59 protein-coding genes and 1 riboswitch (1 of these 60 only partly in view) are annotated in these 57671 nt (G+C 40.5%); of the genes, 28 read left to right on the top strand and 31 right to left on the bottom strand.

All coding sequences use genetic code 11. From position 1 onward, the window contains the following. The 5 genes from AC3ISE_RS04335 to AC3ISE_RS04315 all read right to left on the bottom strand — a co-directional run. Positions 1 to 426: the 5' portion of a hypothetical protein gene (locus AC3ISE_RS04335; RefSeq protein WP_489223181.1), read on the bottom strand. 54 nt of this gene lie to the left of the window's left edge; 426 of the gene's 480 nt are visible here — the first part of the coding sequence; it begins with the start codon at positions 424 to 426; the stop codon falls past the left edge of the window. A 288-nt stretch (positions 427 to 714) separates the two neighbouring features. Beyond that, positions 715 to 1653 carry an FkbM family methyltransferase gene (locus AC3ISE_RS04330; RefSeq protein ID WP_489223180.1) on the bottom strand — a complete coding sequence of 313 codons (939 nt, stop codon included), beginning with the start codon at positions 1651 to 1653 and terminating at the stop codon, positions 715 to 717. A 557-nt stretch (positions 1654 to 2210) separates the two neighbouring features. Further along, positions 2211 to 3077: a Cof-type HAD-IIB family hydrolase gene (locus AC3ISE_RS04325; protein ID WP_489223179.1), complete on the bottom strand. Its 867-nt coding sequence runs from the start codon at positions 3075 to 3077 to the stop codon at positions 2211 to 2213. A gap of 618 nt (positions 3078 to 3695) precedes the next feature. Beyond that, positions 3696 to 4049: a YlbF/YmcA family competence regulator gene (locus AC3ISE_RS04320; RefSeq protein WP_070879375.1), complete on the bottom strand. Its 354-nt coding sequence runs from the start codon at positions 4047 to 4049 to the stop codon at positions 3696 to 3698. A 94-nt stretch (positions 4050 to 4143) separates the two neighbouring features. Beyond that, positions 4144 to 5280 carry a DUF445 domain-containing protein gene (locus AC3ISE_RS04315; protein ID WP_489223178.1) on the bottom strand — a complete coding sequence of 379 codons (1137 nt, stop codon included), beginning with the start codon at positions 5278 to 5280 and terminating at the stop codon, positions 4144 to 4146. Positions 5281 to 5399: 119 nt separating this feature from the next. On the opposite strand from AC3ISE_RS04315, the gene AC3ISE_RS04310 reads away from it, so the two are divergent. From AC3ISE_RS04310 to AC3ISE_RS04280, 7 genes are all read left to right on the top strand, one after another. Beyond that, positions 5400 to 6773 (top strand): YheC/YheD family endospore coat-associated protein, encoded by a 1374-nt coding sequence (locus AC3ISE_RS04310; RefSeq protein WP_489223177.1) that lies wholly within the window; start codon positions 5400 to 5402, stop codon positions 6771 to 6773. Positions 6774 to 6802: 29 nt separating this feature from the next. Next, positions 6803 to 8164: a YheC/YheD family endospore coat-associated protein gene (locus AC3ISE_RS04305; RefSeq protein WP_489223176.1), complete on the top strand. Its 1362-nt coding sequence runs from the start codon at positions 6803 to 6805 to the stop codon at positions 8162 to 8164. After that, positions 8161 to 9222: a YheC/YheD family endospore coat-associated protein gene (locus tag AC3ISE_RS04300; protein WP_489223175.1), complete on the top strand. Its 1062-nt coding sequence runs from the start codon at positions 8161 to 8163 to the stop codon at positions 9220 to 9222. Before AC3ISE_RS04305 ends, AC3ISE_RS04300 begins: the two co-directional genes overlap by 4 nt. A gap of 23 nt (positions 9223 to 9245) precedes the next feature. Further along, on the top strand, positions 9246 to 9458 hold the full coding sequence (locus AC3ISE_RS04295; protein ID WP_489223174.1) for a YheE family protein: 213 nt from the start codon (positions 9246 to 9248) through the stop codon (positions 9456 to 9458). A gap of 51 nt (positions 9459 to 9509) precedes the next feature. Next, positions 9510 to 9698: a hypothetical protein gene (locus AC3ISE_RS04290; RefSeq protein WP_489223173.1), complete on the top strand. Its 189-nt coding sequence runs from the start codon at positions 9510 to 9512 to the stop codon at positions 9696 to 9698. A gap of 59 nt (positions 9699 to 9757) precedes the next feature. After that, the gene (locus tag AC3ISE_RS04285) at positions 9758 to 10642 is read left to right on the top strand and encodes a PucR family transcriptional regulator (protein WP_489223172.1); all 885 of its coding nucleotides are present in this window, start codon (positions 9758 to 9760) and stop codon (positions 10640 to 10642) included. A gap of 126 nt (positions 10643 to 10768) precedes the next feature. Next, complete coding sequence (locus AC3ISE_RS04280) at positions 10769 to 11881, top strand: ABC transporter ATP-binding protein (RefSeq protein ID WP_489223171.1); 1113 nt, start codon at positions 10769 to 10771, stop codon at positions 11879 to 11881. A gap of 69 nt (positions 11882 to 11950) precedes the next feature. Here AC3ISE_RS04280 and AC3ISE_RS04275 read toward each other — a convergent pair whose 3' ends face one another. Then, on the bottom strand, positions 11951 to 12220 hold the full coding sequence (locus tag AC3ISE_RS04275) for a hypothetical protein (protein WP_489223170.1): 270 nt from the start codon (positions 12218 to 12220) through the stop codon (positions 11951 to 11953). Positions 12221 to 12470: 250 nt separating this feature from the next. Here AC3ISE_RS04275 and AC3ISE_RS04270 point away from each other — a divergent pair, with 250 nt between their 5' ends. Together AC3ISE_RS04270 and AC3ISE_RS04265 are read left to right on the top strand one after the other, a co-directional pair. Further along, entirely contained in the window at positions 12471 to 12677 is a 207-nt protein-coding gene (locus tag AC3ISE_RS04270) for an alpha/beta-type small acid-soluble spore protein (RefSeq protein ID WP_029283608.1), read from the top strand. A 144-nt stretch (positions 12678 to 12821) separates the two neighbouring features. Beyond that, positions 12822 to 12971: a hypothetical protein gene (locus AC3ISE_RS04265; RefSeq protein WP_489223169.1), complete on the top strand. Its 150-nt coding sequence runs from the start codon at positions 12822 to 12824 to the stop codon at positions 12969 to 12971. 55 nt (positions 12972 to 13026) lie between these two features. Here the strand turns inward: AC3ISE_RS04265 and AC3ISE_RS04260 are convergent, their stop codons facing one another. From AC3ISE_RS04260 to AC3ISE_RS04250, 3 genes are read right to left on the bottom strand one after another with little or no spacing between them, the layout of a single operon-like run. Then, positions 13027 to 13764: an amino acid ABC transporter ATP-binding protein gene (locus AC3ISE_RS04260; RefSeq protein ID WP_489223168.1), complete on the bottom strand. Its 738-nt coding sequence runs from the start codon at positions 13762 to 13764 to the stop codon at positions 13027 to 13029. A gap of 15 nt (positions 13765 to 13779) precedes the next feature. After that, positions 13780 to 14481 carry an amino acid ABC transporter permease gene (locus AC3ISE_RS04255; RefSeq protein WP_489223167.1) on the bottom strand — a complete coding sequence of 234 codons (702 nt, stop codon included), beginning with the start codon at positions 14479 to 14481 and terminating at the stop codon, positions 13780 to 13782. Continuing rightward, complete coding sequence (locus AC3ISE_RS04250) at positions 14468 to 15283, bottom strand: amino acid ABC transporter substrate-binding protein (RefSeq protein WP_133312046.1); 816 nt, start codon at positions 15281 to 15283, stop codon at positions 14468 to 14470. Before AC3ISE_RS04250 ends, AC3ISE_RS04255 begins: the two co-directional genes overlap by 14 nt. A gap of 181 nt (positions 15284 to 15464) precedes the next feature. Between AC3ISE_RS04250 and AC3ISE_RS04245 the strand changes: the two genes are divergently transcribed. Beyond that, positions 15465 to 16088 carry an NAD(P)-dependent oxidoreductase gene (locus tag AC3ISE_RS04245; protein WP_489223166.1) on the top strand — a complete coding sequence of 208 codons (624 nt, stop codon included), beginning with the start codon at positions 15465 to 15467 and terminating at the stop codon, positions 16086 to 16088. 64 nt (positions 16089 to 16152) lie between these two features. On the opposite strand, the gene AC3ISE_RS04240 is transcribed toward AC3ISE_RS04245, so the two are convergent. Beyond that, positions 16153 to 18171, bottom strand: coding sequence for an ABC transporter ATP-binding protein (locus AC3ISE_RS04240; protein WP_489223165.1), 2019 nt, complete (start codon positions 18169 to 18171; stop codon positions 16153 to 16155). Next, positions 18168 to 19925, bottom strand: coding sequence for a multidrug ABC transporter ATP-binding protein BmrC (bmrC, locus tag AC3ISE_RS04235; RefSeq protein ID WP_489223164.1), 1758 nt, complete (start codon positions 19923 to 19925; stop codon positions 18168 to 18170). The genes AC3ISE_RS04240 and bmrC overlap by 4 nt, the downstream gene beginning before the upstream one ends. A 672-nt stretch (positions 19926 to 20597) precedes the next feature. Between bmrC and AC3ISE_RS04230 the strand changes: the two genes are divergently transcribed. Both AC3ISE_RS04230 and AC3ISE_RS04225 read left to right on the top strand, forming a co-directional pair. Continuing rightward, on the top strand, positions 20598 to 20912 hold the full coding sequence (locus AC3ISE_RS04230; protein ID WP_070879358.1) for a hypothetical protein: 315 nt from the start codon (positions 20598 to 20600) through the stop codon (positions 20910 to 20912). A gap of 177 nt (positions 20913 to 21089) precedes the next feature. Next, positions 21090 to 21248: a hypothetical protein gene (locus AC3ISE_RS04225; protein WP_165970973.1), complete on the top strand. Its 159-nt coding sequence runs from the start codon at positions 21090 to 21092 to the stop codon at positions 21246 to 21248. Between the two features lie 283 nt (positions 21249 to 21531). On the opposite strand, the gene AC3ISE_RS04220 is transcribed toward AC3ISE_RS04225, so the two are convergent. Continuing rightward, positions 21532 to 23898, bottom strand: coding sequence for a transglycosylase domain-containing protein (locus AC3ISE_RS04220; protein ID WP_489223163.1), 2367 nt, complete (start codon positions 23896 to 23898; stop codon positions 21532 to 21534). Between the two features lie 199 nt (positions 23899 to 24097). Between AC3ISE_RS04220 and AC3ISE_RS04215 the strand changes: the two genes are divergently transcribed. The 4 genes from AC3ISE_RS04215 to nhaC all read left to right on the top strand — a co-directional run bounded on the left by AC3ISE_RS04215 (position 24098) and on the right by nhaC (position 28365). After that, a complete protein-coding gene (locus tag AC3ISE_RS04215; RefSeq protein ID WP_489223162.1) occupies positions 24098 to 24616 on the top strand; it encodes a universal stress protein in 519 nt (172 codons plus the stop codon). A gap of 107 nt (positions 24617 to 24723) precedes the next feature. Beyond that, a complete protein-coding gene (locus AC3ISE_RS04210; protein WP_489223161.1) occupies positions 24724 to 26025 on the top strand; it encodes a protoglobin domain-containing protein in 1302 nt (433 codons plus the stop codon). Between the two features lie 434 nt (positions 26026 to 26459). Beyond that, positions 26460 to 26741, top strand: a complete 282-nt coding sequence (locus AC3ISE_RS04205) for a hypothetical protein (protein WP_489223160.1) — start codon at positions 26460 to 26462, stop codon at positions 26739 to 26741. A gap of 232 nt (positions 26742 to 26973) precedes the next feature. Next, complete coding sequence (nhaC, locus tag AC3ISE_RS04200) at positions 26974 to 28365, top strand: Na+/H+ antiporter NhaC (protein ID WP_489223159.1); 1392 nt, start codon at positions 26974 to 26976, stop codon at positions 28363 to 28365. A 52-nt stretch (positions 28366 to 28417) separates the two neighbouring features. Here the strand turns inward: nhaC and dat are convergent, their stop codons facing one another. Beyond that, complete coding sequence (gene dat, locus AC3ISE_RS04195) at positions 28418 to 29272, bottom strand: D-amino-acid transaminase (RefSeq protein WP_489223158.1); 855 nt, start codon at positions 29270 to 29272, stop codon at positions 28418 to 28420. A 247-nt stretch (positions 29273 to 29519) separates the two neighbouring features. After that, a riboswitch (cobalamin riboswitch) is annotated at positions 29520 to 29702 on the top strand. Between the two features lie 182 nt (positions 29703 to 29884). Between dat and AC3ISE_RS04190 the strand changes: the two genes are divergently transcribed. From AC3ISE_RS04190 to AC3ISE_RS04175, 4 genes are all read left to right on the top strand, one after another. Next, entirely contained in the window at positions 29885 to 32161 is a 2277-nt protein-coding gene (locus AC3ISE_RS04190) for a ribonucleoside-diphosphate reductase subunit alpha (RefSeq protein WP_489223157.1), read from the top strand. A 15-nt stretch (positions 32162 to 32176) separates the two neighbouring features. Next, positions 32177 to 33220 carry a ribonucleotide-diphosphate reductase subunit beta gene (locus AC3ISE_RS04185; RefSeq protein WP_489223156.1) on the top strand — a complete coding sequence of 348 codons (1044 nt, stop codon included), beginning with the start codon at positions 32177 to 32179 and terminating at the stop codon, positions 33218 to 33220. A 552-nt stretch (positions 33221 to 33772) separates the two neighbouring features. Beyond that, complete coding sequence (locus AC3ISE_RS04180; RefSeq protein ID WP_489223155.1) at positions 33773 to 34336, top strand: RNA polymerase sigma factor; 564 nt, start codon at positions 33773 to 33775, stop codon at positions 34334 to 34336. After that, entirely contained in the window at positions 34329 to 35111 is a 783-nt protein-coding gene (locus tag AC3ISE_RS04175) for an anti-sigma factor (RefSeq protein ID WP_489223154.1), read from the top strand. The genes AC3ISE_RS04180 and AC3ISE_RS04175 overlap by 8 nt, the downstream gene beginning before the upstream one ends. Before the next feature lie 434 nt (positions 35112 to 35545). On the opposite strand, the gene AC3ISE_RS04170 is transcribed toward AC3ISE_RS04175, so the two are convergent. The 4 genes from AC3ISE_RS04170 to AC3ISE_RS04155 all read right to left on the bottom strand — a co-directional run bounded on the left by AC3ISE_RS04170 (position 35546) and on the right by AC3ISE_RS04155 (position 39118). Beyond that, positions 35546 to 35653, bottom strand: coding sequence for a YhdX family protein (locus tag AC3ISE_RS04170; protein WP_223440064.1), 108 nt, complete (start codon positions 35651 to 35653; stop codon positions 35546 to 35548). A 262-nt stretch (positions 35654 to 35915) separates the two neighbouring features. Next, the gene (locus tag AC3ISE_RS04165) at positions 35916 to 36803 is read right to left on the bottom strand and encodes a YitT family protein (RefSeq protein WP_165970976.1); all 888 of its coding nucleotides are present in this window, start codon (positions 36801 to 36803) and stop codon (positions 35916 to 35918) included. A 340-nt stretch (positions 36804 to 37143) separates the two neighbouring features. After that, positions 37144 to 37947 (bottom strand): pyrroline-5-carboxylate reductase, encoded by an 804-nt coding sequence (proC, locus tag AC3ISE_RS04160; protein ID WP_489223153.1) that lies wholly within the window; start codon positions 37945 to 37947, stop codon positions 37144 to 37146. Positions 37948 to 38029: 82 nt separating this feature from the next. Continuing rightward, the gene (locus AC3ISE_RS04155; protein ID WP_489223152.1) at positions 38030 to 39118 is read right to left on the bottom strand and encodes a mechanosensitive ion channel family protein; all 1089 of its coding nucleotides are present in this window, start codon (positions 39116 to 39118) and stop codon (positions 38030 to 38032) included. A gap of 401 nt (positions 39119 to 39519) precedes the next feature. Here AC3ISE_RS04155 and AC3ISE_RS04150 point away from each other — a divergent pair, with 401 nt between their 5' ends. Then, entirely contained in the window at positions 39520 to 40089 is a 570-nt protein-coding gene (locus tag AC3ISE_RS04150) for a thioredoxin family protein (protein WP_489223151.1), read from the top strand. Between the two features lie 19 nt (positions 40090 to 40108). Here AC3ISE_RS04150 and AC3ISE_RS04145 read toward each other — a convergent pair whose 3' ends face one another. The 9 genes from AC3ISE_RS04145 to AC3ISE_RS04105 all read right to left on the bottom strand — a co-directional run bounded on the left by AC3ISE_RS04145 (position 40109) and on the right by AC3ISE_RS04105 (position 47297). Next, complete coding sequence (locus tag AC3ISE_RS04145; RefSeq protein WP_489223150.1) at positions 40109 to 40567, bottom strand: OsmC family protein; 459 nt, start codon at positions 40565 to 40567, stop codon at positions 40109 to 40111. A 66-nt stretch (positions 40568 to 40633) separates the two neighbouring features. Further along, positions 40634 to 41707 (bottom strand): copper resistance D family protein, encoded by a 1074-nt coding sequence (locus tag AC3ISE_RS04140; RefSeq protein ID WP_489223149.1) that lies wholly within the window; start codon positions 41705 to 41707, stop codon positions 40634 to 40636. A gap of 5 nt (positions 41708 to 41712) precedes the next feature. Next, on the bottom strand, positions 41713 to 42279 hold the full coding sequence (locus AC3ISE_RS04135; RefSeq protein ID WP_489223148.1) for a copper resistance CopC family protein: 567 nt from the start codon (positions 42277 to 42279) through the stop codon (positions 41713 to 41715). A gap of 344 nt (positions 42280 to 42623) precedes the next feature. Beyond that, entirely contained in the window at positions 42624 to 42968 is a 345-nt protein-coding gene (locus tag AC3ISE_RS04130) for a hypothetical protein (protein WP_489223147.1), read from the bottom strand. After that, entirely contained in the window at positions 42928 to 43107 is a 180-nt protein-coding gene (locus AC3ISE_RS04125) for a hypothetical protein (RefSeq protein ID WP_489223146.1), read from the bottom strand. The genes AC3ISE_RS04130 and AC3ISE_RS04125 overlap by 41 nt, the downstream gene beginning before the upstream one ends. Positions 43108 to 43121: 14 nt before the next feature. After that, positions 43122 to 43727 carry a DedA family protein gene (locus tag AC3ISE_RS04120; RefSeq protein WP_489223145.1) on the bottom strand — a complete coding sequence of 202 codons (606 nt, stop codon included), beginning with the start codon at positions 43725 to 43727 and terminating at the stop codon, positions 43122 to 43124. A 71-nt stretch (positions 43728 to 43798) separates the two neighbouring features. Then, entirely contained in the window at positions 43799 to 44701 is a 903-nt protein-coding gene (locus AC3ISE_RS04115) for an HD-GYP domain-containing protein (protein WP_489223144.1), read from the bottom strand. Positions 44702 to 44749: 48 nt separating this feature from the next. Then, entirely contained in the window at positions 44750 to 45295 is a 546-nt protein-coding gene (locus tag AC3ISE_RS04110; protein ID WP_489223143.1) for a hypothetical protein, read from the bottom strand. A gap of 532 nt (positions 45296 to 45827) precedes the next feature. Continuing rightward, complete coding sequence (locus AC3ISE_RS04105; RefSeq protein WP_489223142.1) at positions 45828 to 47297, bottom strand: potassium/proton antiporter; 1470 nt, start codon at positions 47295 to 47297, stop codon at positions 45828 to 45830. Between the two features lie 247 nt (positions 47298 to 47544). On the opposite strand from AC3ISE_RS04105, the gene AC3ISE_RS04100 reads away from it, so the two are divergent. The 6 genes from AC3ISE_RS04100 (at position 47545) to AC3ISE_RS04075 (ending at position 52941) form a co-directional block, all read left to right on the top strand. After that, entirely contained in the window at positions 47545 to 48204 is a 660-nt protein-coding gene (locus AC3ISE_RS04100; protein ID WP_489223141.1) for a cobalamin B12-binding domain-containing protein, read from the top strand. Continuing rightward, complete coding sequence (locus AC3ISE_RS04095) at positions 48197 to 48940, top strand: STAS domain-containing protein (RefSeq protein ID WP_489223140.1); 744 nt, start codon at positions 48197 to 48199, stop codon at positions 48938 to 48940. The genes AC3ISE_RS04100 and AC3ISE_RS04095 overlap by 8 nt, the downstream gene beginning before the upstream one ends. A 96-nt stretch (positions 48941 to 49036) precedes the next feature. Further along, complete coding sequence (locus AC3ISE_RS04090; RefSeq protein ID WP_224771152.1) at positions 49037 to 49408, top strand: DnaJ family domain-containing protein; 372 nt, start codon at positions 49037 to 49039, stop codon at positions 49406 to 49408. Positions 49409 to 49706: 298 nt separating this feature from the next. Next, on the top strand, positions 49707 to 50831 hold the full coding sequence (locus tag AC3ISE_RS04085) for an AI-2E family transporter (protein ID WP_489223139.1): 1125 nt from the start codon (positions 49707 to 49709) through the stop codon (positions 50829 to 50831). Positions 50832 to 50892: 61 nt separating this feature from the next. Continuing rightward, complete coding sequence (locus tag AC3ISE_RS04080; RefSeq protein WP_070876139.1) at positions 50893 to 51861, top strand: cation diffusion facilitator family transporter; 969 nt, start codon at positions 50893 to 50895, stop codon at positions 51859 to 51861. 210 nt (positions 51862 to 52071) lie between these two features. Then, complete coding sequence (locus AC3ISE_RS04075; RefSeq protein WP_489223138.1) at positions 52072 to 52941, top strand: DUF6612 family protein; 870 nt, start codon at positions 52072 to 52074, stop codon at positions 52939 to 52941. Between the two features lie 64 nt (positions 52942 to 53005). Here the strand turns inward: AC3ISE_RS04075 and chrA are convergent, their stop codons facing one another. The 5 genes from chrA to AC3ISE_RS04050 all read right to left on the bottom strand — a co-directional run bounded on the left by chrA (position 53006) and on the right by AC3ISE_RS04050 (position 57374). After that, a complete protein-coding gene (gene chrA / locus AC3ISE_RS04070) occupies positions 53006 to 54178 on the bottom strand; it encodes a chromate efflux transporter (RefSeq protein WP_489223137.1) in 1173 nt (390 codons plus the stop codon). Positions 54179 to 54180: 2 nt separating this feature from the next. Beyond that, complete coding sequence (locus AC3ISE_RS04065; protein WP_489223136.1) at positions 54181 to 54483, bottom strand: PadR family transcriptional regulator; 303 nt, start codon at positions 54481 to 54483, stop codon at positions 54181 to 54183. Positions 54484 to 54654: 171 nt separating this feature from the next. Continuing rightward, entirely contained in the window at positions 54655 to 55125 is a 471-nt protein-coding gene (locus tag AC3ISE_RS04060) for a FixH family protein (RefSeq protein WP_489223135.1), read from the bottom strand. Positions 55126 to 55263: 138 nt separating this feature from the next. After that, entirely contained in the window at positions 55264 to 56472 is a 1209-nt protein-coding gene (locus AC3ISE_RS04055; protein WP_489223134.1) for an amidohydrolase, read from the bottom strand. A 29-nt stretch (positions 56473 to 56501) separates the two neighbouring features. Further along, on the bottom strand, positions 56502 to 57374 hold the full coding sequence (locus AC3ISE_RS04050; protein ID WP_489223133.1) for a LysR family transcriptional regulator: 873 nt from the start codon (positions 57372 to 57374) through the stop codon (positions 56502 to 56504). Positions 57375 to 57494: 120 nt separating this feature from the next. On the opposite strand from AC3ISE_RS04050, the gene AC3ISE_RS04045 reads away from it, so the two are divergent. After that, positions 57495 to 57623: a hypothetical protein gene (locus AC3ISE_RS04045; RefSeq protein WP_263596905.1), complete on the top strand. Its 129-nt coding sequence runs from the start codon at positions 57495 to 57497 to the stop codon at positions 57621 to 57623. The last annotated feature ends 48 nt before the right edge of the window (positions 57624 to 57671 follow it).

Here is a 57671-nt window from a genome sequence, read left to right as displayed (position 1 = left end):
CTGGCGTTTAATTCTCCCTTTATCGCCAATCAGCCTGTACCAGCTTTGCCCGACATAAAAGTGATTTGAAAGCAGGATCTCCAGAACATAGGAAATCCGGTCTTCGGCTTCTTCACTTTCAATTTTCACTTTGCTTGAAAAAGCTAAAACAAAGTACGGTTTTTCATAATCCAGCTCCAGGACTTGCAGATGATAACTATCCCCGTGTTTGCGGTTAAAGTCTTCAAGCACTTTTTCGAGGCCTATTCCTATCTCTATATCGAATTTGCCCGCTTCACTCCAAGTTGAGATGAGTGAATCATAAAGTGACAGCGTTAGGATATAGTGCGATTGATACTCGCCCGGATTAAATTCTCGATTTGCATTTTGATCTTCGAGCGGCACAATAATGTACTTTTCGTAATTTGAGAAGAAGTCCCCTTTCATCTCTTTACCTTCTTTCTTTAGTTATTGACCCAGGAATGGTGTGAGTGATCCGTGCATTTCGGAAAAAATAGTTATACCTTATTAGTTCTAAATAAAATCGGAAATACCTTCTCATTCTTTACAAGAAAAGCGCAAGAGCCCGTTTAGCGCAGGCATGACAGATAAGGATCCGCCAGTAAAGGCGCTTTTTGCCAATATTTTCAGATCCCTTCTGGCCGATGGAGCTAAACATGATAGCGCAAAGTTTTATACTTTCTTATCTTTGAACAAAAAAAAGAGCTGTATCTTTCAGCTCTTTTCATTGCCTGTTAATGAATCTGCCATTTCTGCTTCAGTCGCTAAAATAAAATCTGTATGAACGTAGTGCGATCCAAACATTTCACGAAGGTCTTCTATTTTCAGCGATTGCACTTTTACGATATCATCATTCTCTTTATAAACATAAATCGTAAAATACTGATTTAGATACTCAAAAAAGTGATTCGGATCCACTCCCGTTTTTTCAAAATAGTCACTGTTGAATTCAATAAAACCCAGAACAGAGCGGCTGTTTTCAAATAATTGCCTCATTCCCTTTAAAACAAAAGCTTCATATCCTTCGACATCAATTTTAAAAAGAACCGCTTTATTTTCCATGCTTTTAGTAAATAACGAATCAACAGTAATTGATTGTACGGAAACCTCGTCAACCATGTGATGCGCCGGCATATAAGAAGCTGAAGATGTTCCTGACCAGTGGTTATCAATAAAAAAGCGTTTATCTTCTCCGTCTGAATCAGAAGCAAAGGCATGAACAATCTTGATTTGTGATTGATTCGGGTGAGCATCCCGGGACTTGCTGATATATGTAAGCAGGTTTCGGTTAGCTTCAATTCCGTAAATTTTTGTATGTTTCGGATAGATCATTGAGAAAATACATTCTCCATAGTTGACGCCTATATCAATAATATAGTCCGGCTTCATTGCTTCAACAGCCTGCTGCCAAAAAGAAAGAAGCCTCTTTTGCGTCACGCCTCCGCTGATCAGCAGGGCTCTGCCCCGATTCTCTTTTGCATCAACATAAAGAACGGTTGAAGACGGCAGGACGATTTTATCCGGAAGTTTGCTGATATCCAATGTTCTGTATTTCATCAGTATCCCAAAATCAATTAACCCTTTCCAAAGCTTAGGGTATTGCTCCCACATTTTCATAAGAAACGGCTTTCTTACAGCTGCTTTGTTAATCATGATGGTCCTCCTTTTTAAGCATTCTTATATTTTCTTATTAACCTATAAAAATCCTTTTGAAATGGATACAGATTAACATAGAATTTACAATTGGCTAAAAAAGGGGATATCCGGTTATTGAACGATTTAAGGCTGCGGAAAGTTGGCACTTTTAAACTACTTTTGCTCTTGATTCTTCTTTTCACGCCATATCAGCGTAATCATAGCGGGGATTTGATTCCACTTTACGAGCCATCTCAGCGATTTGTGGAATCATAGCAGGGCTTTGTTTCCACTTTACGGACCATCTTTGCGATTTGTGGAATCATAGCAGGGCTTTGTTTCCACTTTTCGTCCCACCTCAGCGATTTGTGGAATCATAGCAGGGCTTTGTTTCCACTTTACGAGCCATCTCATCGTTTTATGGAATCATAGCAAGGCTTTGATTCCACTTTTCGTCCCATCTCAGCGCCTTGAGGAATCATACCAATTCTTTGATCTCCTGAAACAACAAAAAAAACGGATACAAATTGGCTTGCAATTTAGTACCCGTTTTATTCTGCTCCTATGATCCTCTTTTATCGATCAACCTTCAGCTTATCTAAGAACTCAATGCGATGCTGTTTTCTGAAGTGTTCTTTTACCATATAAGAAACACCCTGGTCGTCGTTATTTCTTGTAATCCAGTCAGCCGCTTTTTTCACATGATTAGGAGCGTTCCCCATCGCTACTCCAAGTCCGGCCATTTCAATCATTTCTTTGTCATCATCAGCGTCTCCAATAGCGACCATTTCTTCAGGCGAAATATTTAAGTGCTGACCAAGCAGCCTTAAGCCGTTCTCCTTTGATACACCTTTTGCAGTGATTTCGAGCACTGTTGGGTTTTTGACCCTTATTGTAATGCCTTCAAACGCATCAGAAAGCACTTTTTCAACCTCTTGGCATTCATGCTCTTCTGAAAAGTACACTTCCATTTTGGGGGCTGAGAGCGGTTCATCTCTTAAGTTTTCTCCAAGCGAATCGACAAACTGTACTGGATAAAACAACGGATCCGTTGGGCTTAACAATGTTTTCCCGACGATATTTGAGGATACTTTCTTCCGGTTTCCGAGCGAAAAACGTTCATGCACGATTCGGACGTTGCAATCAAATGTTTCGAGCACCTGAACGAGGTTAAATGTTTTTTCCTCTGATATTCTGTTTTCATAGAAAGACCTGTCAACTTTATCAGAAATAAACGCACCGCTGTGCGTAATCAAAATATTGTTTATCTTAAGCGCTTTTGCAAGTTTTTTGGCCGTCTGAAAATGCCGGCTTGTCACGAGAGTAACGTATACTCCCTTTTTTTGGACATAATGGATCGCTTCCCTTGTAGAAGGTTGAAGTCGACCGTTGGAACGAAGCAATGTTCCGTCAATGTTTAACGCTAGTAGTCGGTAGATCACTGTGAATCCCCCTTCAGCTGATGTCTGATTTCTAATATGAGGATATGTCCTTTCATCCTGAAATAGAACGAAATGCACGCCAGCCTGTTTCCGTGATTTTTGAAGCAAAACGAAAACAGCTCTGTGATCAGGTCACAGAGCTGTTTTTATAATTGTAAAACCCCAGTATTTAACTTTCTCCCAATAAACGTGCCGGAAAACTGTTACCCGCAGCTTCCGGTGACAGAATGGTTCAGGCGATCATCCCCATAATCGCAGACCATAAAATAAGTGAAATAAAAACGCTTACATTTATTATTGCAAGTTAAATCAATTTTGACAAGTGGTTTTCTCAAAAAAATGAAAGCGTTTTATTATTTGATTTATTCTGAATTTATACGATGAATTTAAGCCTTAAGGATTCCCCGAAATATTCTTTGGGAAAACCTTGCGTTTATTAGCGGTTTTTCATTATTTTTATCGAATTAATACAATTTACTAGCGAACTGATTTTTTCATTTATCCTTTTGTTCATCATCTGAAATTGCCTTTGATCAGCCAAAATCATTTATTACTAGCCGCGGCATTCAATCCCAATAAAAAAAACGGAGCATTTCGTCCTCGCTCCGTTTTTCCGTATTATTGCTGAAGACTGCCGTAAAGTTCTTCAAGCGGCTTCATGATGATTTTATTTAATTCTGCAATCGTCATGCTCATGCGCTGTTCAGCTTCCATCAGCTTTGAGATTTTATCATGCTGCTGTACAAGTGCCACTGATTTCTGTGCCTGTTCGATTTCTTCTGGAGAAATCTCCTGGCCTGACATTTGCTTTTGCTGAAGGTTTAATTGAATATCCCTGAAGCTTTCAAACAAAGTGCGTGCTGAATCATCAGCGTTCACTTCATCATAAAGACTCTTTAGTGTTTTGAAATCATCACTGTCTCTAAGTGCTTTCTCAAGATCGTAACCTAAATCATAAACATTCGCTGCCATAAGTATTCCTCCTAACATCTTTTCACGCTGTGCTTTAAAAGCACCCTACAACTATAACAAACTATTCACCAAATTTCATTTCGTGCCCATTTTTCTATCTGATCAGCATCACGACTATCGCCTGGAAGCCTCCAATGATACCTCCGAGCAATGCACCCAAGTATGTAATCATGGTAAACTCCCTTCTCGAAATGCCAAGGACCATTTCTTCAAGCCTTGAGACAGAGAACGATTGAACCTGCTCTTTGACAATCTCCTGAAGGTGAAGCTGCTCCAGCATCTTTTCCATATGGTTTTCAAGGTATTGGACAGCAAGTTTTACCATTTTGGGGATAAAGTCAGCTGTAATCCATTCGGAATAAGGCAGCAGATAGTCAGAAACAGGAGCATTGAGCCTGTCTTTTATCGCCATTTCTTTTAAAATTGCCTGCTTTGACAGTAACAGCAGTTCATCAAGGTTGAATTTTTCTTCTAGGTCTCCAAGTTTAAGGTCTTCTATTCTCTTCCACTCTTTTTCAATTAAGGAAGTGAGCAGGCGTTTGGTTTCGCTATTTCGAAGGAATTTCAGCACTTCTGGCTGCACCTTATCAAACACGCTTGTATTTCCTAAAAACATTTGAAGCATTCCGCCGAGCATGCCTCTTTCTGCCAGAAAGTCATCAATCATTCTTCTGAGGCGCTGTTTGCCCTCATCACTCTGAAAATAATCAATGCCCTTTTGAACAACAAATTCTGATGCTGCAGGCAGTGAGCGCTCTATTTTTCCGTACAGGTGTGCAGGTAACGCTTCTTTAACAGTCAGTACCCGATATTGCTCAACTTTCTCTTTCATTTTATAATCGATCATTTCACTGAGTTTTGTTTCTATTTTCCCGTCTAAATTTTCGATGCCAATGTCAGCAGCAAATGCTGTTACCGTTTTTTCACTGTTTATGAAACGTGTTGCTTCATTATTTACCCAAGATGTAACGGTTTTATGAAAATCGTCATTTGCGAGCTTTCTTCGAATGCCGTCTGGTGTAAGCAAATGCCCGACAACCATTTTTCCCATTTGATCAGCAAGTTCCGCGCGCCGTTTGGGAATAAGTCCGGGTGTAAAAGGAATTTTCTTACCGAATAAATACTTCGCATTATGCGGTTTGAAGAGCATCTTAATGGCAAGGTGGTTTGTGATTCCGCCAATTACCGCTCCAATTGCAATCATAAACAAAATTAATGTCAATCCAGTCATATCCATCTACCTTCCAAATCTCACCTATTCACTGATTTATTCATACGATGCTTATATCAGCGTCTGCCTATAAACATATTATAGAGCTTGTTAGAAAAGTGAGCAAATGAGGGTTTCCTATGAATATAGAAAAAATAGTTGTATCCCCCCGCCTTACCTCTCATGGCAGCAAAAGTATCCAAATCAGTTATTCTTTGAGAGCAAAACTCAGTTTGCCATTTTCATCTGGCCTTGTGAAAGTAGTGTGCGGAAGGAATAGTATTTTCGCAAAAATCGTATGTATGAATGAAGAACATAATCATGTAACTATTCACCAGGAACTGCTTAAAGAGCTTTCCCTTCCTGCTAATCCGTTTAAAATCAGTATTAAATATGATTCTCAGAAAAGATGGCTTGAGCTTGGTCCTGTTGTCGCTGTCTTAACCGAAATTGATGCTGGTGAAAAGCCGGTCTCCCTTGGAAGCATAGATTCTTTTTGCAGAGAGCTCGCTTCATGCAGCGCAGAAAAGGGAATCTTCTTTTATGTTTTTGCCCTGTCTGATTATCATCAAGAAAAGATGAATGGCTATACACTCTATCAGAATGAATGGCAGGAATGTTCTGTTCCTTATCCGAGTGCTGTCCATAATCGCATTCATTCCCGGACCCTGGAACAGTCACAGGATTTTTTAAGGATGACGGCAGATTTCATCCAGCATAAAGTTCCCTATTTTAATGACAGGTTTCTAAATAAATGGGAAGTTCATCAGATTTTACATGCAAATCCCCATCTCATCCCCTTCCTGCCGAAAACTGAACTGCTTTCAACAAAAACGGTTCTCGAAACGATGGTACACCTGTACCCTGTTGTATTCCTAAAGCCTATTAACGGCAGCCAGGGAAAGCGAATCTTTAGAATCTGTCATACAGATGAAGGATTTGAACTTGATTATTCTACTTTCTCAGGGCATCTGCTGCGGGATTATCTTACCTTTGACGATCTTTTTCAAAGTCTTCTTCCAAGAATTAAGAAAGAAGCTTTTATCGTTCAAGAAGGAATCGAGCTGCTGTCTTATGAGAAAAAGCCAATGGATTTCAGGATACTGTGCCATAAAAGAAATTACTCGGAATGGAAAATCTCTTCCGCTGTTGCCCGGGTTTCAGCGGAAAATCAATTTGTAGCCAATATCGCCCGCGGCGGCTCTCTGTACAAAATCAGAGAGGCTCTATCTGCTTCTTTTGAGTTGTCAGAAGCTGCTCATATCAGCAGGCTCTTAAATGAACTTTCACTTGAAATTGCCGAGGCATTGGGTAAATATGCAGGCGGTCTTTTTGGCGAATTCGGCATGGATCTGGCCGTCGATTCAGGAGGACATCCATGGATTATTGAAGTAAACACAAAGCCTTCCAAAAATGCAGAAGAGCGCAAATCACTGGCGGCAAGACCTTCAGCGCGCTCGATTATTGATTATTGTTTATTTTTGTGCAAATCTCATCAGGATGAAGCTCACTAAGCTTTTTCAAACCATGCAGGAGGTGTTTTATGAATCCTTTTTACAGCATTACGGTATCATTCACTGATGCAAAAAAATTGATACTTCCGGCTTCCGTCAGACATGAAACGAATGAGAATATCACCGAGGTTGTATTTGGAACAGCAGCATCTCCATGCTTTGTTGAATTTCAGGAGCTGAATGGTGCTATTAAGATATCAAAGGACTTAATGGATCAGCTCCGTCTTCCTCTAGGAAAAACACAATTGATTCTTCACCAGAACTCTGTATACCTTGGACCGCTGATAGGTATATTTACTGCTGGATTTACCGGCTCCATTTTGCGCCCGATTGGTAATCGTTCGTTATTTTTCGCAAAATACTTAACAGCTCAAAAAACGGCCGGTTTGTTTGCCTATGTTTTTGGGGCTCACCTCATTGACTGGGAAACCGGCATTGTAAATAGTTATACATTTGATGATGATGGCTGGAGGCAAATGAAAATCCCGCTTCCAAACGTTGTGTATGACCGGTTGCCAAATCGGGAAACCGAAGATCATCATGCGATAAAGATGGTCAAAAAACGGCTTAAAACGGAGTATGGGATACCATGGTTTAATCCGGGGTTCTTTGATAAATGGACGATTCACGAGCTCCTCCTTCCCCACGCTGAAGCAGCCGTGTATTTGCCGGAAACGACGCTTGATCCCTCATACGAGCAAATAGAAAAAATGCTCCGCCGTCATAAAAGCGTGTATTTAAAGCCGCGAAACGGAAGTCTTGGTCTAGGTGTTTTTCAATTAATTTATGAGCCCGATGAGCATATATACTATTGCAGGTACCGTTCACAAGAAGATAATATCCTGCGCAAATACAAATCGCTCGATCAATTTTTCAAGTTTTCATTTGGAAGCAGAAAGATGGAAGATTACCTCCTCCAAGAGCGGATAAAACTAATTCGGATCGAGCAGCAGCAAGTTGACTTCCGTGTCCACACAAATAAGGATTCAATGGGCCGATTTCACGTTACCGCCCTTGCCGCCAAAATTGCCGGCAAGGGCAGTGTTACTACACATGTAGATAATGGAGGCATTGTCAAAACACTTGAAGAGCTATTTGATCAGAAAGATGAACGCAATCAGGCTTTTCGTTCGCTCACTTCTGCAGCTCTTGTTCTAAGCGAGAAAATTGATCAATGTATTGAAGGCTTTATTGGTGAAATCGGCTTTGATTTTGGCATAGACGACTGCGGCAATGTTTGGCTGTTTGAGGCCAATTCAAAACCGGGCAGATCTATCTTTTCTCATCCTTCTCTCAAAGAAGAAGATATGCACTCAAGAAAGCTGTCACTTCAGTATGCCCTGTATTTATCTAAAAAAGCGATTGAAGAACCAGAGGCGCTTTACGAATGAGCCTGCTTACCTGCTGGCCAATCGTCGGCATCCTGACAGGCGAAGGCGGAAAGGGAAAAATCTTTCATGGAGATGGCACCTACTTTAAAAACATTCAGCGCAAGATGAAAGCTGCGGGGGGTTTTTGCTATGTATTTACTTTAAGCGGTGTAAAAGAAAAATATATTGAAGGATTTGCCTTCAGCAGAAAAAAGCAGCAATGGGCTAAACTCGCATGCCCGTATCCGAATGTGATCTACAATCGGATCGCTTCACGGGACGCAGAAAGCTCGGAATCCTTTCTGCTGTTTAAAAAAGAAATGATTTCCGCCAAAATCCCATTTTTTAATTCTTTCTTTTTTGATAAGTGGGATGTGCATCAAATCCTGTCTGAATCTTTGCTGTCCTATCTCCCCCTTACAGAAAAAGTTCATTCCGCAGAGAATATTCAGTCTTTTCTCTCAGCCTGTCCAGGTGCGTATTTGAAGCCATTACGGAGCAGTCAGGGTCAGGGAATTTACCGGATCCGCTCTGAGGAACATTTTTATGAGGTAACATCGATTGATGGTTCAAGTGAATTATGCGATAAATCGGTTTTTGCTAAAAAAAAATACCCTTTCTATGAGGGCTATCTTATACAAGAAGAAATAGCCTCAGATACCTTTCAAAACAAAAAATATGACCTTCGGGTGCTCGCACTGTTAGGCAAAGATGATTATCACATCTGCGGCATTGGCGTACGTTCCGCTGCAAATCGTCAGACACTGACGACACATGTTCCAAATGGCGGATCGATTTTACCATTTGAATCTGTTTCAAATAGAGTCAGCATGGAGCTGCTTCAAATGATTGTAAGTACTGCCGGCAGGGAATTAGCCTCCCATTATGGCTCAATTGGAGAATTTTCAATGGATATCGGAGTAACGGAATCAGGCCCGGTCATTTACGAAGTAAACAGCAAACCTATGCCCTTTGATGAGCCTCATATTCAAACACACCGCATTAACAAGCTTGCAGCTTTATTTCATCAGCTGTCTGCAGGAAAATCTTCACTTCGCTCTTCACTTCCTTTAATATAAAAGCATAAGGAGCGATGAATGAGATGATTACACACTTTCAATGGCAGCCTTTGTTTAAACAAACAAAACTGCCTGGCTGGCGTGTCTCTTTTTACTTTAAAGGGATTCATTACGATGCCATTTACCATAAAAATGGAGAAATCGAGTGGGGAACGTCCAAACCTGCATTAGAGGACACAGAACAAATTCGTTCCCGCATTCACGAGCTAATGCTGTTTCACGTTTATGACGGTTAATTTCCGCCTTTCCTTCGCAAAATAAAAGCATACAGCGAAGGAGGGTTCACTTTGAAAAACAAAGCAAATAAGCAAAAAGATACGGATTATGAGGGCAGAGATAAAGCCTATCTGGATATTGACCGAATGATCAACGAAGGATTATCAGGCGGCTCTGTGCATATGCGGGATAAATACACGAATATTGAAGAAGCGCGCGACCTCGAACAAGAAGAACCTCCCGCTCAAAAAGAGAGCTAGGCTATCGCCAGGCTCTCTTTTTTTTATATAATAGAAAGGCAGGGAAAGGAGATATCATAATGATTGATAAATTAGCATCCCATTACAAAGAAGCCTTCTCTCTTGCCTATTCGCATGAAAAAAAGGGCTACAAATGGTACAAAACAGAAGATGGCCAGGTATTCGGCATCTTAAAAGAAGCCTTATCTGAACAGGAAGAAAGCCTGCTTTCGACTTTATATACATCTTATGATTCGGGTTTTGGAGAACACAGTGAGCGTTCTGAAAAATGGCTGCACTATCTGTACGGCGAAAACAGCCCTCCTTTCGTTCCATCCGCAAACGGCATCAGGTGCTATTACTTCTTCAGCAAGCTGCCGGTCTCTGACAGGCAGAGCTTTGAAGAAGCGATGCAGGGATCGATTCCAGCTTCAACTATTCTCTGGATCAGCCGCCATAAAGGCATTATCTTTGAAGAAAGCCCTGAACCGGTCATTGATAAGGAAAGCTTCGATCAATGGATTGACACATTTACCAGTGATTTTTTCATCGAGCTGCACGTCTATATTGGCCAGCTTCATAAAATGTCAGTTGAATTAAAAACAAGAATTTTATCTGAGCAGGCAAGCTTTGAAGTGATTTACAATTCATTCAGGATGAAAAAATGCGTAACATTTTCAGAGGCTCTGCCCGTGCTTTTCCTTAACGGAAGCGTCAGCGGACAGCTCATATCTGAATTACTGAGAGAATCTTTAGAGGACAGCGAGCTAGTGCAAACATTGAAGGTTTACTTTGAATGCAACCTGAACGTGTCCCTTACAGCAAAAAAATTGTACATGCACAGAAACAGCGTTCAATACCGGATTGACAAGTTCATTGAAAAAACAGGGCTCGATATCAGGCATTTTCACGAAGCAGCTGCTTTTTCTTTGATGATGAAGTACTTGGAGCAACTTGCAGAGTAACTCAGCTGTTCACCCTGCACGAAAACCCTTACATTTTTTTGTGCAACCTGTCCATAGGCTTATCTTCAGAAATGAATTACACTGAATCTATAAATAAAACGTTTTCATTTTCCGAGGAGGATTCAAATGGCTGAGCTTAAATTAAACAATATTTATAAAATGTATGATAACAAGGTAACGGCAGTTGAAGATTTTAATCTTCATATTCAAGATAAAGAATTTATCGTTTTCGTCGGCCCATCAGGCTGCGGTAAATCAACGACTCTTCGTATGATTGCAGGCCTTGAAGAAATTTCTAAAGGCGACTTCTCAATTGACGGCAAACGCATGAATGACGTTGCGCCGAAGGACCGCGACATCGCGATGGTTTTCCAGAACTACGCACTTTATCCGCATATGTCTGTTTATGACAACATGGCATTTGGACTTAAGCTCCGCAAATTCCCTAAAGAAGAAATTGATCGCCGTGTGAAAGATGCTTCCCGCATTTTGGGTCTTGATCAATATTTAGACCGCAAGCCTAAAGCATTGTCAGGCGGTCAGCGTCAGCGTGTTGCACTTGGACGTGCCATCGTTCGTGACGCAAAAGTATTCTTAATGGATGAGCCTTTATCAAACTTGGATGCTAAATTGCGTGTGCAAATGCGTGCTGAAATTTCTAAGCTTCATCACCGCCTGCAAACAACAACAATTTACGTAACACATGACCAAACAGAAGCAATGACAATGGCAACACGCCTTGTTGTTATGAAAGACGGCATCATCCAGCAGGTCGGCGCTCCTAAAGAAGTATATGAAAAGCCTGAAAACCTTTTTGTTGGCGGATTTATCGGTTCACCATCTATGAACTTCTTTACTGGTCAATTAACAGACGGCAGGTTCTCAATCGGAACTCAATCCATCGTTGTTCCTGAAGGCAAAATGAAATATCTTCGCGAGCAAGGCTACGTTGGCAAAGAATTGATCATGGGCGTGCGTCCTGAAGATATCCATGATGAGCCAGTGTTCATCGAATCTTCTCACGGATCAAAAGTAGATGCTAAAATCGAAGTATCTGAGCTTATGGGTGCTGAAACAATGCTCTACTCTAAAATCGACGGCCAGGACTTCATTGCACGTGTAGATTCACGCACAGACGTAAGACCAGACCAAATCATCCAGCTTGCTCTTGATATGAACAAAGCTCACTTCTTTGATAAAGAAACAGAGGTTCGTATTCGTCCGGCAAGTGAACAATAATAACCAGCAAATCGGCCTGAGACTCTCTCAGGCTGATTTTTTTCATTTCCTCGCCCTCCCCACACATTCTTACTCCTTAATGTGTTTTGCCTCTTCATGAAGACAATTGCTGCAAGAAAACAAATGGATGCACTGATGGGATTCAAGAGAATCCATGACCCCATCGAATAGCTTCACTGTGTCAATTTCCATATATGCGCTGTATTCATCTAAATAATCGGTTATTTTCCCATGATCCGTCATGCTGATTTTGCAATTTGGACAGGCTGCTGCTTCCATTTCACTGTTAAACCCATTACAAAGCGGGCACATGTTCATTTTTATCACCTGCTGCTTCATATACTTGCTTCCTCTTATATATTCCCTAACTCTCTTTCACTTTATGTAACACCTATATTTCCATAATAATTACCATATTCGCATGTGCATATATTTTCACGGTAAATACATAATACGTAATAACAACAGTTGAACAACCCGCTGCACTCACATGATGGGTTAGCCGAGCAGGCCATGAATCAATATGACTCATGCACTGGTGCAACTCCAGCTTACCCAAAAACTATATTATTTCAAGGAGTGTATTTACATGGCACAATCACGCAGCAATTCTTCAAATCAACTAGTTGTACCTGGTGCACAACAAGCAATCGATCAAATGAAGTACGAAATCGCTTCTGAGTTCGGAGTGAACTTAGGACCAGAAACAACTGCTCGTGCTAACGGATCTGTTGGCGGAGAAATCACAAAGCGTTTAGTTTCATATGCTCAATCAAACATGGGCGGAAAATTCTAATAAGACAACCAAATAACATGGCTTAAAGGACCCTGGCATTCCGCCGGGGTCTTTTCCAGTTTCTACATTTCTTATCAGCCCTTAGTATCAAACAAGTTCTCTTCTCCATATACATGAAGAAAACATCCTGAAGGAGAATGCTTCATGTTTGAAACGATTGATTGGAGAGCTGTCACATTCATTTGCGCAAGCCTCGCACATGAAATGATTGTTCATTTTAACATGCCCAGAGTGTATTACTTTGAACAGGAAAAAAAGCAGCTGCTGAAAGATGTTAAGTCTGTAAAGCTTTGAATTTTATATAGAAAATTCCCCATAAAAAAAGAGCAGGCTGCATATATGCTCGCGCCTACTCTTCAAGTTTTCTAAGGAAACGTTTTGTCCGTTCTTCTTTTGGATGATCAAATACTTCAGCTGGTGCACCGCGTTCTACGATGACTCCATTATCCATGAAGATCACTTCATCTGCCACATCTTTTGCAAATCGCATTTCATGTGTGACGACCACCATGGTCATTCCTTCTGCGGCTAAATCTTTCATCACATTCAGTACGTCGCCGATAAGTTCAGGATCAAGGGCTGAAGTAGGCTCGTCAAACAGCATGACCTTAGGCTCCATTGCAAGTGCTCTTGCTATGCCTACGCGCTGTTGCTGCCCGCCTGAGAGCTGAAAAGGATAGAAATCCATTTTATCCCCAAGGCCTACTTTTTCAAGCAGGGCACTTGCTTTTTTCACCGCTGTTTCTTTGTTTTCTCTCTTCACTATTACTGGCCCTTCAATTACATTTTCAAGAGCTGTTTTGTGCGGGAAAAGATTATAGCTTTGAAAAACCATGCCGGTATTGCTTCTAAACTCTGTTATTGTTTTTTTAGCCACATTCCCTGAGAAATCAAGTGTTTGCTGATCAAGCTGAATGATTCCCATTGTCGGTACTTCCAGTACGTTCAGGCATCTTAGGAATGTTGTTTTTCCAGACCCGGATGGTCCGATCACAACAACTACTTTCCCCTTTTCAATCTCCAAATCAATGCCTTTTAGAACGTCTAATTCACCAAAGCTTTTATGCAATCCTTTTATTGAAATCATATGAATGCTCCTTTACTACCTTGCAACATAACGATCCAGTTTTGCTTCCATGCGCTGCTGGATGACCGATAAGATAAAACAGATGATCCAATATAATAGACCAGCCAGAGAATACATCAACAGAAATTCATAGTTGGTTGAAGCAATTTCCTGTGCTTTTCTGAACATCTCTGTTACAAGAATCAATGATGCAAGGGATGTATCCTTAACTAAACTGATAAACGTGTTGGACAGCGGTGGTATAGATACACGCGTAGCCTGCGGCAAGATAATTCTTTTTAGCGTCTGTGAGTAGCTCATTCCGATTGAATATCCCGCTTCCCATTGTCCTTTAGGTGTAGATAGTATAGCGGCTCTGATTATTTCTGATGCATATGCTCCGACATTCAGCGAGAAGCCAATAACTGCAGAAATAAACGGACTGATTGTAATCCCGACACTTGGAAGGCCGTAGAAAATAATAAATAATTGAACAAGTAAAGGTGTTCCTCTAATAATTGATACATAGATTCTCGCTATTATTTGAAATGGCTTTATTGTTGATATTCGTGCCAAAGCAGTAAGAACAGCTAAAATAAGTCCAATGACAAACGTAATCAGTGTTAATGGAAGAGTATAATACAAAGCTCCCTTCACCAAAGGGAGAAGGGAACTTTGTGCAATATTGGCCAAACGTTCTAACCGTTCAGGGTCTGCAAAAATATTATTCAGATACATCTTCGCCAAACCATTTCTCGGAGATTTTCTTGTATGTGCCGTCTTCTTTCATTTCTGCTAATGCTTTATTCACTTCTTCCACTAACTTGCCGCTGTCTTTGCGGAACATTAATCCGCTTTGTGCAGCATCTTCACTTTCATCAACAATTTGAATGGGTGCGTTGCCGCGCTGATTCTGGAAATCAAGGACAGATAGCTTGTCATTGATCGTTGCATCTGCACGTTTAGAATTAATGAGATCGATTGCTTGAGTGAATCCTTCTACACCAACAAGCTCAGCACCGTTTTCTTTGGCAATTTCCCCGTAGTTGCTTGTTAAAGATTGTGCTGCTTTTTTCCCTTTTAAATCTTTAAATGATTGAATGTCTTTGTTGTCTTTATGTGTAACAAGTACAGCGGCAGATGAAATATATGGTTCAGAGAAATCATATTTTTCCGTGCGTTCAGGCTTGATGCCGACCTGGTTGGCAATCATATCAAAACGTTTAGCATCAAGACCGGCGAACATCGCATCCCACTGTGTTTCTTTAAACTCAGCCTTCACGCCAAGACGTTTTGCAACTTCTTGTGCGATTTCTACATCAAAGCCGGTTAATTTATCTTTGTCATCATGGAATGTGAAAGGCGGATATGTACCTTCTGTTCCAATGACAAGAACACCCTCTTCTTTTACTTTGTCAAACAGTTCAGCGTCAGTGCCTGCCTGATCTCCTTCTTTCTTTTTATCGCCGCCTGTTCCGCAAGCAGACAAAATCAGCACAAACACTGATAAAAGTGCAAATAGACTAAAAAATCTTTTCATGTTTAAACCCCCACTAATCTTATCGGATTTTAATAAAGTACGTTAGAATATTACCTCCAAGACAGCCTTCTGTCAATTGATTTGTTTTATTTTTTTAGTGTAACCAGTTTAGAACATAGTATGTTTTTCTCTTCTCCTTTAAATGAAGTAAAATGAAAGAAAACCGACAGGAGAGTTTGTTATGAAAATCGCATTATTTGGCGGAACAGGAAGAGTTGGCAGAGCATTTTTAGAACATGCCCTAAATGAAGGGCACAATGTCAGAATGCTTGTCAGAGATCCTTCAAAATTAGAGAACATAGATAAAAATGCTGAAATGATTGAAGGAAATGCCCGTAATCTTCAAAGCATCGAGAAAACAGTTTCAGACTGTGATGCAGTTGTCAGCTGCCTTGGCACAGATGGAGATGATACTCTTACAGTTGCGATGCCGCTGATTGTTCAGGCAATGAGAAATGCAAACATTAACAGAGTGGTCACGATTGGAACAGCCGGTATTTTACAGGCAAGGTCCAATCCTGACCTGTACAGATTTCAGTCAAATGAGTCGAAACGGACTTTGACGAGAGCAGCGAACGAACATTTAAATGCCTATCTGACATTAAAAGAGTCCAATCTTCATCAGTGGACAATTGTCTGTCCCACTTACCTGCCAGACGGAGAATTAACAAAGAAGTTCAGATTTGAGGAAAATTATCTGCCGGAAGACGGAAAGCAAATATCTGCTGAGGATACAGGGTATTTCACTTATAAGGTTCTGATGGAAAAGTCCTTTATCCATAAACGGGTTGGACTGGCTTACTAAGGCATTCCTATCTTCTAAAAAAACAAAAAACCACGAGCCTGACTAAATCAGGCACGTGGTTTTCTTATCCTGCAAGGGTATTCTGTTTTCCCTGCTGCAGTTCATACATTTGATAGTACTTTCCTTTTTGTTTCATTAATTCATCGTGATTGCCCCGCTCCGCTATTTCACCCCGGTCAAGGACAAGAATTTGATCTGCATTTTTAATAGTAGAAAGCCGATGGGCAATGATAAATGTTGTTCTGCCTTTTTTCAGAACTTCAAGTGCATCTTGAATGACAGCTTCTGTTTCTGTATCAATGCTTGCCGTAGCTTCATCTAATATGAGAATGGCCGGATCATAAGCGAGTGCTCTTGCAAATGAGATCAGCTGGCGCTGTCCCGATGAGAGCGTGCTCCCTTTTTCAATAACAGGCTCATCAAATCCAAGCGGCAGATGCTTCAGCAATTGATCTGCGCCAACATCTTTTAATGCTTTTTCCACTTGTTCTCTGGTGATATCCGGATTATCAAGGCTTACATTCGAAGCAATCGTTCCTGTGAACAAAAACGGATCCTGAAGTACAATCCCCATGTGCTCTCTGACTGCCTGGCGCGGCATGGATAAAATATCTTTGCCGTCAATTGTGATTTTGCCTTCTTTTATGTCGTAAAAACGGAACAGCAAATTCATGATCGAACTTTTTCCTGAGCCTGTGTGCCCGACTAATGCTACGGTTTCACCCTGCTTCGCTTCAAAATCAATATTTTTTAAAACATACTCGCCTTCTTTATAGCCGAACCACACATTTTCAAATGCCACATTTCCATTATAGCGAGGTTCTTTTTTCTCGCTGACATCCGTTCCTTTTTCATCAAGCAGGCTAAACACTCTCTCAGACGCAACACGCGCTGTTTCAAGCTGGGCGAATTGATTCACAATCCCGGTGATTGGCTGAAAAAGCCTGTTTAAATAATCAACGAACGCATACAGAACTCCTATTGAAACCATCGAACCAACGCCTAAAGAGGCTCCTCCAAAATACCAGATAAGCGCTACGAAAGCACAGTTCCGCATAAAACCTACCATATTATGCGACAGCAGGGAGTTCAGGCTCAGCAGTTTATTCTGATAGTGAAAATGCGATGCGTTTAATTCTTCAAATTCCGCTTTCGTTTCTTCCTGTCTGCGGAACGCCTGAATAATCGTCATACCCTGAATGGATTCATTGATTGTTCCGTTAATATCGCTGACAAGGGAACGAATCTTATGATTGTAAGTTGAAGCGTATTTTCGGTATACGATGCTCCAGACGACAAGGATCGGCAGGATGACCGTACAGATTAATGCAAGTTTGGCATCAAGCAGGAATAAGGCAATGAAAATACCTGTTATATAGATGGCACTTGTAAAGAATGTAGAAAGCACAGCTACAAACAGTTCTCGGATTGCTTCCGTATCATTTGTAATTCTTGCAACAACTTTTCCTGCCGGAAGGTTATCAAAATAAACAACCGGCAAGCGCTGTATATGCTCAAATACATCCTGGCGCATCTTTTGAATAATGCGGTTTGATGTAATTTGCAGAAAGTACCGCTGTCCATAGTGAAAGAATGAAGCAAAGACAAGCAAACCAAAATAAATGGCAATCAAAGTGATGAGCCCTTTAATTTCAGGCTGATAAAATGTAAACAGCTGTTTTGAAGTCAGCTTGCTGCCTGTATAAGAAGCAGAATCTGTCCCGCGTTCAATAATGACCAAATTGCCGGCCGCTCTTCTGTCTCCGTCAAACTGAATTTCACCAGGTATGAAATAATAATCCCGCTGCACTTGCAGAATGTGAACTTCTTTTCCTTTTACTTCACCTGGTTCAAAGTAATCCTCGCGTTTATACCAGGATCCTTTGTAGGCTACAGCATTTTCTCCTTTTTCTGTTTCATGCCACTTCTTCTCAATGCCCAATATGTGGTCATCGATCATTTTTTTTGCGATAAATGGTCCTGTAAGCTCAGCCCCGACTGCAACAGCAAGCATGATTAAAGCAAGTATTAATGTTCTTTTATAAAGGGCAGCATAGCGGATCAGTCTTTTTCCTGTGCTCATGCTCCCACCCCGCCTTCGTTTTCAGCTTCAATTTGCTGGCGTTCATATTGCTCTTTGTACCAGCCGTTGTTCGCAAGCAGCGTTTGATGCCTGCCTTCTTCAATGATTTTCCCTTCATCAAGCACTAGTATCCAGTCTGCGTGTTCGACAGCAGATAGACGGTGTGTCGTAATAAATGTTGTCTTCCCGGCACGCTCACTTCTAATATTTGAAATGATGGCTGTTTCCGTTTTTGCATCAACAGCTGACAGGGAATCATCTAAAATCAGAATTTCCGGATTGACCAGAAGTGCACGTGCAATGGAGATCCGCTGTTTTTGACCTCCAGATAATGCAACTCCCTTTTCCCCTACTAATGTATTCAATCCATCAGGCAGCATTTCAAGATCTTTTCTGAAAAAAGCAAGATCGATTGCTTTATTCAGCTCTGCGTCTGATCCTTCTTTCTTTCCAAATAAAATATTCTCTCTCACTGTTCTTGAAAACAGCACGTGATCCTGAGGAACATATCCAATAAAGCGCTGCAAGGTTTCAAGCGGGATTTTCTCAATCGGAACCCCGGACATTGTGATTTCGCCGTTGCCAGAGGGATATTGTCTGAGCAGCTGTTTAACGATTGTTGTTTTACCGCTGCCGGTTTTGCCGACAATGCCAATTGTGTCCCCTCTATTTACTGTAAAGCTGACATGCTTTAAGTTCTCGACTTCAGAAGAAGGATACTGAAACGATACATCTTTAAATTCAATCTTTTTAGGTGAAACAATATCCTCCGGCTGATCATGATTTTTCACATCTGCTTCATAAGATAGTGTTTCGTTGATCCGGTCAAGTGATGCATTACCGCGCTGCATGATATTGATCAGTTCACCAATTGCAAACATCGGCCAGATCATCATTCCAAGGTAAACGTTAAAGGACACCAGCTCACCAAGGGTAATTTCGTTATGAAATACTAAGTAGGCGCCATAACCAAGTCCAATCAAATAACTGATCCCGACAAGCAATTTCATGGTTGGTTCAAATAATGCGTCAATTTTTGCTACACTGACATTTTTCTTAAAAACATCATCCGTTAACGTGTTAAACCGGTTTACATCCGCTTTTTCCTGAACGTAAGCACGAATCACACGCACGCCTGCCACTGACTCAAGCACCTGGTCATTCATATCGCCGAATGAGTCCTGAGCTGCCATGAACCTGGCATGAATTTTTTTGCCGTAGATCCCCATCGCAACCGCCATAATCGGCAGAGGCAGTATCGCGGCAAATGTAAGCTTCCAGCTGATAAGTATTCCCATTGTCAACAGAATTGTCAGCATGAACATGCTTGAGTCAACCAATGTCAAGATCCCAAATCCGGCAGTCGTCGAGATGGCCTTCAAATCATTCGTGGCCCTGGCCATAAGATCTCCCGTTCTGTTTTTCTCATAAAAGCGCGGTGTCATCACTAAGAATTGCCCCATCAGTTTTGACCTTAGAATTCTTTCAGCGAGATGAGCCCCGCCAAATAAATTGTACATCCAAAAATAAGATAAAATATAAACTAGAACACCCAACCCAAGAAACAAGACAATATATTGAATGAGCAGCTCACTCGAAAATTGCCCAACCTGAATATCATCTATCGCATTCCCAAGCAGTTTAGGGGGAATAATTTCAAGAACATTTACAACTAAAAGCAATACGATTGCAGCCGTGTACCGCTTCCAATACTTTTTAAAAAACCAGCCTAACTTCACTAACACCGAGAACATCTGATCATCTCCTTTGTCTTTCTAACCTTATCCTGCTAACCGCTGTCTGGATCTCCTTTTTTCATCAATTTCTCTTTTATCATCATCATTACAAACATACTTGCTTCCTCCTCTAAGATTTAAATTATATAAAAAAGGCAAACCTCCGCATGCCGGGGGTCTGCCTTTTTACAATCAAACGTAAAAAGGCACAGAAGTATACAATGTAGCATACCCCTGTGCCTTTTCCTTTTTATATTCAGAGACTGATCTCTCTAAACGATATAAAGGTATGGCGGGGCTGCACAAGAAAGTACGCTTCGATCATACGCAATCACAATTAATTTTTTCATGTCAAACCCCTCCTTTACCAAATTTTTATTTTAATCCTTAGATAGATTACCATCTTTTTCATTATTTTGTCAATTGGGATTTTTCCTTATTTTCTGGTTAACCTGCAATTATTATTCTTCGATGAACACGGCCGTTCCATAGATGCATTCTGCGTAAAAGATGGAGTTCTTCCTTTCGCCTGTATCTTTACATCCAGATTCGAGAAATTGACCCCCACAAAAAAAGAGGTTTATAGGCACATATCACTATTTTCACCTTCAAGATGTTTCAAAAAACAAAAAACAAGGTAAAGAACTGTAACAAACAACAGAAGATAAGGAAAATTGAAGGAGGAAAACAATGAGCCAGTTAGTTTCCACTAGTCTATGTACCCAGGATCAATTCAGAATGGATCAAATTATCAGTCTAAATCAGCTCGCAAAAAACTATTCAGGAAAGGTGTACTTCTTAGCTGGAAAACGAAGCATCGTAGATGTCTCAAAGTTTCCTTCTTTGATTACTTTCTTTCTGATGACATCTGGATCCAATCAGATTAAAGTGCTCATCGATGGGGATAACCCGAGTGAGATCTTAGCTGAAATGGACACCATTTGTTCAACTGAATCAAGATTTACAACGAATTTCTTAAACACAGCTGAAAAAGTAAAGGTATAAAATCAGTGATCCCTTACAAATGATAAAGGGAGTATGGCTTACTTACATTACAACAGAGAAAAGGAGATTATAACTTATGATCAGAACTATTTTAATCGTTATTGGAGCAATCGTTGTTATTGGCTGGCTGCTTAATGTAGTTATGTAATTTAAAGATAAACAAGGGAGAGGAACCTTATGTCTGAACATAAACAAGTGAATGTTGAGAGAAAAGAAGAGCATAAAACGAATAACAGTCTTCTTGGAGCTACTTTTATTAAATATGCAGCATATTTGGTTATATTCTTCGGTATTATCTGGTTTTTAATTACTTATATTTTACCAATGTTTCAATAAGCATTTGAACTAATATTTTTTCCGCACCCTGCGTTGCAGGGTGTGTTTTTGTTTTAAAATAAAGCTGTTCCGTGTTCCGTGACTATAGCGTAAAGAAACAAATCGCACCCCGAACCCAAAGTTCGTGCGGCAAAACCGATTTTGCAGCACGAATTCGCAGCTTCCGAATCTCCCAAATTTGACGCTTATCCCGATAATAGATACTTCCATTTAAGAACCTTTCCTGCAATACAAATGATTGGACTGAAAAAGCTGAACGAGAATGATCTCGTTCAGCTTTTTGTTAATTACCTGATGCATCCCCGGCATCAGATCCACCATCCGCTGGAGGTTCTGCAGGCTGCTCTGGATCTGCAGGCGGCTCTGTCGGTTCTGCCGGCGGTTCTGGTTCTGCTGGGGGCTCTGCTGGTTCTTCAGGTTCGGCTGGTTTTTGCTCTTCTTCTTTTTTCCGTTCTTCTTCTTTCTTTCGTTCTTCTTCTTTTTTGCGTTCTTCTTCTTTTCTGCGTTCTTCTTCTTTTTTAGCTTCTTCCTCTTCTTTTCTTGCCTGGTCTTCTTCTTTTTTAGCTTGCTCTTCTTTGCGTTTTTGCTCTTCAGCCTTTTGCTTTTCAGCATCAGCTTTCGCTTTTTCTTCCTGCTTTAGACGTTCCTGTTCTTCCATTCTTGCCTGTTCTTCTCGTTTAGCCAATTCATCAGCTTCTTGCTTTCTTTTTTCTTCTTGTTTCTTTTTACTCTCTTCATTAGAAGTGTCTGTTTTCTTTTTCTTTGGCTTGCTTTCCGTTTTCTTGAGAGGAGGAAGATTAAAATCCTCCGGTTTCTCATTTTTCAGGGCTGCATCCATAATTACTTTAAATAACGGTGCAGCTGTCGCACTGCTTGACGTATTCAGATAATGGTTTTGATCTGTTTGATCATAGCCAAGCCACATTGCTCCAACTACGTTTGGAGTATATCCGACAAACCATTGATCTTTTACTCCATCAATTCCATCAATACCAAGCTGGGTGGAGCCGGTTTTCCCAGCCAGCTCATGATTTTCAAGCTGTGCTTTTTTCCCTGTTCCTTCTTTCACTACGCCAAGCATCATATGGGTCATTTTTTGCGCGATTTCCTTTGTTGTAACGTTTGTTTCTTTCTTTTTCCATTCTGCTATCGTATTTCCCTGAACATCTACAATTTTCGTAATTGCATGGGCCTCTACGCGGGTTCCTTCATTTGGAAAAGCCGTATAAGCTTCTGCCATATTCAGCGGAGCCACACCTCTATCAAGGCCCCCAAGACCTAAACTCAAGTTACGGTCATTCTCAGTAATTGGCAGGCCAAAGCGTTTAGAAGCGTCAACGCCGGCTTGTACGCCAATTTCATTCAGCGCCCATACAGTCGGCACGTTGTATGACTTAATTAAGGCTTCATACAGGGTAACCTCGCCACGATAGCTCCCATCAAAGTTTTTAGGTGAATATCCGTTAATATCGATTGGTTCATCTTTCAGCTTCGTATCAACGTCCATCCCGTTTTCTAATGCAGGTGTATAAACAGCTATTGGTTTCATCGTCGAACCAGGCTGTCTTTTCAGCTGAGTTGCTCTGTTAAACTGTCTGAATGAATGCTCTCCTCTTCCTCCAACAAGCGCCTGTACTCCTCCTGTTTTAGGATTGACGAGAACTGCTCCGCTTTGAACGAGCTGATCGCTCTGACTTTCAGGGAAATTAGCATCGTCCTTATATACCTCTTCTATAGAGGACTGCATATCCTGACGCAGCTCGGTATGAATCTCAAAGCCTCCCGCTAATATTTCATTTTGCGTCAGACCGTATTTTTTAATGGCTTCTTCAATGACATGATCTACATAGAAAGGATAGCGTCCTTTATATTCATCTAGTTCCTTTCGTTCAAGCACAACTTTTTCATTTTTTGCTTCTTTCATTTGTGCTTCCGTTATGAACTTCTCTTTTTTCATTAAACTTAAAACAACATCCCTGCGGTCTAATGATTTTTCAAGGTTTTTCACAGGAGAATAATTTGTCGGCGCTTTAATAAGTCCTACTAAAATGGCAGATTCATTAACTGTTAGATCAGCTGCTTCTTTTCCAAAATAAACTTTAGCTGCTCTTTTCAGCCCCCATGCTCCCTCTCCAAAATAAATCTTATTCACATAGAGTTCTAAAATTTCTTCTTTTGAATATTCTTCATCTATTTTTTTCGCAATGAAGTACTCATCAAACTTCCGTTTAAATGTTTGATCATGAGTAAGCAGCGTGTTTTTAGCAAGCTGCTGAGTCAGGGTGCTTCCTCCCTCAACTACGCCTCCTGCTGCTGCTACATTCTTAAACATTGCGCGGATAATTCCTAAATAATCTATTCCGCTGTGTTTGTAGAAATTTTGATCTTCTGTCGCTTGAAGAGCTTCGTAGAAATGATCCGGTACATCCTCATAATCTACCCACTCATTTTTCGAGGTTGAAATTTTGCTCGCAATCTCGCCATTTTGATCATAAATAATAGTCGGCGCATTTGCTCTTTCTTCTAATTTGCTGACATCCTGTGATGCAATGACTACATTATGTACCATAAACATAAGGATGATGGCCAGCAGAACGAAAATCAAAAGCTTCGTAAATACACCCTTAATTGAGAATAGTGACTTTATCATTAGTAACCCCCTGAAATTAGAAAATTAGTGCTTCTACTTATTACCCTAATTATCAAAGGTGTACGCCTATTTTGGAAAATATGTGGCTGTCAAATTCAAAAATCTTTATGTAATCGGTTTCTTTAAGGGAATTGATTATTTTTTCTGAAAAAGGGTATCTATTTATAAACACATTATCCCTAGAGAGGATTTGATTAAGATGAATACGTTTAAACATATAGTTGTTGCCTATGATGGACATGATGAAAGTCAGGCAGCTTTAAAAACGGGAATTGATTTGAGCAAACAATTAGAATCAAAGCTGACAGTCGTGCACGTTTTCCAGGAAGAACACGCGATGCACACCAAAGGAGTTCAGCCTGTTATTCCTAGTGCACCAGCTAATGGATATTTGACAGACAATCTTCAAAACTATCCGGTTGCGCCTCCTCCTTCTCAGGAGCTTGATCAAACTCATACTCAGCATGATTATTTTGATAACGCAGATGAAATTGTTTCAAGAATCAGAATGAAAATGGATGAGAATCAGGCGATTGGAGAGATTGAAATCTTATCAGGCTCTCCCTCGGATGCGATCTTGAAATATGCAGAAGAAAAAAATGCCGATTTAATCGTAATGGGCAGCAGAGATTCAGGCGGCCTTAAAAAATTGCTGTTTGGCGGAGTAAGCGATAAAGTGTCCCATAACTCAGCCATTTCAGTACTTATTGCAAAATAACCTTTTAGACGAATGCTCTTGCATTCGTTTTTTTTGTTCTCATTAATCTTTTTCAGGTTTATCCGATAATAAAATAAGAGTCGATATAAACCTAAAGGAGCCTTATAATGGGATTGTTCAAACGCAAAAAAGAGGTAAATAATAGTATTTTTTTAAATAATATCAGTAAAGGGAATACAAAGCTTGATGTATCATACAGTGCTGATTTAGCAAAACAGATTGAGATGATTTCTCTTACGGAGAAGGATTTAGGTATTTTATTTGTATTAAAACCACTAATAGACCAAAACATTTCGGAAATAGTTGAAGACTTTTACCGGGTCATTTCATTAGAAAAAAGTTTGATTCAAATCATTAATCGCTACAGCTCAATTGATAAATTGAAGGAAACGCTGAAAATCCATATTAGTTCAATGTTCAGCGGTATTCTGGACAAGAACAGAGTTGAAAGCATTCAGCGTATTGCCCATATTCACGTCAAAATCGGTCTTGAAGCAAAATGGTACATGTCTGCCCTGCAGACTTTATCAAAATCACTGATAGATTGTGCCGGTTTGAAAGCTGAAAACAGTGAAGATTTAATGCTGATTGTTCAAGCCATCAGCAAAATGATCAGTTTTGAACAGCAGCTTGTTCTTGAAGCATATGACAAAGAATATGGGGAAATCCGTATGAAAGCAGAGAGAGAAAAGGAGGCAATCCGAATCGAACTCAGCGAAACAGCCCAAATGCTTTCCGGCATCACCGAAAACACAAATGCTTCTGTTCAGGAAATCAATGCTCAATCTAAAGAAATCTCCTTATTTGCAAGTGGAAGCTTTGAAGTGGCTTCTTCAGCAGAAACAGAAGCATCTTACGGCAAAAAAGACCTTGAAAAACAGCATGAACTGATGACATTCATCGAGACAAGCACTGAAAATATCTCGATTAAAATGAAAGCCTTAGAGAATACATCTGAAAAGATAAATCAAGTCGTAGCAATTGTTACATCAATAGCAGATCAAACAAATCTTCTTGCATTAAATGCAGCTATAGAATCTGCGCGTGCAGGAGAATACGGTAAAGGGTTTGCAGTCGTAGCAAGTGAAGTGCGAAAGCTTGCAGAGGAAACAAAAAATTCCGTCCAGGGTGTATCAAGTTTAATTTCAGAGATTCACTCTCAAATAGACAGCATTGCCGGCTCTGTAAATGAGGTGGCACGCCTTACTTCAAAAGGTGCAGAGCAAGCAAACAATATGAACGAATTTTTTGATTCTGTCGTTCATCTTATGAATAACAATAAAAATCAAAGTGAAAAAACCAAGAAGGAATTAACCAACTTTACCGCCGTTATCGATGAATTGACAACTTCCATCTCTCAAATCAATGATACTGCCGAAAGCCTCAGACTGCTTTCAAGGAATATATAAACAAAGCCGCTATTTCCATTTCAGTATTGATTGCAAAATAACCTTATATACGAATGCATTCCTGCATTCTTTTTTTTTTGCTCTTTTGTAAACATTGTTGCTTTTAGACTAGATGTTTAAAACCATTAGTGGATTGTAGTGGAAGGAACTTGACTCCTGCGGGAAAATAGAGCGAAATGGAAGACCCCGCAGGCTCGCCGAGGAGGCTTCCACGCTCCCCGCGGAAAGCAAGTTCCTTCAACGGAAAGGAACGGACAACATTTATAATCAAAAACAACAATCTATGCGAAAACAGTCTTTTTTTTGATTTCATTCATCTTTTTCATGTTTATGCACGAACAATTAACCTTTTCAGAAAATACCAATAAATGAGCTGTATGCCTCCCTTCTATTATGGATATAAATAAATTATCTATATTCAGGAGGTACAGCATATGAGTAATTTAAATACTGTTTTATATGATATTCATGAATACTTTATCCTTAATCCAAACCTTCTTCGTGCTTATATTGAAGATGCGCAGCCGTCCGAAAATGTAAGCGGCAATTTTTCTATAACTAATAAAGCGTTAAAGCTTCATTTTAGAGATGTGCATGAAGAAGAGTATCACAGCACGCTTATTCCTGTGTTAAATGGGAATGGCCACAACATCCAATTCCACTATGGCGAGGATCATACATTGTATATATACAAAAAAGAAGAGCAGGCCAGTTAATGCCTGCTCTTCTTTTTATTTGACTGTTATACCTCTTTAGTTAGGAGGTATATGGAAAAGGGACAGTATTTCTTTCAGGCTGACAAGTATTTGTCCCGTTCCGATATCTGCATGAACAGAGGACTAAATGCTTACTTATTTCTCCAGTTGACATAAGTTAATAGATTGATATAATACTTTTATGCACAAAAGCATAAAAGCGTTCAAGTATAAAAGGAAGGAATTACAAGTTATGAACCATTCCAAAACCGTTCCATTTGGAGCTGCAGTCATGATTTTTCTATCGATGATTGCCATCATCTTTATCAGTCTATTTTACTTAAAAACGGAACCGCACCTGCCGCTGATGCTGTGTCTCGTTTTATTAAGCGGAGTTGCTTTTATCTATAAATATTCATGGAAAGAAATTGAAGCCGGGTTAGTAAAAGGAATCCAAAATGGCGTTCAGCCCATCATCATCCTTGCATTAATCGGGATTCTAATCGGTGCGTGGATGTTCAGCGGCACCATTCCTACTGTGATGATAGCTGCATTGAATCTTATCGACCCAGGTTCACTTCTCATTCTTACACTGATTTGCTGTACGATCATTTCTTCTTTAGTGGGAAGCAGTTTCACAACAGTGAGTACAGTTGGAGTGGCTCTTATGGGAGTTGCGATTGCAGCAGGTGTCCCGGTCCAGTGGGCTGCAGGAGCTGTTATTTGCGGTGCATGTTTTGGAGATAAAATGTCTCCGATGTCTGATACGACTAACTTTGCATCAGGAGTAGCATCCGTAAATATTTTCACACACATTAAACACATGTCGAGAACGACCATCCCTGCCTTCTTGATTACAGCATTCCTTTTTTGGTTCTTGGGGACGACATTAACGGTAAACGATGCAACACTTGAAAATATTCAGGAAATTATCTCTGTCATGGAGCAGCATTTACAGATTAGCGGCTGGACGTTAATTTCTCCTCTGATTGTGATTGCCCTTGCCATCACAAGAATTCCCGTAATTCCCGCTCTTGCTGCCGGGATTGCGACAGCAGGCGCTACAGGAATCCTGCTTCAGGACGGCGCTTCTTTTGCACAGTTTTTGAATGTCCTGCAAAATGGCACAGCTTTTGAGATTGAACAGGAAACGGTTCAGAAAATGCTGAACCGCGGTGGACTTCAATCGATGATGTGGTCGATTTCATTAATCATGATTGCTTTTGCTTTAGGAGGATTAATGGATACAATGCAACTGATTCAAACCCTTCTAAAAGGACTGATAATGCGGATCAAAGTCAAAGGACAGTTGATTCTTGCAACGGTTTCTTCTTCTATAGGAGTAAATTTGGTGACAGGCGAGCAATACCTTTCAATTTTAATTCCTGGTCAATCATTCAAAGACGCCTATGAAAAAATGAACATTGATAAGAAATATTTATCAAGATCCTTGGAAGATGGGGGTACACTCATCAATCCATTAATTCCTTGGGGAGTAAGCGGAGCCTTTTTCGCCCAGACACTTGGTGTTGACGTAATAGCGTACCTTCCATTCGCTTTCTTCCTCTACTTGTCTCCTTTATTCAGTGTTTTATTTGGTTTTATTCCAGGCAGAAAGAAGCCTGCGGAGCAATTAGCTGCATAAGGAAAACCGCTTGATTCTTCAAGCGGTTTCTTCTTGTTTTAATACATGTACCTTATCCAATAACCTTTTCTTCGTTGATAATCATTTCTTCAAACAACCGCTGAAGCTTTCTCGTAACAGGTCCGGGCACCCCTTCTCCAACCTTCATGGAATCAATCTCCGTGACTGGTATGACCTCACTCGTCGTAGAAGTAATAAACGCTTCATCAAGCGTTTTGAGGTCGTCTACTTTCAATCTCTCTTCCGCCAGCGTCAATCCGTTTTTTCTGCAAAGATCTGCAACTTTCATGCGAGTCACACCATTTAAAATCAAATGATTCGCAGGGTGTGTATAAATGGTCCCATTCTTTACACCGTAAAAATTAGACGAAGAACCCTCCGTTATATGCTCACCGCGATGAAGCAGAGCCTCGTATGCTGCATTTTCGTAAGCCTCCTGTTTGGCGAGAACATTCCCAAGCAAATTCAGGCTTTTGATATCACATCTCAGCCAGCGGATATCTTCAATAAGATACAGCTTAATGCCTTTTTCCTGCTCTTTTACAGGCTTTGAGCAAGGAATTGGATAGGCTACTATCTTAGGAGTAACGTCTTTTCCCGGAAAAAGATGCTTCCTTCCTGTTACCCCGCGTGTGATTTGCATATAAACAGCACCATCTTGCACCTGATTTTTATGGATGAGTTCATTCAGCATTCCTGTTAATTCTTCTGCTGAATGCTGAAGTACAATCTTAATCTCTTTTGCACTTCTGACAAATCGCTCCATGTGCTCTTTCATCGCAAAAAACGAGCCATTATATACTCTGATTACCTCGTACACGCCATCCCCAAATTGATATCCTCTATCTTCAAAATCAATGGATACTTCGTTTTTCTGCTTAAATTCACCGTTTAAAAGTATGTACATATGAAGGCTCCTTTGGTTAGATTGAAGGCTGTTTTCTGAAATAAATCGATTTTATTACATGTGATTGAATGAAAAACTTCCTCTCTCTATGTTATGATGAAACACGCTGGTCTGTAAAATGGTTTCATCTTTTTATTTGTTTTTTTACAGATTTCAGTTGAAATTTCTTTTCCTGTCCATTATGATGAAATTATCCACAAACACAAGATATTGATAAAAAATCAAAATCGCAATACTACATATTGAAAAACAACAGCAAGCAAAGGTGCCAATTTATTGGCTTAAAAGGGAATCCGGTGCAAATCCGGAACTGTCCCCGCAACTGTAAGTGTGACGAACTGGGAATACCACTGTACGAGATTGAAGTATGGGAAGGACTCAGCGCAGAATGATCACAAGTCAGGAGACCTGCCATTTGATTGCTATAGTTTCGAATTCTTCGGGGACTGAGGAGATGAAACGATGGTTAATAACAGGACTGCTTGTATCCTTTTATTCTATCGTTTGATCCGCTCATGATCCCATGAGCGGATTTTTTTTTAGGTATAAACATCACACAATCAAGAGCTGATTAAAGCCTTTGCGCTTTATTATTTTTTAGGAGGATGTCAAATGGCAACCAAAATGGCAACAATTATTTTTAATGAACTGACACTTGAAAAAGCCCCATTTTCAGAAAAACGGATAAGAGACTTCATAGATGAAATCGGACACGGCTTCAAAGAGCTTGACCTGGATGCTTACAGCACAAGAATTGTACAAAGCATCGAAGGCCGCAGTGAATATACAACATCCCAAATCTCCAATCTCCTTATTCTCGAAGGTCTCTCCAATATTAGTGAGCTTGAACCTCAATGGACTTACTTTTGTGCACGCATTTATCTAAGAAAGCTATATAAGGAAGCTGCGTTCAACCGCAATCAGCCAAATGGATATGATTCGTTTCTGAACTTACTTAAAACACTGACTGATAAGGGCATATACAGTCCGAATTTGCTGAACGCATATTCAGACGAAGAAATACAAAGCCTTTCATCAATCATTCAGCCGGAAAAAGACAAGCTGTTTACATACATTGGACTCCGCACCTTGTCGGACCGCTATTTAGCAAGAGATTTTGATAAAAAAACATTTGAACTGCCGCAGGAACGCTATCTTGTCATCGCCATGACGCTTATGGCCAATGAAAAAACAGAGCATCGCCTTCAGCTTGTCAAAGAAGCTTACTGGGCTCTCAGCAATCTGTATATGACCGTTGCTACACCGACATTATCAAATGCAGGGAAGCCTGTCGGCCAGCTGTCGAGCTGTTTTATAGATACAGTTGATGATAGTCTGCAAGGCATCTTTGACAGCAATACAGATATTGCAAATCTTTCAAAATCTGGCGGAGGCATCGGAGTTTATCTAGGAAAGATCCGCAGCCGAGGCAGTGACATTAAAGGCTTTAAAGGAGTCTCTTCCGGCGTAATCCCGTGGATGAAACAGCTGAACAATACGGCAGTGAGTGTAGATCAGCTCGGTCAAAGAAAAGGAGCCATCGCCGTCTATCTGGATGTATGGCATAAGGATATCTTTTCATTCCTGGATTCTAAACTGAATAATGGCGATGAGCGCTTAAGAACTCACGATTTATTTACAGGTGTCTGCTTGCCTGATCTGTTTATGGAACAGGCGGAAAACCGCGGTGACTGGCATTTATTTGATCCGCATGAAGTCCGTAAAGTTATGGGGTACTCCTTAGAAGATTTTTACGACGAAGGAAAAGGCTTCGGCTCATTTCGCGATAAATATTGGGAGTGCGTCAATCATCCTGATCTGACTAAACAAACCGTACCTGCGATTGACATTATGAAAGGCATCATGAAAGGCCAGCTGGAATCAGGCACCCCCTTCATGTTCTATCGTGATGAAGTGAACCGCAGCAATCCGAATTCTCATAAAGGCATGGTCTATTGCAGCAATCTATGTACAGAGATCACTCAAAATCAGAGCGCTACGACGATGGATGAACAATATACAGAAGACGGCAAAATCATCACCGTTAAAACTCCGGGTGACTTTGTTGTCTGCAATCTGTCATCTATTAATCTGGCAAGAGCTGCCGGTGATGAAGTGCTTGAGCGCCTTATTGCCATTCAGGTCAGAATGCTGGATAACGTGATCGATTTAAATGACATACCTGTGGTGCAGGCTAAACTCACCAATCAGAAATACCGTGCAGTCGGTCTTGGAACATTCGGCTGGCATCACCTGCTTGCTTTAAAACGCCTGAAATGGGAAGACGAAGAAGCCGTACAGTATGCTGACAAATTATATGAAGAGATTGCCTTTTATACGATCCAGGCAAGCATGAAGCTTGCTGCTGAAAAAGGAGCCTACCCAGTGTTTGAAGGATCAAAATGGCATACCGGAGAGTATTTCGAAAGCAGAAATTACACATCAGAACATTTACCATGGGATGAATTAAAACAGCAGGTCATGGAAAAGGGGCTTCGCAACGGCTACTTAATGGCGGTGGCGCCTAATGCTTCCACCTCGATCCTTGCAGGCAGTACAGCAAGCATCGATCCGATTTTCCAAAAAATGTACTCTGAAGAGAAAAAGGATTATAAAATACCCGTTACTGCTCCTGATTTAAATCCTGAAACCACATGGTATTATAAATCGGCTTATTTCATTGATCAAACGTGGAGCATCAGGCAAAATGCCGCAAGACAAAAGCACATTGATCAATCCGTTTCGTTTAACTTTTATGTGCAGAACACAATAAAAGCAAAAGAATTGCTGAACCTGCACCTGTCAGCATGGAAAGCCGGCTTAAAGACCACTTATTATGTGAGGTCTACTTCAAGTGCCATAGAAGATTGTGAATCTTGCGCGAGCTAAAAGGAGAGACAAATCATGACACATTCATTAAAAACAAGGTCCATTATGGATTCGGGAGCACCGAACCGGTCCACGGCCATTATTAACGGCAGCAGCTCCAATGTATTGAACTGGGACGATGTAACGTATCCCTGGGCCTACGCAAAATACAAAAAAATGCTGGCCAACTTTTGGACACCGTTTGAAATTAATATGTCCGGTGATATTAAGCAGTTCCCTCAATTATCAAAAGATGAGCAGGATGCTTTTCTGAAAATCATCGGACTTCTTGCCCTGCTTGACAGCATTCAGACAGACTATGCAGGAAAAGTTGCAGACTATATAACAGATTCAAGCGTTAACGCATTGATGATTATGCTCGCCCAGCAGGAAGTGATTCATAACCATTCCTACTCGTATGTTCTCTCAAGCATTGTTCCAAAGCACGTTCAGGATGAAGTATTTGAATATTGGAGAAGCGAGCCTATTTTAAGAAAACGGAACGAATTTGTCACGAACGGGTATCAGGCCTTTGCTGAGGAACCGAATGTCAGCAATCTGCTCAAATCCATTGTGTATGATGTCATTCTTGAAGGTTTGTTTTTTTACTCAGGATTTGCTTATTTCTACAATCTTGCCCGCAATCAAAAAATGGTCGCTACAAGCACGATGATCAATTACATTAACCGGGACGAACAAATACATGTAGATTTGTTTGTGAAAATCTTCAAAGAAGTGCTGAGCGAGTACCCGGAATATCAGACAGAGGAACTCGCAGCTTTTGTTAAAGAAACTTTTATGGAAGCTGCAGCTCTTGAAATTGAGTGGGGCCGCTTTATCATAGGCAATAAAATCGACGGCATTCATATGAAAGACGTTGAGGATTATATTAAATTTTATGCAAATGTCAGATGCAACCAGCTTGGATTCGACCGCCCCTTCGAAGAAAACCGGACGAATCCTCTGAAGTGGATCAAAGCCTATGAAGAAGTCGATCTTGGAAAGTCTGATTTCTTTGAACAAAAATCGCGCCAGTATACGAAAGTCAACTCCATCGATAACGGATTTGATGACCTATAAAAAAGAAATGGGAGGCTGGGACAAAAGGTTTCAGCCAAAGAATAATCCGAACTATTATGTGAAATTCCAACTTGAATTTCGTTTTAGTTCGGATTTTTTTCTTTGGCTCTTTTCATAAATTTTGTTGCTGCCAGACTAAATGGTAGAAACCTTAAGTGGATTGCAGCGGAAGGAACTTGACTCCTGCGGGAAATAGAGCAAATTGGGAGACCCCACAGGCAACGCCGAGGAGGCTCCCATGCTCCCCGCGGAAAGCAAGTTCCTCTCGCTGCAAGGAACGGACACATTTATCATGAAAAACAACAATCTATGCGAAAATAGCTCTTTCTTTTAATGGTTTTCGCACGATTCAATGTTCGGCTTTCATTCAGGAGATGATCGTTACGTCCCAGCCTCATTTTTTTGCATTTTTTCTGTAGAAAGTGATACAAAAACATCTTTATTTCGTTATTCTATATACAAAGAAAGATTATCCTTCAAAGTTTCATATTGCGACAATTAATGATATCCTTTAATTTATGAAAGTCTGATCAAATTAGAGGAGATTGGGAGATGACAGTAAACGACGACGCTTTATTGTACGAAAGAATCCGCAATAAAGATAAAGATGCCCTTGAAATCATGTACGATCGTTATGAAAAACTGCTTTTTTCATTTGCCTGCCGCATCACTCATGATCAATCTCTTGCTGAAGAAGTACTGCAGGACGTATTTATGAAGCTTTGGCATGGGAACCGTGTGTATGACAGCAGCAAAGGAAAGTTTACTTCCTGGCTTTTAACCATCACAAGAAATCAGGCAATCGATCTGATTCGCAAACATAAAAAAATCGATACCGTTGAAATCATGGAAAAAGACTCTGTATCAAGTTCCGAACAGTCTGTCGAAAATGAAGTAGAGTGGCTTGAGCAGGGTGAAATATTGAGAGAGGCTGTTTCCAAGCTGAAAACGGAACAGCAGCAAATGATTGAGCTCTTTTATTTTAAAGGCTTTACTCAGCAGAAAATTTCAGAAGAATATCACATTCCGCTCGGCACCGTCAAAGGAAGAATACGGCTTGCACTGAAGCATTTAAGGAGCACGCTGGGCAAAGAAGGGAGGGTCATAGATGAATAACCAAATGTGCGATAAACTATTCGATTATTTTAATGAGACGATGACAGCTGAAGAGAAAAGAGAATTTGAAGCTCATTTGGAGTCTTGTTCTGACTGTTCGGCAGAACTTCAAGAATTGACTGCTTTAACAGAAGACCTTCCTTATCTTTCTGAGCCTGTAGAGCCTCCTAAAGAAATGAAACAGCGTATTTTAGGAAGCATCCTGAATGAGGATGCTGCAAATCATTCGCCTGAGCCTGTTCCTGTCAAAGAAAAAGAAGATCACTATACAGAAAATAAAGACAAAATGGTTCCAATCAAAGCAGAAAAAAGGCCCAATAAGTTTCTTCTTCCTTCCGTAGCTGCTTTGCTTTTTGCATCACTTCTCGGAAATGGATATTTCTTAACACAAATGGCTGATGAACCTCCTAAAGATGCAGCATTCAGCAATGAAGATTTGAAAAAACAAGTTGCGCTTGCTCCAGTTGATGAGCAAATGAATAATGTAACGGCAATGGCTTCACTGATGAAAAATGATTCTAAAGAAATGGTTGTCCTTCAGGCTGAACAGCTGAAGCAGCTGAAAGACGGCGAAGTGTACCAAATCTGGCTGATTGAGAATGAAAAGCCAGTCGCAGCCGGTTCATTCGTTCCAGATTCATCCGGACATGGTGCCGTCATGTACGAAATGAACCTGGAAGGCGAGCTGAATTGGGATACGATAGCCATAACGATTGAACCAAAAGCAGGAAACAAAGCTCCTGAAGGTGCTGTGGTTCTTGCTTCACAGCTATAGCCAACTTAAGAAGGTACGGTAAACCGTACCCTCTTTTTTATTTGACCAAACCATTTATCTGAATTTTCTTTCTTTAAATTCAGAAAGAGACTACCCCTTTGGATAGTCTCCCTATTTATTGTCCATGAAAGTTGTTCATATCTCGATTGTCATTATGAATTTGCTGTTATGCTCTCATTAATTCAGCTTTAGGATCTGAGTGATAAACATTTTACTTTCTTCTTCGTTTTGTTCTTAAATGGCTGATCCAGCCAATTAGGACTAAAACCAGAAAACCAACTAGCAGCCAAGCCCACAATGGTATATCACGTACCTCAATTCTTTAGATTCGCTACGCTGTCTATACCTGTATACTGGTTAATCTGCTGTCATGCCTTTATTCACCAGAGACAAAATTATCAAGGATTCACACGGGGTCTTAAAACGGCTGATTGTTACTTCACTTCTTCCTCTTCCGCTTTTTCAATTAAAGTTGCTTCGTACATTTCCTCATCCGTCTGCACTTTAATACTCTCTTCCACACGAATTCTTCCTTTACCCATTTTATCTCCTCCTTTATTGATATCATAATTAAACTGAAAATTTAGTAAATAATGATATATCCCTATTTATTTGACTTTTTTTTGAATAGAGTCAAAGGCAAGGAAAAAATTCATCGTTCTTTTAAGGTGGATTTTCGACTCCCGTATTTGAAAAAGCCAAGCGTGACACGATTTAACAATCATCCGAAAATAAGGGTCTTTTTACTTAGCTGACCTTGTAATTTTTTTTGTTATCCTGCTGAATTTCTAAAAAACATGTCATTTAATGGATACTCTTCTTTTTAAAGCGCCCTCCTCTTACTTCCGTTATATTCGCTACGGCTAAAAAAGCAGAAGGATCCAATTCCTCAACGATTGATTTTAACTTTGCTTCTTCAAGTCTTGTAATGACACAAAATATTACCTTCTTATTATCTCCTGTATATGCTCCTTCACCGTTCAAGTATGTGACTCCGCGGCCAAGGCGATCCAAGATTGCCTGACCAACCTCATCAGGGTTCTCACTTATGATCCACGCTGATTTTGACTCATCAAGGCCCTGAACGACCACGTCAATCGTTTTATAAGCGATAAAATAAGCGATCAGGGAATACATCGCCCGGTCCCAGCCAAATACAAAACCGGCACTGCCTAAAATAAACAGGTTAAAAAACATGATAATCTCCCCGACGGAAAAAGGAGATTGCTTATTAAATAGAATCGCCAGAACTTCTGTCCCGTCAAGTGACCCGCCATACCTGATAACCAGGCCGACTCCAATGCCGAGGATAATTCCGCCAAATACAGATGCTAGCAAGAGATCCTCCGTCAGCACAGGAACAGGGTGAAGCAAAACCGTCGCAGCCGACATAATTCCGACACCGAACAAGGTGGAAAGCGCAAACGTCTTTCCAATCTGGTTGTAGCCAATAAAGAAAAAAGGCACATTCAGAAAAAACAAGTAAATACCCAGCTTCACTTTCGTCAGATGAGAAAGGATAATGGAAATTCCCACAATCCCCCCATCTATCACACGATTAGGAACGAGGAAAATTTCCAGACCTATTGCCATCAAGACTGCACCGAAACAAATCAGCACCATGCGTTTGCCAATTTCAGCCTTTGGCAGCTTTTTGTGCTGTTTGATGACGGACATTTGATGGGGCTCCATTTATCCTCCTCCTTTTAGTCACTCTTTGTCATTTCAGTTATATATTAAAATATAGATGCAGAAGACCGCTTAAATGACTGATTTCAAAAAAAACACCCCTGTTCAGGGTGTTTGTCAGTAACTCTAAGCGGATAATCTGTGATAAAATAAATAGTAAGAAAATTCAGACGGTGATGCGAATGAAAATGATTAATATTTGTGTAAAATGCAGCGGAAAAGGAAAAGTCAGGTCAAAGCTTCCATTTTTCAAAAAAGCATGCTCAGCATGCAACGGGACGGGAAAGCGCGAAACAACCATTAAAAATTCGAAACGCGCTTGACCCCTCCCTCCTTTTTTATTCTATTCCAGTCCTTTGCTCATGGCTTTTTTATTTACAGCAACGACTGCCTGTTTAATTAAGTCGTCAAATCCGCCTTCTTTAAGGACTTTTATTCCCTCAGCAGTAGCTCCTCCTGGTGTTGTCACTTGCTCTCTAAGTTCTTTTGGAGCAAGCTTCTCTTTCAGCATGGAAGATGAGCCGGCGAGCATCTGCGAGACAAGCCTGACGGCTGTTTCATGAGAGACTCCGTAGGATTCAGCCTGCTCGATTAAACTCTCTGAAAATGCATAAAGAAAAGCCGGGGCGCTTCCTGTGATTGCAGTTAATTGATGAACCTGCTCTTCTGTGCACTCCTCAGCCTCGCCAATGGCATCAAGCACTTGCTTCAGCATGATTTTATGATTTTGAAGCACAGCTTTCCCGTATGCGACAAGCGACATCGACTCGCCTATTTCTGATGCTGTATTCGGCATCACCCATGCAGCCGGGGTATTCTCAGGCAGATGCTCTTCTAAGAAAGAAGGCCCGATTCCCGCAGCTATCGTTACAATGAAATGATTATGTATGAACGGTTTCATTTCATGCAATAAATTCAAATGCACTTCAGGCGGCATTGCAAGAACAACCATATCCGCTTTTTCAATATCTTCCTTCCAATTGAAAGAAGGAATGATTTGATACTTCTCCTGCAGATAAATCAGTTTCTCTTTATTCTTATGATTGGATACATAAATGTCTTTTACGTATGAAGATTGAACAAGCCCGGATAAAATGGATTCTGCCATTCGTCCTGCTCCAATAAATAAAATCGTGCTTTTCTTCAAAAAACTACTTCCTCTCTTTATCGGCTATTGTTATTTTATCAAACTTAAGAGTACAAAAACACCGGCGTTGAAACACCGGCTTTTAGCTATACTGCTTTGTTTTTTCAAATGTATCCTGCTTAGCGCCTTCCACATAAATGGTACGGCTTGGGAATGCAAAACCTACACCCTCTTCTTCAAGAATCGCCATAATCTTATAATTAATATCCTGCTTCACACTTAAATGATCAGCATAGGCTGTTGTTTTGGTAAAGAAATTTAAGAAAATATCAAGGCTGCTGTCGCCAAAAGCATTAAAGATCACATTGATTGTGTCATCATGTATACCATCGTGCTCAGACAGCATATGTTCAATTCTCTTCACACACGTTTTCAGCTGAGATTCAGTTGTATCGTATGTCACTCCAATTGTGAATTGAATTTGCCTTTTGCCCATTTTTGTCCAGTTCATAATGGGCTCATTGGCAAGAGTAGAGTTTGGCACGGTTACAAGAGCCTGAGGAAATGTCCGGATTCTCGTGCTTCTGAAAGAGATATCCTCTACAACCCCTTCTACACTTGGCGTCTTAATCCAGTCGCCGAGCGTAAACGGCTTTTCTGTAATGATGATGATTCCGCCAAAAAAGTTGCCGATTGTTTCTTTAGCTGCAAGGGCAAATGCAAGACCTCCAAGTCCGAGCCCTGCCACAAAACCATTTACATCATAATTGAATTCCTGCGCAATGATGCTGAATGTCAGCGCAAGAATAAGAAAACGCATTACCTTTGATAAAAAGGGGCCAAGAATATCATCCATCTCAAGTTCAAAACGCTGATTCACTTTGTCAAACAAGAGAGAGGAAGATGCCGTCAGATTGTAAAGCCCCCATGCTATCGTCATCACGATGGAAGATCGATAAAATTGACTCAGCACATCCCTTTGGTTTTCAAAAAACGGCGAATACAGAATGGCCAAATATAAACCGATCAGGATAAAAAACATGCGCAGCGGTTTTTCATAAGCGACCAGAACATTCCTGAAAATATCAGTCGGTGTTTTGTTGCTGAACTTCAATATCATTTTGAATACGTATTTCGTGAAAAGTTTGCGAAGGACCATAAACAGCACGAAAATCCCGATGCTTACGGCAATTTGAATCAAACTTTCCGTGGTCATATATTTTTCAAACATGAACTTCTCTCCTTACTCTGCATACCTAATGTATTCACAAAATACTATTATACTAAACTCTTCGAAAACCTCATCGTCTTTTGGTCCCTATTATTTTTAAAAAACTGGTAACTTTGAGGCTGCTTTCTGCGTCTTTCTTGTAAAACAAAATGAAGGGCGGCAGAAATATGCATCACAACGTTATTTACCGAAATGAAGCTTACACCCTTTTTCACAAGTATAAAAGCGGATATTGTGAAATTATGAAAACAAAAGGCTATTCGATGGTTATTCTTGTACATGAATCTGAGCTCCATTATAAAGATAGGATGTAAAGTTAGTTTGTCAGTTCAACTTTCTGGATTTTTACAGGAGATTCTGATACCGTTATCATTAAATCAATCCTGGAAGAGGTCTTAAATATGTCACTTAATACATGGTTTGCTAAAGGATTAACTGCACAGGAATATATCGAAAAAATGCATGTCAATAAAGAAGAAATGAACACAATCTATCAGCAGTTTACACTTGATGAAGACGACGTATCTATTCTTGAGAGCATCCGCAATCAATCCCTTCGCGTCATTGTTCTCACAGAGGACTGGTGCGGAGATGCGATGCTGAATAACCCTATTCTATTAAAAATTGCTGAAGAAGCTGGAATGGATGTCCGCTTTTTGCTGCGCGACTCGAACTTGGAGCTCATGGATCAATATTTAACCAATGGTACATCTCGTGCGATTCCCATCTTCATTTTCATCGACCAAGAAGGAAACGAAAAAGCCGTCTGGGGACCCCGCGCTCCTAAAATTCAGCAGCTCGTTGACCGTCTGAGAAAACCCCTTCCGGATAAAGAGCACCCGGATTTTAAAACAAAGCAATCAGAAATGATTCAAACATTAACAGCATCCTATAAAGAAGACGAATCACTTTGGAAAGAAGTTTCATATAGCATTATTACCACGCTTAAAAAGAAGAGACTGCACGTTTAATACAGAAAAAGAAGTCACCTCAGCCGGTGACTTCTTTTTTACGTATACTCACTTCAAGACCCATTTCAACATTCCCTTTAATCGCCCGGCTGATCATGCAGGAGCTCTCCGCCCGCTCAGCAAGCTTTCCTGCAAGCACTTCATCTTTTGCAGATGCTGTGCTTTTTAACACAATGACAGGCCGATGAATGATTTTTTTATAGGTAATGACACCATTTGTAACATCGACGATTCCCTCTGATGTCATGGTAAGGTCTTCTTTTTCCAATCGGCTGCGCTCCATCATTGCTGCAAGTGTAATGATATAGCAGGTTGCAGCAGCGCCAAGGAGCATTTCGTCAGGGTTTGTGCCGATACCCGGACCGTCCATTTCCGGCGGAATCGACACCTGTGTCTTTAAATTCCCGCTTTCGATTTCCCCCACGTCATTTCTAAGGCCTGGCCAATGTGCTTTTAAATGAAAAGAATGTTCAGGCATGGAAATCCCTCCTTTTCCTTAAGTATAAATTCTCACTAGTGCACTGTCTTTTAATCAGCCTGCTGATTAGCTGACAGCAACATTCGCCATTAAAGCAAGATATGCAGAAACTATGAATAAAATCGCAAATGCACATGCTGCATATGCATTTCTTTTTTTCATAAAGCTGATCACCATCATGCCAATAAACAGGGCTGCAAAAACAAAGAGCAGAATACCATTCCATGTTAAAGCAAATCCGATCTCAATTGGCGCCTCGATTTTCAATCCTTTACTAAATTCAAATAAAGGCGAAGCTCCGTCAGAACGAAGTGTTGTGCTGACATCATGAGGAGGAGCCTGTGTACCAAGTACTCCTGTTAAGAAAAAAACAATCATGACGACAATACTCTCAGCTCTTACCCAGGCAAGAGCCTGAAAATGACCGGCTCTTTTGCCTACAAAGCCATTTAAAAAAGCAAATACAAGCAAAGGGACTATACTGATATGTTTTAATAAAATCACTTGCCCGTACGATAAACTCCAGGCAGCAGCATAATCTTTCAGATCAACGACAAAAGTCATAACGATTAACCCGCTTGCCATCAAAACGGTCATACATACGAGAGCAAACGGCGTAAACCAGTTCAGGAAAGCCTGCCAATTCTCCGCTTTTTTTGAAAACCAAGCTGCATGAAGCAAAACGCCCGTCCACAGTGTGACGGAAAGAAAATGAATGCTGTGAGAGGCGATTCCGGGCCAGAAGGATAAGGATGCTGCGTGGCTTGCATATCCTAAAGCTATGATCATGAAAAGCAGCAGCAGCCCCTGAATATATTTTGGACCATCCAAATAAATCACAATCCATAGACAGACGGCTGCAGCTGCTGTCATCAGCCACGATTGGCCTGCCTGAAAATCAGCCAATACCGATTGTATCGTTTGACTGAGTCCGGCTATTTGATAGAAATTCAGGATAATGTTTAAAACAGGAAAAAAAGAAAAAAGAACGATTAACAAAACCGATAACAGCAAAAATACTTTTGGAAGCCGAATATCTGGTTTCTTGTCTGTTTCAACAAACTGCAGGACAACATGCCCAATTAAGAAAGAAAAGAGAACATACGTGATCCCTTCTCCGATCGGTATAAGATAAGCCATGCTGATCAGCCTTTCTTTTTCATGAAGAAAACAATGCCGATCACGGCAATAACACCAATTGCAACAAGAATAATCGTCATGACCGGGCTGTTCTCAGACTGCTCTGACTCCGCGTTTTCAGCCTGTTCATCTGTTTGTGCTGTCTTTTCATTTTCCGCATTTTGATTATCCTCATTCACTGCTGATTCATCTTCAGCTGATGGTTGAGGCTCTTCTTCCTTGTCCTCTTGCTGAACGGTAAAGGCAAGAGTGCCTTCCATCTCATGTCCGTCTTCACCGATGATTTTCCAATCTGCTGTGTAGGATCCATTTTCAAGTTCACTAGACGAAATTCCTTTAAGTGTTTCTCCTTCAGCCTTCACTTCCAGAGGTACGTCAGCGCCGTCTTTAGTTAAGGTCATCGTACTTAGTGACTCAACCGGTGTATCAAAGGTTAACTCAATTTCTTTAACCGGTTCCGTTACGGTCGAACCTTCTTCAGGATTTGATGAGGTCATATGAGTATGTGCAAAAGCTGTATTCGGTAAAATAAGCAGAACGAGCATTCCAAATAGAGAAAGTATTTTTTTCATATGTATCTTCCTTTCTAGAGGTAAATTCTAATTTTTATTCTAACATGATGTGTCAGCTTCCCATTCGCCGAAATTCGACAGTTTTCTAAACACTGCCCCTCTTCTTAAAGGTTTGTTTAAAAAGCTAACGATATACTTTTCTATTTGGATGTTCACTTCTAACAAGAAAAGCGCAAGCGCCCGTTTAGCGCAGGCATGACAGATAAGGATCCGCCAGTGAAGGCGCTTTTTGCCAATACTTTCGGATCCGTTCTGGCCGAGGAGTTGGGAGTTGGGCGCTGGAGCTGGACAAAGAAGCGCATAACATATAAATTCTGATACTATTAAAAAACCCGGGAATGTAGTCACCCGAGTTTTTGTGCCGTTATCTGCAATTGTTTCATATCGTCCAGCAATAGCTGCTTATCTGTGTCTTTCTCTATTTGGCTGCTTTCCTGAAGTGCTTTTTCGAAGTATAGATTGAAGTTTGCCAGATCCTCTGCTGATAAATAGGCCCTTGCAAGCCCCTCATAAGCATAAGCTAAATCAAAATCACCAATTTGATTGGACAGACAGAGTTCAAGATTGCGGTTTGCATGATATAGGGCAGGCTCAGATCTGCCGGCAATCGCATACACCCTTGCTATTTGCCATTCTCCCCGCGAAAGGTTAACCGCTGTGCCAATGCTCCCAATGATATCGTGATGCATGCGCCATATGAATCATCGCATCGGTTTCAACTGGTGTGCAGTCCTGTTTTTCCATTAAGTCCCACACTCCATTGAATAAAGACACCGCACATTTTTTATGAAAATCGTTCATCGCATCACCTGCTGTTTCACTATTCACTTTAAGCCCCCTTATTAACGTGACCTCATTTTTTTCCGGCGATAATACCTGCTAAAGATAATCGAAAGAAAAAGAAGACAGCCAGCCCCAATAAAAAACGGACCAAATCTAGTAAGATACCCGTTTACTGCATCGATGGAAGAGCCGAATTTATTGCCCAGGCAAAAAAAGAGTATGGCCCATAAAAGTGCTGATCCATATGCCAGCAGAGCGAATTTCCAGAACTTCACTTTATTCATGCCGGCAAGGACTGGGCCAAGATGCCGCAGCAGCGGAAAAAAATAAGTCATGCCAAGTGTATAATCGCCATGTCTTGCAAATAACTGCTGAAATTTAATAAATCGGCGCTTTGCTCTTTCTCTTCTCACTAAAAAAGACAGAGCCAGTTCCCCGAAGCTTTTTCCAACAAAAAACCAAAAAGTTAGTGCCGTCATAATGCCTAAATAGGAAGAAAAAAAGGCAGGTACAGGGTGCAAAATCCCATGAGAAGAAGCAAATCCGCCCATCATGACAATCACTTCGTTTGGAAGTGGGATAAAAAAGGTTCCGGCAGACAGCATCACAAACAGAGCCAAATACCCATACTCCTCTATAAAAATCAGAATCTCAGAAATCTCCATTTTCTCACTGCCTTCATCTTTATCTATCTTCTATTATACTAAGATAATAAGAGTTAGAATATAAAGACGCCTCAATCAATTTTACCTTCCTTCTGCAAGATGGAGATCAATGTATTCACGATCTCCTGATCAAAATGGATTCCGCTCCATTTTTTCAGTTCACGCACAGCTTCATCTGCACGAAGAGCATTGCGGTAAACCCGATCCTGTGTCATCGCATCATAGGTGTCGCTTACAGTTACGATTTTAGACTCCAGCAGGATTTCTTCCGATTTCAATCCAAAAGGATAGCCTGAACCATCTAATTTTTCATGATGCTGCAGAATGATCTCACTTACCCCTTTTTGATGTTTTAAGATTTCAGCTCCATCAATGGGATGCTTCTTTATGAGCGAAAATTCCTCATCAGTCAGCTTGTCCGGTTTATTTAAGATCTCAGCCTGTACATTAATTTTTCCGATATCATGAAGCAAAGATGCTACATAAAGATTTTCAAGTCTTCTCTTATCAAGGCCCAGTTCTTTGGCAATCTTTATGGAATATTCCTGAACTCTCATGCTGTGATTATATGTGTAGCGATCCTTTTGTTCTACTTTCTGAACCATGCTTGTAAACTTCTCTATTTCTTCGCTTAAATCATCAAAAGCCGGTTCTGTAATAAACCAAAGCAGTTCTACATCTGTTAATGCTTTAAAAAAGATTGGCTTTTTCAAATCCTGAACATAAAAATAATCTTTCTCTTTCAGCAGTCTGCTTTCGTTATTCTCCTCAAAGAGAACTTCCCCTTTAATGATGTAATAAAATTCAAAGGAGTCTCTCTTATCTCCGGGATATATATAGAACATCCGATCCTTCAATATGCTTTGAAAAAGGATCTCCGTCCCTTCATTCTTCAGCAGCAGACTTAATTCTGCCGACTGCTGTTTTACTGTATTGATGTAACTGCCCTTTTTAAAAATATGCAGCCCTTCCATTTGACAGCCCCCAAAATTAGAAAAGGATTGCGAAATCTTTTTCTCTGTTTATGGTCCAACAACTTTAAGCGGATCCACCCAAATCTTTTTTCCGCCAAGCTCAACTAAAATCCATGTACATTCCACAGTTATTCCATTCTCAGCGGCTTTGCTGATGGTCTCAGCTGAAATTTCATTCGTAACATCCAGCAGATTCTGGATTAATTGATCAAGCTCTCTATTAAACTTGTTTGACAGTTCTTCAAGCTTTTCATTTTCTTTCAGGAGCTTTTCTTCTGCATTCTCCATTTTTTCCATCAATTTTTTATCATCTTTTGCATCCTGAATTTCTATAGCCAAGTTTGTGATCACAATTTGTTCTTGTTCGATTCGTTCTTGAGTCTCTTGCTTGTCTTTTATATACCTGCTCTCAAGTTTTTCTGATTCTTCAACTGCCTTTTTTATTAATGAATCGATTTTCTCATTTGCCTCTGCAACCAACAAATGAACTTCTTCCTCACTTAATTGTTTGTTGCTTTCTGCGAAAGCTGCAGGAACTGCTGAATAAATGGTAAAAAATAAAATAGCCAATACAAGCGAAACAATCTTTCTCATTTTTCTTCCTCCTGAATTTTTACTGATTAATCATAATTTTTTAACTTTTCATTGCTATTATATATCAACGCTGACAATATGTAGTAAAAAAGATCGAATTTTGTAAAAAAAGCATGATTAATATTTTTGGAGGAGAAAGATTAAAGATGATCCAGGCCTTCGCCTCGTATGGGTACCTGGATTTCGCTTTTTTTATTTTCACAAAAAAAAGAATGGGGCTGTCCAGAAAGTCTGTTTTCGCATAATTATTGTTTTCGATTATAAATGTTGCCCGTTCCTTGCAGCGAGAGGAACTTGCTTTCCGCGGGGAGGGTGGGAGCCTCCTCGGCTTGCCTGCGGGGTCTCCCATTTCCCTCTAATTCCCGCAGGAGTCAAGTTCCTTCCGCTGCAATCCACTTAAAGTTTGCAACATGGAGTCTAAATACAAAAAAAGTTTATGAAAAGAGCGTACAGAAAAAAGCAGACAGGAAATAACATTTCTATTTCCTGCCTGCTTCATTTTAGAGACTTATTGGACAATCCCCTTCTCTATCTATTCAAAGTTACTTGCGCTCTCTACTTTTTCACCCTGAAATATAGTCTTGATCTTTTCCCGGTTTTTCTTTGAGACAAGAATATATAAGGTATCCCCTGCAAAGATGTTGGTTTCTCCTCTTGGAGTATGAAGCTTTTCATTTCTTATAACAGCCGTTATTAATGCATCATTCGGCAGCTCAATGTCCTTTAATTCTTTTCCTGATACATTAGCGCCTTCTCCCACCTCAAGCTCAATCATCTCATTATTGGTTTTGCCGATAGAGATTAATTCAAGGGTATGAGGCACTGAATTTTTCTTGCTTTCTGAAAGCTTCAGCTTATTGGCAAGAGGTGTAAGCGTCGCCCCTTGAAGCAGTGCCGAAGTGAGGACAACGAAGAAAACGACGTTAAAGATGAGCTGACTGTTTTCAAGACCTGCCAGCATCGGATAAGTAGCCAGAACAATCGGAACCGCTCCCCTGAGTCCAGCCCATGAAATAAACAGCTTTTCCTTTACGGAAAATTTAGAAACAATCATGCTGATGAATACCCCTATTGGACGCGCCACTATCATTAAAATAACCGACAATAGCAAACCTTCCCAAATGATATCCAGCAGCTGATTTGGAAACACAAGCAAGCCGAGTAAAATAAACATTAATATCTGCATCATCCATGCGAACCCTTCATTAAAACGGATGATAGAATGACGGAAAGTCAGATCTGAATTTCCCACTATCACAGCCATTACATAAACAGCAAGGAGTCCGCTTGCGTGCGCAAACGTCGTTAAGCCATAAGTTAAGATCGCAAAGGCAAGTGATAAAACCGGATAAAGTCCGGACGAGTCTAAATTTATTTTGTTAATGGTCCAAACCGCAAGTTTCCCGAAAAGCAATCCTGCTGCAAGGCCAAATCCCATTTCCCAGAAAAACCTTAATATCAGGCCAATAAAACTCGTATCTGGCTGCCCAATCAGATGAATGATCGTTACTGTCAGAAATACGGCCATTGGATCATTCGTACCAGATTCAGCCTCCAGAGTAGACGTCAATCTCTTTCTGATGTTCTTATTGCCAAGAACAGCAAAAACCGCTGCAGCATCCGTTGACCCAACGATCGCGCCAAATAATAATCCCTCAAGCCAAGTTAAATCCAGAATGAATTTTGCAAATACGCCGATAATAATCGTCGTGATAAAAACTCCGATTGTAGCAAGCATGGATGATGGCACAAGAATTTTTCTGACATCCACCCATTTTGTTTGTAAACCGCCATCAAAAATAATAATGATCAGGGCGATAATACCAAAAAGCTGGGCAAGCTTTGCATTATCAAAATAAATATAATGACTGAGCACCATACCGACAACGATAAAAAATACTAGGGAAGGCAATCCAAGCCGAGAGGAAAACTTTGCGGTCATAACACCTATTGTAAGAAGAACAGCTAAAATTAGAATGATATTATCAACAGAAAACGACAATACTGCATCACCTCATAGTTTGATTTTTGTAAAACGTTTTGAAGATACTTAATAGGGGAATAAGTCTATTTTATCGCAACATTCAGCCTATCGTCTAGAAATTGGCCTTGGGAAAAAGATTTTCTGATTTTAATCTATGGGTGTTTCTTCCTCCTATATAATGGTTTACTTATGTTAAAATGATTGTAATCAAATAATAATACAAACTGACAGTATTTTTCAGCTAATAGATTCAGAGGTGACTTATATGGAAAAAGACACAGCAGCTTTTACACGATTGCTTTTAGAAGGCAATCAAAACCGCGCATGGCAGCTGGTTGAAGCAAGGCATGCAGATGGTGCAGAACCTATTACAATCTTTCAGGAGCTGCTGACACCGGCTATGGCACATATAGGGATACTCTGGGAAGAGGATCAAATTTCAGTTGCCGATGAGCACTTAGCAACGACAACTTGTGATTTTGTCCTCTCCAGATACCAGCAGCACATTCTTACAAAACGGGAGCAAACGGAATTCAACAAGAAAGCCATGTTTTTATGCATAGAGGATGAACTTCATCACCTTGGTCTTAAGATGGTTTCTATTCTGTTTGAACTATACGGATATAAAACAAAGCTTTTCGGAGCAAATCTCCCATTAGAATATGCCCTGAAAACAGCTGCTGACTGGCAGCCGGACGTAATCGGCCTTTCTTTTTCCCTGCGAAAGCACGCACACCGCCTGAATCACTACATTCAGGAGCTTGAACAATTAGAACACTCTCCTAAAGTTATCGTTGGAGGCCGGCTTGCCTCAACTATAAATAAAGCTGAGTACTGTTCTGATAAAACGCGGATTTTTCATGCATTGTCTGGTCTTGATGAATGGCTCAGCAATACAGAAGAAAAGGAAAATTCCCATGTTTGACAGCAGAATGCTTCCTCTGCCTTTTTTTAAATTAAATCACGGCTTCCACATAGAGGAACAATCTCTTGCAGCATTAAAATTGTTCGAAGAAACGGATAGCTTTATTGACTTAATTGATGAAGACAGCAGAACAAAAGCAGAAAAAGTTCTGAAATCAGATAAACTAGAGACAGAGCTGGTTCTAAAAACACTCAGCTCTCCTCTCGCCTTATTTAAAGTAAACATCAGCAGGGATGATGATTTTCTTTACCTTCTGTTAACAGAGCAAAACTCGCGAATGGAAGCTCTCGTCCATCAAGTAGAGCTTCACCGCAGAAGGCTGGCAGAAACAGATCTTCAGCTCCTTGCAAAAAAAGAAGAAGCCGAAGATGCGTACATTAGGATCGTTGAACTTTCCAGCCCGTTTATCATGCTGACTAAAAAAGCTGTGCTCATTCCGCTGTTCGGATCGCTGACACAAGATCTGATTTCTAAAAATACAGGCCGATTGTTAAACCTTTTGGCGGATTCAGGAGCCGAACAGGTCTTTATTGATTTTCATGGTGTAGGGGAGATCACTGAAGCTGGAATACAGGACCTTTCAAATCTCATTCAGGAATTCAGCCTGATGGGAGCAGAAGCATTTTTTGCAAGTTTGACGCCCGCACAGGCAAAAGATGTATACAAAATTCATTCAAACATAAATGTCACTTATGTTCAGAATTTGAATACTGCCCTTGAAACCTATCTTTTATGATAGGTTTTTCTTTTTCACAAATTCGACTAAAATCCTTACAGGACTTTCCAGATCCATCAAGAAGTTATCCTTATTAGATCTATTGGAGGGATTTTCTTGAAAAAGAGCAATGATGACTTATCTAACAGAGATTTAATGAGCTCTATTTATAAGGATTATGAAAAAAAGGGCGGTGCTGAAAAATTGCCGGGTATGGGCAAGCCTCTTCCAAAAGGCGCTCTGGAAGGAGATATTTTCACAAAAATCGTCAAAAACGCAAACTACCTGCCTGCATGGATTAAATTGCAGAAAGAGATTAAGCACCGCATAGAAAACCTGATGAAGCTGAGTGATGATGAAAAACGGACAGCAGAAGCGGAACTGATTAATAAAGAAATTATGAAATACAACCGATCTTGTCCCGCAGCCCTGCAAAAAAACTTGATTTCTCTTGGTGAGCTTGAAAAACATTATAAACTTTGGGAATAACAAATAACATAAGAGGGAAAGTTTTGGCTACCTCCAACCGAAATTCATCTCCCCCTTATCGTTGGGCTACGCCCTTCTCACGATTGAAGATGGAGTCTTCTTTCAGGAAGAAGTTCACGATAAAGACAAACTCGCCCATTCAAACAAAAAGCCTTCGCCGCTACACTGAGAAATGGTGCCGGCATGCTATAATGAAAATAATTTTGTTTCACCTCATCTCCTTATGGGAAAAGCTACATATGGCAAATCTACGCAAACTCATGGAAGTGAGAAATACATCAAAGGTGGTGCATGTCATTTGCCGAAGGACCGCATTTTTAAAATTGGATATGGAATTATTATTTTTTTAACGATTATTCTGCTGTCGACTAAAGTAGATTTCATTTTCAGACCGCTTGAAATCATATTCACGACCCTGTTTTTCCCCTTTTTGGTTTCAGGAATCATCTTTTATTTGCTTCGCCCAATCGTACGATTTTTAGGAAGAAAAGGTGTTCCGAATACCATTTCGATCATCATTATTTATTTGCTGGTAATTGGTCTTGGAACTTTGCTTGTGTTCTTGATCGGGCCGGTTATTCAGAAACAATTTCAAGAACTGATCAAAAACTTTCCTCAGATTGTGCAAACCCTTCAGGATAATCTTCTCGCTCTAAGAGAAAATAAATGGTTCGCCCGATTTGAACAGAATGATATTTTGACATTTGAAAAGATGACAGCCTCTGTTACAGACTATTTCCAGTCGAATGTCAGCAATATTGGCAGCCGTGTTTCTAATTTCATTGGAATTCTGACAAGCATTGCAACTATCTTTGTAACGGTGCCGTTTATTGTTTTTTATTTGCTGAAAGATGGTGAATATGCGCCAAAACAGGTTTTGCGCTTTTTGCCCTATACAAAAGCAAACGAAGCCAAGCTTATTTTAAAAGATATGGATCATGCACTAAGCTCGTACATTCAAGGACAGGCACTTGTCAGTCTTGTGGTTGGTGTGATGATGTACATAGGTTATTTAATCATTGGACTAGATTATTCCATCCTCCTTGCCATGTTTGCGATGCTGACGAACGTCATCCCTTTCCTTGGACCGTTTATCGCAGTGATTCCAGCCGTCATCGTCGGCTTCCTGGATTCACCTTTCATGGTCATACAAGTGCTCATCGTCGTTGTGGTTGTTCAGCAAATCGACGGCAATGTTTCCTCGCCGCTGATCATGGGCAAGAGACTTGATATTCACCCATTGACCATCATCCTGCTGCTGATTGTTGCAGGAAGCATGGGAGGATTGCTTGGAATGCTACTTGCCGTTCCGACCTACGCTATATTGAAGGTCATTTGCAGCCATTCTTACAGACTTTACCTTCTCCGGAAAGAACGGCTTGATCCAATCCGGAACACGAATATTGATATTGAAATTGAGTAATTTCTGCTAGTTTGAAGGATAGTAACTATAGAAAAATAATCATGATTTGGCAGGTGGGCATATGACGTTTTTTCAGCTACTTAAAAAAGGGAATAAATCATCAGGCATTGCAGCTCTCGGAAATACGGCATTAACCATTATTAAAGGAATTGCTGCTTTTATTAGCGGCAATGGAACGATGTTCGCCACTACTTTGCATTCAGCGGCCGATGCCATCAACCAGGGTTTTGTGTTTGTCGGAAGCGCTCTTGCTGAAAAAGCTCCGACAAAACGTTTTCCGACAGGATTCGGACGGGTCGTAAATCTCTTCGTCCTGATAGCGGTAATTGTGATTTCCATTATGGCATATGAAACACTCCATAAGGGCTGGGAACTTATTCAGCACCCTAAGGCAACCACAAATATCCTGTTAAATGCAAGCATTCTTGTCATCGCCGTTATTATTGATGGTCTCATTCTAATAAAAGCAATGAAAGAAATTGCCCATGAGACCAGAACGGAAGCTAAAGGATTTGCCATTGCAGCAAATGCATTCAAAAATGTAAGCCTTGCTTCTCCGCCGACAAGACTTGTTTTCTACGAAGACATCATTGCTACATTTGGTGCATTATTAGCTCTTGTATCAATTGTAGTGTCTTATTTCACCGGCTTGTATGTTTTAGATGGTGTAGGTACTCTGCTGATTGGAGTACTGCTGATAGGCATTGCCGTTAAAATTGGGTATGAAAATACCATTGGATTAATCGGAGTTGCTGCACCTAAAGATGTCGAAGACCGGATTGCAGAAATGATTCTCGCTGATCCTGATGTAGAAGACATTAAAAATCTCCGCATTCTACAGGAGGGCCGCAAATATCATGTTGAAAGCTATCTCGAACTAAAACCCGGGTTATCACTTGCCGTAGCAGATGATATCAAAATCCGGGTGAGAGATCACTTATATACCGATCCTGATATTGCCGATGTCACCCTTGGTATTTTTGAGTCAGACGGAGTCAAAACATGGGGATTGAATGAAACAACTGAATAAGAGCTTAGATAAAAGGACCATTAATAAGTGGTCCTTTTATCTTTGTCATTCTCTTATGACGCGTTTCGAATTGGATGATAAAGGGAAAAGTTTAAATGTTTTCCAAATACATTCAGGAGGTAATGGAAAAAAAGTGAAACTTTATAAGGTTTTAATCGTTTAAGAAAGTGTACACCTTGAATCACCAAAATGGAGAGGAGCTCGTTTATTTTGAAAAAAACAGGATGGATTGTCAGTTTATTGTTTGCATTGCTTTTAGCTGGATGCGGTCAAAATACCGCTGCTGATGAAGAAAAAGATAATAAAGGAACTGAAACAGCTGAAACGGAAGCTGAAAGCAAAGAAACAAGTGAAACAGACAAGAAAGCAACTTCTCAGGAAGTATTGGCAGCAGCCAGTGAAAAATCTGCTGAGCTTAAAAATTTTGCCATGGACGGCACACTGAATATGGTCATGAAATCTGGAGAAGAAACGACGGAAACAAATGCTGATATGCAGACGAAAACAAATGTAGATCCGCTCGTCATGCAGCAGACGATGCAAATGAAAGCTGAAGGCCAAACGAATACCATTGATATGTATATGGATGAGGAATTCATTTACATAAAAGATCTGCAGTCAGGCGGTTGGGTGAAAATGAAGCAGGCTGGACCAGGTATGGGCGAAATGATGAATCAGCCAAAAACGATGACTCCTGCTGATCAAATCAAACAGCTGGAGCAAATGGCAGATGATATCCAGATGGAAGAAACCGAAAGTGAATATATCTTAAATGTGAAAGGCAATGGTGAAAAATTGATGAGCCTTACAGGTAGTATGATGGGCTCAGATCCTGCAATGCAGGCAGCACTGGAGCAAATGGACATTGAACAAATTGATTATACGTACACACTGGACAAAGAAACCTATTTTCCTAAATCATTAAACATGGACATCAAAATGTTTATAACTGAAAATGATCAGCAGATCGAAATGCAGCAAACCATCACCTCTCAATTCTCTGAAATGAATGAGCTTGAGAACTTCTCCATTCCTGAAGAAGTTTTAAATGAAGCAGTTGAGGTTGACCCAGCTGCATAAAAAGGAAAAGCGGCATCAGAAAGGGGAGATTTTCTAAATGAAGATCTCCTCTTTTCATATCCTCTTAGCTGATGTACTGCAAAATCATTCCACCAAGTGCTGCTGCCAATACCACAAGCCAAGGCGGCAGCTTCCAATAGACAAGAAGGGCAAAGGCTATTAGAGCGAGGGCAAAGTCACCGGTTGTTTGTATGGCACTAGTCCATACTGGATTGTATAGGGCTGCAAGCAGAATGCCGACAACTGCTGCATTCACTCCCATTAATGCTGCTTGGACGCTGCTTTTTTCTCTTAGCGTATTCCAAAACGGGAGCATGGCAACTACAAGCAGAAACGATGGTAAAAACATGGCTGCTGTCGCAACAATTGCGCCTGAGAAACCATTCATTGATGCACCAAGATAACTTGCAAAAGTAAACAGCGGTCCCGGAACTGCCTGTGCAGCCCCATAACCGGCAAGGAAAATTTCTTCGCTTATCCATCCCTGCGGCACGACTTCCCGTTCAATCATCGGAAGCACAACATGTCCGCCGCCAAATACGATGGAACCAACCCGGTAAAAAGTATCAAACATAGCTGTCCAAATCGAAGGAAACACTTGCCTGATTACTGGAAGAAGAATCAGCAGTCCAAAGAATAAGATCCAGGCAAGTATACCTGTTTTCTTGTTAATGGATAAATTCAGTTTTTCTGCTTTTGGAACCTCTTTATTTTTATACATCCAATAGCCTGCAGCACCTGCAATTAATATAATGGCGATTTGCCCAAGTGCGGTTGGAAAGAAAAGAGCGGAGACAGCTGCAATGACCGCAATTGTAATTCTTGGCCTGTCTGGAGTGAGATTCTTTCCCATACCTAAAATGGCCTGCGCAACTACTGCCACGGCAACAATCTTCAGACCATTGATCCAGCCTGCATCTTCTGCTTGAAAGCCTGTTACAAAATAAGCAAATAAGATGAGGGCAATGACAGATGGCATCGTAAAGCCAAACCATGATAAAAATCCTCCTACCATGCCGCCCCGGACTATTCCAATCGAAATTCCGACCTGACTGCTCGCCGGACCCGGAAGGAACTGACACAAAGCCACTAAATCAGCATAGCTCCGTTCGTCAAGCCACTTCCGCTTCTTTACATATTCATCTCTGAAATACCCCAAATGTGCAATCGGACCTCCAAATGAGGTCAGCCCAAGCTTCGTAGACACAAGCAGGATTTCAATCCACGTTTTAAGCATTTTTACAATTCCTCCTTTAATACTTCTCTGGCAAGCTCTCTCAGCATCGCTTTTGATTTTTCCAATGCATCCTCCCCTTCTTTTGTAATGCTGTAGTACTTGCGGATCCGGCCATTTTCTTTTTTATCTTCCCTAGTAAGAAACCCTGCCTTCTCAAGGTTGTGCAGGTATGGGTAAAGAGTCCCCGGTCCAATTTCATAGCCGTGGCTGCGCAATTCCTCAATCATGAATGAACCGTAAATCGGCTCAATTTTTGCATGATACAGAATGTGAATTTTAATAGCTCCCAGAATGAATTCACGCATTTATAAGATGCGCCTCCTTAATATCGGATTTCGATATTGCTTTTCAATATTGTAACAAATAATTATTAATTCTATGTAAAGATTTAATGAAAATTGTGAGGCTGCCCTTGGTAAGCCTTCTTTTCATCTTTTAAGAAAACAAAAAAAGATCAGGGGATAAACCCTGACCTGTTAGTGATGACTGTGGTCATCTCCTGCATTTTCTGTCTTTTCATGTTCATCTGCTTTTCCAGATTCTTCTTCCGAAACTTTTCCTACCGTGAATTCTTTTTTAGGCATAACGTGAAGGTCACGGGCAGTCACATGAGTCTGAACAAAATACGCTCCATCTTCACTGAATGTTTTTTTGATTTCATAGATGCCTTTGCCTTTATGTACCGCCTTGATCATTTCACTGTCTTCTTTGCTCTCTGCTTTCCATATTTCAAATTGTACGTCAGATGCATCATCTACAGCTTCATCGCCTTGTGTTACTTCGACAGAGAGCGTTTCCTCTTTATTTTTGCTGATTTCAGCTGGCAGTCTTATATCTGCGTTTACCATTAATGACCCTTCAGCTGTGTTATCGCCGGAGTCTGCTGCGCAGGCAGTGATAGACAGAACACATGCCAGTAAAAATAAAGCTGATAGTATACGTTTCATTACATAATCCCTCTCCTATTAAGAAGCAAGTCTATACACGATACCTATTGTAACCGCTTTACCCATTAACAGTCAAAAAGCTCCAGGCAATCACAACTTCACTATTACGTTATAAACCTGAGCCTTAAAAATATGTCTTTATGCTTCAAATACGATATTGCCTTTAAATAAAACAGCTTTTCGTTTTGACCTTCTGGCTACAGCTTCTGCTGAACAGGCTGCTTCTGCAAGGACAAAGCTTGCCTCATCTCCAACCTTAGGCCATACTTGTTTCCCTTCTTTTGAGAGCGGTGTAATTCCTTTTGTGATATAGCCAAGCGCCTGACTTAAGCTGCGCTCGTCCTTCCAGCGATTTAATTGAGCAAGTGTATTTGCCTTCTCAAGCATATCTCCTGTGCCAAATGGATCCCAGTGGTCTGTAATACTGTCTGTGCCCAAATACACATCCACCCCTTGTGACTTCATTAATGAAAGCGGCATTTGAAAATCAAGCGGAGCAGTTGACGCTATATTGACTCCTGCTTCTGAAAATCTGACTGCAAGCTCCCGCGCTTCCCCTTCAGCTAAAGCAGCAAGTCCAAAACCGTGGCTGATCGTTATTTGTTTAGTAAGTTTTGCCTCTTCAATCATACTGACTAAGCGCTTCATTGTGTAAATTCCCAAGTGGCCTCTGTCATGCAGATGAAGATCGATTCCGGCATCAAATTCTTTGGCAATGTCCACCATTGCAGACAATGATTTTTCTATATCTTCATCAACGGTTGCAGGATCAACTCCCCCAACTAGATTAGCGCCATTTCTCATCGCTTCTTTCACAAGCTGCACACTGCCGCTTCGAAGCAAGCCGTGCTGAGGGAATGCGACAATCTCACCTTCCAGCTTATCTTTATAGGTATGAAATGCCTGATGAAGAAATTCAAGATGCTGTAATCCGATTACTTGATCAACGTTGCAATGTGATCTGACAAATGTCGTTCCATTCATGAGCTCAAGCTGCAAAATTCTTTCTGCCCGCTCTTTAACAAACGGAAGCTGCTGAAGCAGCAGTGTCTGCTCTTCCTCGATGCGGGAAAAGATATTTTTGGCTTTAACTGGCGCCTTCCACCTTCCTCCATAATAGGTTTTATCGAGATGAATATGCATTTCTGAAAACGACGGTAAAGCTAGTGCCTCTTTTGCATCATAGATCTCACATTCACCCTCTATCCCTTTTCCAGCTGGCGCTATTTCTTTAATCCTTCCATCTTCTACGCATAAATCAAAAACCATTGTTTCTGTTTCGATATGATTTTCGTCAAATTTATAACCCGTTTCTAAAACAACGTTTCTCACCCATAGTTTCTTCATATCTTTACCCCTCCGTATGTATACCCTTATTACCCTTCGTGTACAAGTTCAATGAAGTTTTGAGCTGTTTTTGGCAAATAGTGATTTTTAAGACAAATCACCCCTGATTCCCCGAGTTTTTCTGTGTCTTCAACTAGATAAACATTTAAATCTTTCAGTGAATTTAGTTTCACAACTGTTTCCGGCACAATCGTAGAGCCAAAACTCGAGGAAACCAAATCAAAGAGAATAGAAATATCAGAGCACTCACACATAATGTCTGGAGTAAGTCCTCTGCTCGAAAATGCAGAAGAAATTTTGTTATATAAACCAAGACCTTCTGTACTTGGGATAATCAGCGGAACTCCAGTAAGATCTTCAAACGAAACAGAAGATGACATCGTATGAGCTGAATCCGCAGTGACAAAATAAAAAGGCTCCGGTTTAAGCGAAATCACATCAAAATCATCAACTTCAAGCGGCAATCTCACTATTGCAAGATCTATGACTCTTTCTTTAAGAAGCTTGCAAAGCTGAGCGGATTCATTTTGCTGAATTTTATATGATACATCAGGATACCTTTTCTGAAACGTCCTCAAAAATCTCGGCAAGTCATAGCTGGATAACGTATTTACGCCGATTGAAAGCTTTCCTGTTTTACCTGTTCCAGTTTCTTTGACTTCGAGCATAGCTTCTTCCATGGCATCTGTTATTTTCAGCGCATGCTGATACAGCTTATGTCCAGCATCCGTCAGCTCAAGTGATTTCCCCTTTCTTTCCGCCAATTGTAAACCAAGCTCTGTTTCCATTGCTTTCAGCTGCTGGCTTAGCGGCGGCTGTGCCATTCTTAAACGATTGGCCGCCGCCGTTATTTGGCCTTCTTCCGCAATGGCGATAAAATACTTCATTTGCCTGATATCCATATGTAACCTGCCTTCTTCGTATACTAAAATGATATAGTTTATTCATTATATAAATATTTTTCATATATTTAACTGTATGATAGCATAATAGGAAACGAAAAAAAATGGAGAGAAAAACCATTGCTGCATAGATCATTATTATTTACTGTTATCCTTTTTATCATCATGCTTCTTGTGGTCTTTGGCTTTCATGAGGAGGAGCTCAAAGTAGACAGCGAGCCGCTCACAGACGGGGAATTAGTTGGTTAACTAAAAATGGTTTATTATAATCATAGAGCAAGCAAAAAGACTCGTCTT

The organism is Metabacillus sp. KH_069, from assembly GCF_057838075.1.
This window is presented reverse-complemented; position numbering and strand designations above follow the sequence as displayed.

Coding starts and splice junctions, on each gene's coding strand:
- chrA (WP_489223137.1), bottom strand. CDS start 54,178: ATGCTTAAAACGTGGATTGAAATCCTGCTTGTGTCTACGAAGCTTGGG.
- AC3ISE_RS04215 (WP_489223162.1), top strand. CDS start 24,098: ATGAATACGTTTAAACATATAGTTGTTGCCTATGATGGACATGATGAA.
- dat (WP_489223158.1), bottom strand. CDS start 29,272: ATGTACATACTTTTAAACGGTGAATTTAAGCAGAAAAACGAAGTATCC.
- AC3ISE_RS04135 (WP_489223148.1), bottom strand. CDS start 42,279: ATGAAAAAAATACTTTCTCTATTTGGAATGCTCGTTCTGCTTATTTTA.
- AC3ISE_RS04150 (WP_489223151.1), top strand. CDS start 39,520: ATGTCACTTAATACATGGTTTGCTAAAGGATTAACTGCACAGGAATAT.
- AC3ISE_RS04265 (WP_489223169.1), top strand. CDS start 12,822: ATGTTTGAAACGATTGATTGGAGAGCTGTCACATTCATTTGCGCAAGC.
- AC3ISE_RS04120 (WP_489223145.1), bottom strand. CDS start 43,727: ATGGAGATTTCTGAGATTCTGATTTTTATAGAGGAGTATGGGTATTTG.
- AC3ISE_RS04110 (WP_489223143.1), bottom strand. CDS start 45,295: ATGAGAAAGATTGTTTCGCTTGTATTGGCTATTTTATTTTTTACCATT.
- AC3ISE_RS04330 (WP_489223180.1), bottom strand. CDS start 1,653: ATGATTAACAAAGCAGCTGTAAGAAAGCCGTTTCTTATGAAAATGTGG.
- AC3ISE_RS04280 (WP_489223171.1), top strand. CDS start 10,769: ATGGCTGAGCTTAAATTAAACAATATTTATAAAATGTATGATAACAAG.
- AC3ISE_RS04225 (WP_165970973.1), top strand. CDS start 21,090: ATGTCTGAACATAAACAAGTGAATGTTGAGAGAAAAGAAGAGCATAAA.
- AC3ISE_RS04250 (WP_133312046.1), bottom strand. CDS start 15,283: ATGAAAAGATTTTTTAGTCTATTTGCACTTTTATCAGTGTTTGTGCTG.
- AC3ISE_RS04115 (WP_489223144.1), bottom strand. CDS start 44,701: ATGGAAGGGCTGCATATTTTTAAAAAGGGCAGTTACATCAATACAGTA.
- AC3ISE_RS04230 (WP_070879358.1), top strand. CDS start 20,598: ATGAGCCAGTTAGTTTCCACTAGTCTATGTACCCAGGATCAATTCAGA.
- AC3ISE_RS04260 (WP_489223168.1), bottom strand. CDS start 13,764: ATGATTTCAATAAAAGGATTGCATAAAAGCTTTGGTGAATTAGACGTT.
- AC3ISE_RS04205 (WP_489223160.1), top strand. CDS start 26,460: ATGAGTAATTTAAATACTGTTTTATATGATATTCATGAATACTTTATC.
- AC3ISE_RS04050 (WP_489223133.1), bottom strand. CDS start 57,374: ATGGATATCAGGCAAATGAAGTATTTTATCGCCATTGCGGAAGAAGGC.
- AC3ISE_RS04170 (WP_223440064.1), bottom strand. CDS start 35,653: ATGGGTAAAGGAAGAATTCGTGTGGAAGAGAGTATTAAAGTGCAGACG.
- AC3ISE_RS04065 (WP_489223136.1), bottom strand. CDS start 54,483: ATGCGTGAATTCATTCTGGGAGCTATTAAAATTCACATTCTGTATCAT.
- AC3ISE_RS04175 (WP_489223154.1), top strand. CDS start 34,329: ATGAATAACCAAATGTGCGATAAACTATTCGATTATTTTAATGAGACG.
- AC3ISE_RS04245 (WP_489223166.1), top strand. CDS start 15,465: ATGAAAATCGCATTATTTGGCGGAACAGGAAGAGTTGGCAGAGCATTT.
- AC3ISE_RS04180 (WP_489223155.1), top strand. CDS start 33,773: ATGACAGTAAACGACGACGCTTTATTGTACGAAAGAATCCGCAATAAA.
- AC3ISE_RS04305 (WP_489223176.1), top strand. CDS start 6,803: ATGAATCCTTTTTACAGCATTACGGTATCATTCACTGATGCAAAAAAA.
- AC3ISE_RS04310 (WP_489223177.1), top strand. CDS start 5,400: ATGAATATAGAAAAAATAGTTGTATCCCCCCGCCTTACCTCTCATGGC.
- AC3ISE_RS04285 (WP_489223172.1), top strand. CDS start 9,758: ATGATTGATAAATTAGCATCCCATTACAAAGAAGCCTTCTCTCTTGCC.
- AC3ISE_RS04255 (WP_489223167.1), bottom strand. CDS start 14,481: ATGTATCTGAATAATATTTTTGCAGACCCTGAACGGTTAGAACGTTTG.
- AC3ISE_RS04275 (WP_489223170.1), bottom strand. CDS start 12,220: ATGAAGCAGCAGGTGATAAAAATGAACATGTGCCCGCTTTGTAATGGG.
- AC3ISE_RS04320 (WP_070879375.1), bottom strand. CDS start 4,049: ATGGCAGCGAATGTTTATGATTTAGGTTACGATCTTGAGAAAGCACTT.
- AC3ISE_RS04060 (WP_489223135.1), bottom strand. CDS start 55,125: ATGAAACGTATACTATCAGCTTTATTTTTACTGGCATGTGTTCTGTCT.
- AC3ISE_RS04130 (WP_489223147.1), bottom strand. CDS start 42,968: ATGCATCACGATATCATTGGGAGCATTGGCACAGCGGTTAACCTTTCG.
- AC3ISE_RS04145 (WP_489223150.1), bottom strand. CDS start 40,567: ATGCCTGAACATTCTTTTCATTTAAAAGCACATTGGCCAGGCCTTAGA.
- AC3ISE_RS04190 (WP_489223157.1), top strand. CDS start 29,885: ATGGCAACCAAAATGGCAACAATTATTTTTAATGAACTGACACTTGAA.
- AC3ISE_RS04155 (WP_489223152.1), bottom strand. CDS start 39,118: ATGTTTGAAAAATATATGACCACGGAAAGTTTGATTCAAATTGCCGTA.
- AC3ISE_RS04100 (WP_489223141.1), top strand. CDS start 47,545: ATGGAAAAAGACACAGCAGCTTTTACACGATTGCTTTTAGAAGGCAAT.
- AC3ISE_RS04240 (WP_489223165.1), bottom strand. CDS start 18,171: ATGAGCACAGGAAAAAGACTGATCCGCTATGCTGCCCTTTATAAAAGA.
- AC3ISE_RS04210 (WP_489223161.1), top strand. CDS start 24,724: ATGGGATTGTTCAAACGCAAAAAAGAGGTAAATAATAGTATTTTTTTA.
- bmrC (WP_489223164.1), bottom strand. CDS start 19,925: ATGTTCTCGGTGTTAGTGAAGTTAGGCTGGTTTTTTAAAAAGTATTGG.
- AC3ISE_RS04270 (WP_029283608.1), top strand. CDS start 12,471: ATGGCACAATCACGCAGCAATTCTTCAAATCAACTAGTTGTACCTGGT.
- AC3ISE_RS04315 (WP_489223178.1), bottom strand. CDS start 5,280: ATGACTGGATTGACATTAATTTTGTTTATGATTGCAATTGGAGCGGTA.
- AC3ISE_RS04295 (WP_489223174.1), top strand. CDS start 9,246: ATGATTACACACTTTCAATGGCAGCCTTTGTTTAAACAAACAAAACTG.
- AC3ISE_RS04095 (WP_489223140.1), top strand. CDS start 48,197: ATGTTTGACAGCAGAATGCTTCCTCTGCCTTTTTTTAAATTAAATCAC.
- AC3ISE_RS04300 (WP_489223175.1), top strand. CDS start 8,161: ATGAGCCTGCTTACCTGCTGGCCAATCGTCGGCATCCTGACAGGCGAA.
- AC3ISE_RS04165 (WP_165970976.1), bottom strand. CDS start 36,803: ATGGAGCCCCATCAAATGTCCGTCATCAAACAGCACAAAAAGCTGCCA.
- nhaC (WP_489223159.1), top strand. CDS start 26,974: ATGAACCATTCCAAAACCGTTCCATTTGGAGCTGCAGTCATGATTTTT.
- AC3ISE_RS04140 (WP_489223149.1), bottom strand. CDS start 41,707: ATGGCTTATCTTATACCGATCGGAGAAGGGATCACGTATGTTCTCTTT.
- AC3ISE_RS04185 (WP_489223156.1), top strand. CDS start 32,177: ATGACACATTCATTAAAAACAAGGTCCATTATGGATTCGGGAGCACCG.
- AC3ISE_RS04220 (WP_489223163.1), bottom strand. CDS start 23,898: ATGATAAAGTCACTATTCTCAATTAAGGGTGTATTTACGAAGCTTTTG.
- AC3ISE_RS04080 (WP_070876139.1), top strand. CDS start 50,893: ATGACGTTTTTTCAGCTACTTAAAAAAGGGAATAAATCATCAGGCATT.
- AC3ISE_RS04055 (WP_489223134.1), bottom strand. CDS start 56,472: ATGAAGAAACTATGGGTGAGAAACGTTGTTTTAGAAACGGGTTATAAA.